Annotated in this window: 51 protein-coding genes, 1 pseudogene and 1 riboswitch (1 of these 53 cut by a window edge); of the genes and pseudogenes, 22 read left to right on the top strand and 30 right to left on the bottom strand. The window is 72.4% G+C overall.

The genetic code is table 11. The features are described from left to right. Positions 1-24: 24 nt before the first annotated feature. From cobJ to cobM, 3 genes are read right to left on the bottom strand one after another with little or no spacing between them, the layout of a single operon-like run. Positions 25-1,716 carry a precorrin-3B C(17)-methyltransferase gene (cobJ, locus tag AQJ84_RS35500; RefSeq protein ID WP_030040052.1) on the bottom strand — a complete coding sequence of 564 codons (1,692 nt, stop codon included), beginning with the start codon at positions 1,714-1,716 and terminating at the stop codon, positions 25-27. Next, positions 1,713-2,957, bottom strand: a complete 1,245-nt coding sequence (locus tag AQJ84_RS35505; protein ID WP_030040053.1) for a bifunctional cobalt-precorrin-7 (C(5))-methyltransferase/cobalt-precorrin-6B (C(15))-methyltransferase — start codon at positions 2,955-2,957, stop codon at positions 1,713-1,715. Before AQJ84_RS35505 ends, cobJ begins: the two co-directional genes overlap by 4 nt. Next, positions 2,954-3,772: a precorrin-4 C(11)-methyltransferase gene (gene cobM, locus AQJ84_RS35510; protein WP_030040054.1), complete on the bottom strand. Its 819-nt coding sequence runs from the start codon at positions 3,770-3,772 to the stop codon at positions 2,954-2,956. The genes AQJ84_RS35505 and cobM overlap by 4 nt, the downstream gene beginning before the upstream one ends. 139 nt (positions 3,773-3,911) lie before the next feature. On the opposite strand from cobM, the gene AQJ84_RS35515 reads away from it, so the two are divergent. Further along, complete coding sequence (locus AQJ84_RS35515) at positions 3,912-4,640, top strand: ZIP family metal transporter (RefSeq protein WP_030040055.1); 729 nt, start codon at positions 3,912-3,914, stop codon at positions 4,638-4,640. A 17-nt stretch (positions 4,641-4,657) separates the two neighbouring features. On the opposite strand, the gene cobI is transcribed toward AQJ84_RS35515, so the two are convergent. From cobI to AQJ84_RS44515, 10 genes and pseudogenes are all read right to left on the bottom strand, one after another. Then, entirely contained in the window at positions 4,658-5,407 is a 750-nt protein-coding gene (cobI, locus tag AQJ84_RS35520) for a precorrin-2 C(20)-methyltransferase (RefSeq protein ID WP_030040056.1), read from the bottom strand. Then, positions 5,404-6,843: a cobyrinate a,c-diamide synthase gene (locus tag AQJ84_RS35525; RefSeq protein ID WP_030040057.1), complete on the bottom strand. Its 1,440-nt coding sequence runs from the start codon at positions 6,841-6,843 to the stop codon at positions 5,404-5,406. The genes cobI and AQJ84_RS35525 overlap by 4 nt, the downstream gene beginning before the upstream one ends. After that, on the bottom strand, positions 6,840-7,439 hold the full coding sequence (cobO, locus tag AQJ84_RS35530) for a cob(I)yrinic acid a,c-diamide adenosyltransferase (RefSeq protein WP_030040058.1): 600 nt from the start codon (positions 7,437-7,439) through the stop codon (positions 6,840-6,842). The genes AQJ84_RS35525 and cobO overlap by 4 nt, the downstream gene beginning before the upstream one ends. Next, positions 7,439-9,451 carry a putative cobaltochelatase gene (locus AQJ84_RS35535; protein ID WP_053191891.1) on the bottom strand — a complete coding sequence of 671 codons (2,013 nt, stop codon included), beginning with the start codon at positions 9,449-9,451 and terminating at the stop codon, positions 7,439-7,441. Before AQJ84_RS35535 ends, cobO begins: the two co-directional genes overlap by 1 nt. Beyond that, positions 9,448-13,104, bottom strand: a complete 3,657-nt coding sequence (gene cobN / locus AQJ84_RS35540) for a cobaltochelatase subunit CobN (RefSeq protein ID WP_030040059.1) — start codon at positions 13,102-13,104, stop codon at positions 9,448-9,450. The genes AQJ84_RS35535 and cobN overlap by 4 nt, the downstream gene beginning before the upstream one ends. Further along, complete coding sequence (locus tag AQJ84_RS35545; protein ID WP_053191893.1) at positions 13,101-14,612, bottom strand: cobyric acid synthase; 1,512 nt, start codon at positions 14,610-14,612, stop codon at positions 13,101-13,103. Before AQJ84_RS35545 ends, cobN begins: the two co-directional genes overlap by 4 nt. Continuing rightward, on the bottom strand, positions 14,609-15,550 hold the full coding sequence (locus AQJ84_RS35550) for a cobalamin biosynthesis protein (RefSeq protein ID WP_053191895.1): 942 nt from the start codon (positions 15,548-15,550) through the stop codon (positions 14,609-14,611). Before AQJ84_RS35550 ends, AQJ84_RS35545 begins: the two co-directional genes overlap by 4 nt. 101 nt (positions 15,551-15,651) lie before the next feature. Beyond that, a riboswitch (cobalamin riboswitch) is annotated at positions 15,652-15,791 on the bottom strand. Between the two features lie 229 nt (positions 15,792-16,020). After that, complete coding sequence (locus tag AQJ84_RS35555; RefSeq protein ID WP_030040062.1) at positions 16,021-16,242, bottom strand: hypothetical protein; 222 nt, start codon at positions 16,240-16,242, stop codon at positions 16,021-16,023. Between the two features lie 43 nt (positions 16,243-16,285). Then, positions 16,286-17,527, bottom strand: coding sequence for an inorganic phosphate transporter (locus tag AQJ84_RS35560; RefSeq protein ID WP_030040063.1), 1,242 nt, complete (start codon positions 17,525-17,527; stop codon positions 16,286-16,288). A 153-nt stretch (positions 17,528-17,680) separates the two neighbouring features. Beyond that, a pseudogene (locus AQJ84_RS44515) lies at positions 17,681-17,794 on the bottom strand (hydrolase); the annotation flags it as partial. 126 nt (positions 17,795-17,920) lie between these two features. Between AQJ84_RS44515 and AQJ84_RS35565 the strand changes: the two are divergent. The 3 genes from AQJ84_RS35565 (at position 17,921) to AQJ84_RS35575 (ending at position 21,666) form a co-directional block, all read left to right on the top strand. After that, positions 17,921-18,652 carry a class II aldolase/adducin family protein gene (locus AQJ84_RS35565; protein WP_030040064.1) on the top strand — a complete coding sequence of 244 codons (732 nt, stop codon included), beginning with the start codon at positions 17,921-17,923 and terminating at the stop codon, positions 18,650-18,652. Positions 18,653-18,795: 143 nt separating this feature from the next. Beyond that, the gene (locus AQJ84_RS35570) at positions 18,796-19,926 is read left to right on the top strand and encodes an alpha/beta hydrolase (RefSeq protein ID WP_053191897.1); all 1,131 of its coding nucleotides are present in this window, start codon (positions 18,796-18,798) and stop codon (positions 19,924-19,926) included. A gap of 327 nt (positions 19,927-20,253) precedes the next feature. After that, positions 20,254-21,666 (top strand): hypothetical protein, encoded by a 1,413-nt coding sequence (locus AQJ84_RS35575; protein WP_198536333.1) that lies wholly within the window; start codon positions 20,254-20,256, stop codon positions 21,664-21,666. Between the two features lie 17 nt (positions 21,667-21,683). On the opposite strand, the gene AQJ84_RS35580 is transcribed toward AQJ84_RS35575, so the two are convergent. Next, complete coding sequence (locus tag AQJ84_RS35580) at positions 21,684-22,097, bottom strand: VOC family protein (RefSeq protein ID WP_030040068.1); 414 nt, start codon at positions 22,095-22,097, stop codon at positions 21,684-21,686. 251 nt (positions 22,098-22,348) lie between these two features. Here AQJ84_RS35580 and AQJ84_RS35585 point away from each other — a divergent pair, with 251 nt between their 5' ends. From AQJ84_RS35585 to AQJ84_RS35595, 3 genes are all read left to right on the top strand, one after another. After that, entirely contained in the window at positions 22,349-23,947 is a 1,599-nt protein-coding gene (locus tag AQJ84_RS35585; RefSeq protein WP_030040069.1) for an ABC-F family ATP-binding cassette domain-containing protein, read from the top strand. A 362-nt stretch (positions 23,948-24,309) separates the two neighbouring features. Further along, positions 24,310-24,531 (top strand): helix-turn-helix domain-containing protein, encoded by a 222-nt coding sequence (locus AQJ84_RS35590; RefSeq protein WP_004002281.1) that lies wholly within the window; start codon positions 24,310-24,312, stop codon positions 24,529-24,531. 121 nt (positions 24,532-24,652) lie between these two features. Next, a complete protein-coding gene (locus AQJ84_RS35595; RefSeq protein WP_030040070.1) occupies positions 24,653-25,456 on the top strand; it encodes an enoyl-CoA hydratase/isomerase family protein in 804 nt (267 codons plus the stop codon). Between the two features lie 16 nt (positions 25,457-25,472). On the opposite strand, the gene AQJ84_RS35600 is transcribed toward AQJ84_RS35595, so the two are convergent. Next, entirely contained in the window at positions 25,473-26,225 is a 753-nt protein-coding gene (locus AQJ84_RS35600; protein ID WP_053191900.1) for a hypothetical protein, read from the bottom strand. Between the two features lie 87 nt (positions 26,226-26,312). Between AQJ84_RS35600 and AQJ84_RS35605 the strand changes: the two genes are divergently transcribed. The 5 genes from AQJ84_RS35605 to amaP are packed head-to-tail and all read left to right on the top strand — an operon-like array spanning position 26,313 to position 28,611. Then, entirely contained in the window at positions 26,313-26,765 is a 453-nt protein-coding gene (locus AQJ84_RS35605) for an Asp23/Gls24 family envelope stress response protein (RefSeq protein ID WP_030040072.1), read from the top strand. A gap of 34 nt (positions 26,766-26,799) precedes the next feature. Then, the gene (locus AQJ84_RS35610) at positions 26,800-26,985 is read left to right on the top strand and encodes a hypothetical protein (RefSeq protein WP_030040073.1); all 186 of its coding nucleotides are present in this window, start codon (positions 26,800-26,802) and stop codon (positions 26,983-26,985) included. Beyond that, positions 26,982-27,365: an Asp23/Gls24 family envelope stress response protein gene (locus AQJ84_RS35615; RefSeq protein WP_030040074.1), complete on the top strand. Its 384-nt coding sequence runs from the start codon at positions 26,982-26,984 to the stop codon at positions 27,363-27,365. The genes AQJ84_RS35610 and AQJ84_RS35615 overlap by 4 nt, the downstream gene beginning before the upstream one ends. After that, the gene (locus AQJ84_RS35620) at positions 27,362-28,027 is read left to right on the top strand and encodes a DUF6286 domain-containing protein (RefSeq protein ID WP_030040075.1); all 666 of its coding nucleotides are present in this window, start codon (positions 27,362-27,364) and stop codon (positions 28,025-28,027) included. The genes AQJ84_RS35615 and AQJ84_RS35620 overlap by 4 nt, the downstream gene beginning before the upstream one ends. 5 nt (positions 28,028-28,032) lie before the next feature. After that, entirely contained in the window at positions 28,033-28,611 is a 579-nt protein-coding gene (gene amaP / locus AQJ84_RS35625) for an alkaline shock response membrane anchor protein AmaP (RefSeq protein ID WP_030040076.1), read from the top strand. 71 nt (positions 28,612-28,682) lie between these two features. On the opposite strand, the gene AQJ84_RS35630 is transcribed toward amaP, so the two are convergent. From AQJ84_RS35630 to AQJ84_RS35650, 5 genes are all read right to left on the bottom strand, one after another. After that, the gene (locus tag AQJ84_RS35630) at positions 28,683-29,438 is read right to left on the bottom strand and encodes an SDR family oxidoreductase (protein WP_030040077.1); all 756 of its coding nucleotides are present in this window, start codon (positions 29,436-29,438) and stop codon (positions 28,683-28,685) included. A gap of 5 nt (positions 29,439-29,443) precedes the next feature. Next, positions 29,444-31,228: a glycoside hydrolase family 15 protein gene (locus AQJ84_RS35635; RefSeq protein ID WP_030040078.1), complete on the bottom strand. Its 1,785-nt coding sequence runs from the start codon at positions 31,226-31,228 to the stop codon at positions 29,444-29,446. A gap of 126 nt (positions 31,229-31,354) precedes the next feature. Beyond that, complete coding sequence (locus AQJ84_RS35640; protein WP_030040079.1) at positions 31,355-32,149, bottom strand: SURF1 family cytochrome oxidase biogenesis protein; 795 nt, start codon at positions 32,147-32,149, stop codon at positions 31,355-31,357. 71 nt (positions 32,150-32,220) lie between these two features. Further along, positions 32,221-32,454, bottom strand: a complete 234-nt coding sequence (locus tag AQJ84_RS35645) for a hypothetical protein (RefSeq protein ID WP_030040080.1) — start codon at positions 32,452-32,454, stop codon at positions 32,221-32,223. A 124-nt stretch (positions 32,455-32,578) separates the two neighbouring features. Then, positions 32,579-33,562, bottom strand: coding sequence for a DEDDh family exonuclease (locus AQJ84_RS35650; protein WP_053191902.1), 984 nt, complete (start codon positions 33,560-33,562; stop codon positions 32,579-32,581). 241 nt (positions 33,563-33,803) lie between these two features. Between AQJ84_RS35650 and AQJ84_RS35655 the strand changes: the two genes are divergently transcribed. After that, entirely contained in the window at positions 33,804-34,514 is a 711-nt protein-coding gene (locus tag AQJ84_RS35655; protein WP_030040083.1) for a VIT1/CCC1 transporter family protein, read from the top strand. 1 nt (position 34,515) lies between these two features. Here the strand turns inward: AQJ84_RS35655 and AQJ84_RS35660 are convergent, their stop codons facing one another. Then, positions 34,516-37,632, bottom strand: a complete 3,117-nt coding sequence (locus AQJ84_RS35660) for an NACHT domain-containing protein (RefSeq protein ID WP_107082879.1) — start codon at positions 37,630-37,632, stop codon at positions 34,516-34,518. Between the two features lie 149 nt (positions 37,633-37,781). On the opposite strand from AQJ84_RS35660, the gene AQJ84_RS35665 reads away from it, so the two are divergent. Then, positions 37,782-38,654: a sterol desaturase family protein gene (locus AQJ84_RS35665; RefSeq protein ID WP_030040084.1), complete on the top strand. Its 873-nt coding sequence runs from the start codon at positions 37,782-37,784 to the stop codon at positions 38,652-38,654. Beyond that, a complete protein-coding gene (locus tag AQJ84_RS35670; RefSeq protein ID WP_030040085.1) occupies positions 38,651-39,370 on the top strand; it encodes a lysoplasmalogenase in 720 nt (239 codons plus the stop codon). Before AQJ84_RS35665 ends, AQJ84_RS35670 begins: the two co-directional genes overlap by 4 nt. A gap of 77 nt (positions 39,371-39,447) precedes the next feature. Here the strand turns inward: AQJ84_RS35670 and AQJ84_RS35675 are convergent, their stop codons facing one another. From AQJ84_RS35675 to AQJ84_RS35690, 4 genes are all read right to left on the bottom strand, one after another. Further along, positions 39,448-40,455, bottom strand: coding sequence for a CopD family protein (locus AQJ84_RS35675; protein WP_030040086.1), 1,008 nt, complete (start codon positions 40,453-40,455; stop codon positions 39,448-39,450). A gap of 100 nt (positions 40,456-40,555) precedes the next feature. Then, positions 40,556-41,941, bottom strand: coding sequence for a CoA transferase (locus tag AQJ84_RS35680; protein ID WP_030040087.1), 1,386 nt, complete (start codon positions 41,939-41,941; stop codon positions 40,556-40,558). A 42-nt stretch (positions 41,942-41,983) separates the two neighbouring features. Beyond that, positions 41,984-43,552: a S8 family peptidase gene (locus tag AQJ84_RS35685; RefSeq protein WP_030040088.1), complete on the bottom strand. Its 1,569-nt coding sequence runs from the start codon at positions 43,550-43,552 to the stop codon at positions 41,984-41,986. An 82-nt stretch (positions 43,553-43,634) separates the two neighbouring features. Then, on the bottom strand, positions 43,635-45,167 hold the full coding sequence (locus tag AQJ84_RS35690; protein WP_030040089.1) for a S8 family serine peptidase: 1,533 nt from the start codon (positions 45,165-45,167) through the stop codon (positions 43,635-43,637). Positions 45,168-45,422: 255 nt separating this feature from the next. On the opposite strand from AQJ84_RS35690, the gene AQJ84_RS35695 reads away from it, so the two are divergent. The 3 genes from AQJ84_RS35695 to moaA all read left to right on the top strand — a co-directional run bounded on the left by AQJ84_RS35695 (position 45,423) and on the right by moaA (position 48,542). Continuing rightward, a complete protein-coding gene (locus AQJ84_RS35695) occupies positions 45,423-45,779 on the top strand; it encodes a DUF485 domain-containing protein (RefSeq protein ID WP_030040090.1) in 357 nt (118 codons plus the stop codon). Further along, positions 45,776-47,395, top strand: a complete 1,620-nt coding sequence (locus tag AQJ84_RS35700) for a solute symporter family protein (RefSeq protein WP_030040091.1) — start codon at positions 45,776-45,778, stop codon at positions 47,393-47,395. Before AQJ84_RS35695 ends, AQJ84_RS35700 begins: the two co-directional genes overlap by 4 nt. Positions 47,396-47,552: 157 nt before the next feature. Next, positions 47,553-48,542 (top strand): GTP 3',8-cyclase MoaA, encoded by a 990-nt coding sequence (gene moaA, locus AQJ84_RS35705; protein ID WP_030040092.1) that lies wholly within the window; start codon positions 47,553-47,555, stop codon positions 48,540-48,542. A gap of 40 nt (positions 48,543-48,582) precedes the next feature. Here the strand turns inward: moaA and AQJ84_RS35710 are convergent, their stop codons facing one another. Continuing rightward, positions 48,583-48,810 (bottom strand): hypothetical protein, encoded by a 228-nt coding sequence (locus AQJ84_RS35710; RefSeq protein WP_030040093.1) that lies wholly within the window; start codon positions 48,808-48,810, stop codon positions 48,583-48,585. A 223-nt stretch (positions 48,811-49,033) separates the two neighbouring features. Further along, the gene (locus AQJ84_RS35715) at positions 49,034-49,432 is read right to left on the bottom strand and encodes a DUF3099 domain-containing protein (protein WP_030040094.1); all 399 of its coding nucleotides are present in this window, start codon (positions 49,430-49,432) and stop codon (positions 49,034-49,036) included. A gap of 244 nt (positions 49,433-49,676) precedes the next feature. On the opposite strand from AQJ84_RS35715, the gene AQJ84_RS35720 reads away from it, so the two are divergent. Next, complete coding sequence (locus tag AQJ84_RS35720) at positions 49,677-49,955, top strand: GlsB/YeaQ/YmgE family stress response membrane protein (protein WP_030040095.1); 279 nt, start codon at positions 49,677-49,679, stop codon at positions 49,953-49,955. Positions 49,956-50,024: 69 nt separating this feature from the next. Here the strand turns inward: AQJ84_RS35720 and tyrS are convergent, their stop codons facing one another. The 3 genes from tyrS to AQJ84_RS35735 are packed head-to-tail and all read right to left on the bottom strand — an operon-like array spanning position 50,025 to position 54,265. Further along, a complete protein-coding gene (gene tyrS, locus AQJ84_RS35725; RefSeq protein ID WP_053193620.1) occupies positions 50,025-51,293 on the bottom strand; it encodes a tyrosine--tRNA ligase in 1,269 nt (422 codons plus the stop codon). A gap of 57 nt (positions 51,294-51,350) precedes the next feature. Next, complete coding sequence (locus tag AQJ84_RS35730) at positions 51,351-52,745, bottom strand: metallopeptidase TldD-related protein (RefSeq protein WP_053193617.1); 1,395 nt, start codon at positions 52,743-52,745, stop codon at positions 51,351-51,353. After that, positions 52,742-54,265 (bottom strand): TldD/PmbA family protein, encoded by a 1,524-nt coding sequence (locus AQJ84_RS35735; protein ID WP_030040098.1) that lies wholly within the window; start codon positions 54,263-54,265, stop codon positions 52,742-52,744. Before AQJ84_RS35735 ends, AQJ84_RS35730 begins: the two co-directional genes overlap by 4 nt. A gap of 239 nt (positions 54,266-54,504) precedes the next feature. On the opposite strand from AQJ84_RS35735, the gene fabG reads away from it, so the two are divergent. The 3 genes from fabG to AQJ84_RS35750 all read left to right on the top strand — a co-directional run. Further along, a complete protein-coding gene (fabG, locus tag AQJ84_RS35740) occupies positions 54,505-55,224 on the top strand; it encodes a 3-oxoacyl-[acyl-carrier-protein] reductase (RefSeq protein WP_030040099.1) in 720 nt (239 codons plus the stop codon). A gap of 5 nt (positions 55,225-55,229) precedes the next feature. After that, positions 55,230-55,997, top strand: a complete 768-nt coding sequence (fabI, locus tag AQJ84_RS35745) for an enoyl-ACP reductase FabI (protein WP_030040100.1) — start codon at positions 55,230-55,232, stop codon at positions 55,995-55,997. Positions 55,998-56,166: 169 nt separating this feature from the next. Further along, positions 56,167-56,353: the 5' portion of a hypothetical protein gene (locus AQJ84_RS35750; RefSeq protein WP_053193614.1), read on the top strand. Its footprint extends 164 nt past the window's final position; the window shows 187 of its 351 coding nt (coding positions 1-187); the start codon lies at positions 56,167-56,169; the stop codon falls past the right edge of the window.

Genomic DNA, 56,353 nt, shown 5'->3' on the forward strand with positions numbered 1-56,353 from the left:
GGTGGTACGGGCGGGCGTCGCGGTTCACCGGGGTTCCTCCTGCCAGCGGTAGCCGCGCGGCGTCACCATGCGGCCCGCGATGTCCCGGGTCGCCGTGTTGCCCACGGTCACGACGGTCATCATGTCGACGGTCGCCGGGTCCAGGGCGGCCAGCGTGGTCAGCCGCCCGGACTCGTCCGGCCGCGACGCGTTGCGTACGACACCGACCGGCGTGGCCGGTGTCCGGTGCTCGGCGAGGATGGCGAGGGCCTTGGGGAGCTGCCAGTCGCGGCCCCGGCTGCGCGGGTTGTAGAACGTCACGACGATGTCCGCCTCGGCGGCCGCCCGCACCCGCCGCTCGATGACCTCCCACGGCGTGTGCAGGTCGGAGAGGCTGATCGACACGTGGTCGTGGCCGAGCGGGGCACCGAGGATCGCGGCGGCGGCGAGGGCGGCGGTGACGCCGGGCACCCCGATCACGTCGATGTCGTCGGACGCCTCGGCGAGCGCGGGGGAGGCCATGGCGTACACGCCGGCGTCGCCGCTGCCGATCAGCGCGACGGCCTGTCCCTTCCGCGCCTCGGCCACGGCCGTGCGCGCCCGCTCCTCCTCGGCCCCGAGCCCCGACTCCAGGATCCGGGTGCCGGGCCGCAGCAGATCACGGATCTGGTCGACGTACTGGTCGAGCCCGACGAGCACGGAGGCCCGCCGGAGTTCCGCCTTCGCACGCGGCGTGAGCAGGTCCCGGGCGCCGGGCCCGAGCCCGACGACCGCGAGCCGGCCGCGCGCGGGCCGCCGTACGACGGCACAGGTCGCCATCGCGGGCAGCCCGTCGGCGCGCTGCGACTTCCGCTTGGGCACGAGGAGTTCACCGCCACCCACCAGGGCGGCGGCCTCGGCGACGGAGGGCGTTCCCACGGCGGCCAACGGCGCGCCGGAGGGGTTGGGCACCTCGACCGCGGCCAACTCCTCGGCGGAGTGGGTGACCACGGGCACGCCCAGCCGCTCGGCCGCCTCGACGATGCCCGGCTCCGAGGCCTTGGCGTCGACGGTGGCGAGCTCGGCGATGCTGCGCGCGGACAGCCCGGCGTCCCGCACCGCTGCCTCCACCAGCCCCAGCACCTCGTCCACGGGCGCGCCCTTGGAGGCACCGACGCCCACGACGAGGGACGGGGGCCGCAGGACGACCTCGCGCTCGGCCGGTTCCACGAGGCGATCCGTGAGGCGGATCGAGTACGCCCCCTCGGCGGTGACCCGAAGCCCGGGCAGCGGCCAGGGCGACTCCGCCCGAAGCGCCACCGGTTCGTCGTCGAGCAGGGCCCGCGAGACCGCCGCCACGTCCCCCTCCACCGGGAACCCGAGGGTGTCGAGCCCCGGCAGTCCCACGGCGTCCGTCGCGGTGGTCACCACCGGCAGGGCGTCCAGCAACCCGCCCACCTCGCGGGCGAGTTCGTTGGCCCCGCCGCCGTGGCCGCCCACCAGCGACACGGCGAACCGGCCGCCCTCGTCGACGCACACCACACCCGGGTCGCTCGCCTTGTCGCCCAGCAGCGGCGCGACCAGCCGTACCACCGCCCCGGTGGCCAGGAAGCACACGAGCTGCTCGCACTCCGCGAAGGCGGCCCGCACGGCGTCTGCGACGGGCCCCTCGTACACACGCGTACGGTCCGGCCACGCCGTGGCCAGCCGGTCCCGCGCAACCGCCCCCGCCGCGGTGGCGGAAATCAGGCCGATCACTGAGCAACTCCTTCTTCGGCGGCTGCCGGGGGCCGGACGCCCCACAGCAGGAAAACTGGATTGGTCGCCGCGAGCCGGGTCACGTCACCCGGCAGCGGCGCGAGCCGGGACGACTGCAGCAGCACCCCGTCGCAGTCCAGGCCGGCACCGGTGAGCGCCGCCCGCACGGCCGGCACCCGGTCGAGCGCGGCCAGGGCGACGACGACGGTCCGCCGGGCCCGCCGAGCGCACGCCGTGACGACGGCGGGCAGTTCGTGGCCCCCACCGCCGACGAACACGGCGTCGGGATCGTCGAGGTCGGACAGCACGGTCGGCGCCGCCCCGTGCACCACCCGCACGTCGACCCCGTGCGCGGCGGCGTTCGCACGGATCCGCCCGACCCCGTCGAGGGTCTTCTCGACGGCCGTGACGGCGGCGCCGAACCGCGCGCACTCCACGGCCACCGACCCGGAGCCCGCGCCGACGTCCCACACCAGGTCGCCCAGCCGCGGCCCGAGCCGGGCCAGCGCCAGGGCACGCACCTCGAACTTGGTGATCATCGAGTCCCGGTGCGTGAACTCGTCCTCCTCCAGGGCCCATCGGGTGGGCCCGGCGGGCGGCCCGGCGACCGTGCGCACGGCACCGAGCGCCCGCGACTCGTCCAGGCACAGCACCACGCTGACCGCCGTACCCCAGTCACGGGCGGCGGCCTCGGCCGGTGTCACCCGTTCCAGGCGCTCGCCGACGGAGCCCAGCGCGGAGGCGACGACCAGGGTCCGCGCCTCGGCTCTGAGCGCCGCCCCGAGCTCGGCCGGCCCGGCCCCCGGGCCGGTCAGCACCGCCACCTTGGGCCGCGCCCGGCACGCGTTGACCGCCGTCCGCAGATCACGCCCGTGCGCGCTGACGACCACCGCGTCCTCCCACGGCAGCCCCGCCCGCGCGAAGGCCGCGGCGACGGAGGAGACCCCCGGCCGGACGTCGAGCCGCCCGGACCCGAACCGCTCGGCCAGCACCCGCACGATCCCGAAGAACCCGGGATCCCCGGAGGCCAGCACGACCACCGGGTCCCCCTTGTCCAGATGCCGTTCGACGACGTCCAGCGCGGGCGCCAGGGCGCCGAGAACCACCGTCTCGGCGCCGGCCGGGACCGGCGCGGCGGCCAGATGCCGGCGGCCGCCCACGACCAGCCGGGCCCCGGCCACGGCGGCCGTGGCGTCGGCGGGAAGCGGCGCCCCCGTTCCCGTGCCGACGACCGTGATCACGTGCTCGCACCCCGGGTGCGCAGGGCCCTGCGGGCCTCCGGGTCGGCCTTGCGGTAACCGTGGAAGTGACCGGGGTGGTAGAGGTGCGAGCGGGTGCCCTCGGCGCCGAGCGCCGGGCCGACCAGGAAGAGCGTGTGCTTCCAGAGCTTGTGCTCCTTGACCGTCTCCTCCAGCGTCTCGATCGTGCACCGCACGATCAGCTCCTCCGGCCAGGTCGCCTGGTACGCCACCACGACCGGCGTGCCGGTCGGGTAGCCGCCCTCCAGCAGCTCCCGCACGAGCTGCCCGCTGCGGGCGGCCGACAGGAAGATCGCCATGGTCGTGCCGTGCTTGGCGAACTCCCGCACCTCCTCGCCGGGCGGCATCGGTGTCTTCCCGCCGCCGAGCCGGGTCAGCACCACGGACTGCGCGACCTCCGGGATGGTCAGCTCGCGCCCGGCCAGCGCGGCGACGGCGGAGAACGCGGACACGCCCGGGACCACCTCGGTCTCGATGCCGATCCGGGCACACCGGTCGAGCTGCTCCTGCGTACCGCCCCACAGGGCCGGGTCGCCGGAGTGGATACGGGCCACGCGCAGCCCCTCCGTCAGGGCCCGCTCGTACACGGCCACGACGTCCTCCAGGGACATCGTCGCCGAGTCGAGGATCTCCGCGCCCTCGCGCGCGTGCTGGAGGACCTCCGCCTGGACCAGGCTGGCCGCCCAGATCACGACGTCGGCCTCGGCGATGGCGCGCGCGGCACGGAACGTCAGCAGATCGGCGGCGCCGGGGCCGGCACCGACGAAGGTCACCTTGCCGGTGGGGGCTTCGGCCATGGGAAACGGTCCTCTCTTCAAGGGCTTACCTGTACCGCGGCTCACGTGGTCCGCGGCTTACGTGTATTGCGGCTTACGTGTACGGCGGACGCGGACGTCGGAGGTGCGTGACGGGCGCTTGATCGGATACCAAGAGCACATGGCGGTGATCGTCGCGCTCGGCGCGTTCCTGATGACGCTGGCCGGCGGCTGGACGGCACTGCGGGTGACCGACCGCCGCCACCTCGTGCTGGGCCTGGCCGGCGGCCTGATGCTGGGCGTGGTCGGCCTGGACCTGCTGCCGGAGGCACTGGACGCGGCCGGCACCGAGGTGTTCGGCGTACCGGCCGCGCTCCTGCTCTTCGTGGCCGGGTTCCTGATGGCCCATCTGGTGGAACGTCTGCTGGCCGTACGCCAGGCCGCGCACGGCGCCGAGGAACACGACGGCCGTGCCCCGGAGGTGGGTCTCACGGCGGCGTCCGCGATGGTCGGGCACAGCGCGATGGACGGGGTCGCCATCGGCGCGGCCTTCCAGGTGGGCGGCGGCATGGGCGCGGCGGTCGCGCTGGCCGTCGTCGCCCACGACTTCGCGGACGGCTTCAACACGTACACGATCACGAGCCTGTACGGGAACGCCCGCCGCAGGGCACTGGCCATGCTGTTCGCGGACGCGGTCGCCCCCGTCGTGGGCGCGGCCTCGACGCTCCTGTTCACCATTCCGGAGCCCCTGCTCGGCGCCTACCTCGGCCTCTTCGGCGGTGCGCTGCTCTATCTCGCGGCGGCCGAGATCCTGCCCGAGGCCCACCACGAACACTCCGCGCGCTCGACCGTGCTGTGCACGATCGCGGGCGCGGCGTTCATCTGGCTGGTGGTGGGCGTCGCGGAGTGAACGCCCGGGCCCGGGGTTCACAGTTTGCCGCCGCGCCCGCCCTCGCGACGCGCGGGCGCGATGAGCGTCGAGAGGTACGGCAGGGGAGCGCCGTCGAGGTCGCCGGCCGGCCGGATGGACTCCTCCGGCAGACCGAGCGCCGACCCCCACACCGCGTCGTCGATCCGTCCGGTCTCGCGCAGCGCCTCGGCCACCTCACGGGCCTGCCGCCCGAACTTGTAGGCGACGACGGTCCCGGGCCCGTTCAGCGCCTCCTTGAGCACGGCGGACCCGGCGGTGACCGGTACCAGCGTCAGTGGCTCGGTCCCCTCCGTCAGCACCGCCCCCGAACGCGCCGCGAGGTCCTGCATCGCGGTGATCCCGGGCACGGTCTCGACGACGACACCCGGCACCGAGTCGCCGACGGTCTGCGCGAGATAGGTGAAGGTGGAGTAGACGTTCGGGTCGCCGATGGTCGCGAAGGCGACGGAGCCGTGGGCCTTGAGCAACCGCGCGACCTGCTCTCCGGCCGCGTCCCAGGCGGCCTCGCGGCGCGCCCGGTCACTGCGCTCGTTGAGCGCGAACACGACCCGGACGACCTTCTCCTGCGGCACGTAGTGCAGCACGGTGGCCTCGGCCCGCCCCGGCTCACCCACATCGGTTCCATCGGCCGCGGCCATCACCGGTACGACGACGACCTCGGCGGCGCGCAGAGCGTTGACGCCCTTGACGGTCACCAGCTCGGGGTCGCCGGGCCCGACCCCGACTCCGATCAGTCTGCTGCTCATGTCGTCCGGCACCTCTCCACGAACCTACGGGCGACACCGGGCTGGGCCGCCCAGTGCGTGTGCAGATAGCTCGCGTGCACACCTCGCTGTACAAAACCCTCGACCCGCCGCTGTCCGGTCCGGATCCCCCAGGCGGGGTCGGCCCCCGCCCCGGGCTCCACGACCGTCCGGTGGAACTCGTGGCCCCGCATCCGGGTCCCGGCCGCGGCCAGCACACTGTCACTCACGGCCACCGCGTCCCGGTACCCGAGCGTCAGCCGCTCGCCCATCCGCGCGGAGGCGTCCAGCACCCCGCACATGGGCTGCCCGTCGAGCTCCCGGCACAGATACAGCAGCCCGGCACACTCGGCGGCGACGGGAGCACCACTCTCGGCCAGGGCCGCGACGGACTTCCGCAGCAGTTCGTTGCCGGACAGCTCGGACGCGTACACCTCGGGAAACCCGCCTCCGATGACCAACCCGGCGGTTCCCTCGGGCAGTTGCTCGTCCCGCAGGGGGTCGAACACCACGACCTCGGCACCGGCGGCGGTGAGCAGTTCGGCGTGCTCGGCGTAGGAGAACGTGAAGGCCGCTCCTCCGGCGACCGCGACTCTCAGCCCGTCCGGTGCTTGAGGGCGAGGCCTTTCGGGCCGAAGCGGGGGACCGGGGGCGGCAGCCCCCGGGGACGGGACGGGAAGGGGCGGCGGGGGCGAAGAAGCCAGAGCCTCACCCGCGTCCCACCCCGCACAGGACAACGCGCCCGCACTCCGCGCCAGCGCGGTCAACGCCTCCAGATCACACCCGGCGGCTACCTGCGCGGCCATCGCCGCGACGGCCTCCACCGCCTCGGCCCGCCGCTCGGCGACCGGCACCAGCCCCAGATGCCGGGACGGCGTGTCCACCCGCGCCACCCGCCGCAGTACCCCCAGCACGGGCACTCCCGCCGAGTCCAGCGCCTCCCGCAGCAACTCCTCGTGCCGGTCCGACCCGACCTTGTTCAGGATCACGCCCCCGACCCGCACCTCCGGGTCCCAGGAAGCGAACCCGTGCACCAGCGCCGCCACCGACCGGGACTGCGACGACGCGTCCACCACCAGCACCACCGGCGCCCGCAGCAGCTTCGCCACCTGGGCCGTCGACGCCAGTTCGCCCTCCCCGGCGGCCCCGTCGTACAGCCCCATCACGCCCTCGACCACGGCGATGTCACAGCCCCGCGCGCCGTGCGCGAACAACGGCCCGACCAGTTCCGCCCCGCACAGGTACGCGTCGAGGTTCCGCCCCGCCCGCCCGGTGGCGAGCGCGTGATACCCGGGGTCGATGTAGTCCGGTCCGACCTTGTGCGGGGACACGGCGAGCCCCCGCGCGGCGAACGCGGCCATCAGCCCCGTGGCGACGGTGGTCTTGCCGTTGCCGGAGGCCGGCGCGGCGATGACCAGCCGAGGGACGGAAGCGGTCACCACTCGATGCCCCTCTGCCCCTTCTGGCCGGCGTCCATCGGATGCTTGACCTTGGACATGTCGGTGACGAGGTCCGCGAAGTCCACCAGTTGCCGGGGCGCGTTCCGCCCCGTGATCACGACATGCTGGGTCCCGGGCCGGTCCCGCAGCACGGAGACGACCTCGTCGGTGTCGATCCACCCCCAGTGCATCGGGTACGCGAACTCGTCGAGCACGTACAGCCTGTACGTCTCGGCCGCCAGGTCACGCTTGACCTGCGCCCAGCCCTCCCGGGCCTTCTCCTCGTTGTCCAGCTGATCGTCGCGCTGGACCCAGGACCAGCCCTCGCCCATCTTGTGCCAGTCGACGGACCCGCCCTCGCCGCTGGCGCCCAGCACCCGCAGCGCGTTCTCCTCGCCGACCTTCCACTTGGCCGACTTGACGAACTGGAACACCCCGATCGGCCATCCCTGGTTCCAGGCCCGCAGCGCGAGCCCGAAGGCGGCGGTGGACTTGCCCTTCCCGACCCCGGTGTGCACGACCACCAGCGGCCGGTTACGACGCTGACGGGTCGTCAGGCCGTCCTCCGGCACGACACTCGGCTGCCCCTGCGGCATTACGCGGCCCTCCTCGAGTTCCCCTGAACTTCCCTGACCAGCCCGGCGATCGAGTCCGCCCGCAACTCGTCCAACGTCACCGCGGTGCCGTCCAGCTCATCCGCGAGCCGGCCGGCGAGCCCCAGCCGCACGGGCCCCGACTCGCAGTCGACGACCACCGAGGCGACCGAGCCGGCCGCGAACAGCCGGGCCGCCCGCCCGGCGAGCGCCACCGGCTCCGGCCCGCCCGTGGCCCGCCCGTCGGTCACGACCACGACCAGGGCCCGCCGCGCGGGGTCCCGCAGCCGCTCCACCCGCAGCACCTCGTGCGCCTTGAGCAGCCCCGCCGCGAGCGGCGTGCGCCCACCCGTCGGCAACGACTCCAGCCGGGCCGCCGCGGCGTCCACGGAGGAGGTCGGCGGCAACGCCACCTCGGCGGCTGACCCCCGGAACGTCAGCAGCCCCACCTTGTCCCGCCGCTGGTAGGCGTCGAGCAGCAGCGACAGCACCGCGCCCTTCACCGCGCCCATCCGCTGCCGGGCCGCCATGGACCCGGAGGCGTCGACGACGAACAGCACCAGGTTTCCCTCGCGCCCCTCCCGCGTCGCCTGCCGCAGATCGTCACGGCGTACGACCAGACCGCGCCCCGAGCGCCCCCGCGCCCGCTGATGCGGCGCCGCGGCCTGCACGGTCGCCGCCAGGTGCAGTTTGGTCAGCGCACCCCGGGGCCGTCGTGCCCCGGTCGTCCGCCCGTGCTCGGTCCGCGCCCGTGAACGCCGCCCCGCGGCGCCCTCACCGAGCCCGGGCACGCTCAGCACCTTGGTGCGGAAGGGCTCGGCGGCCGGCGCCGGCCGCTGTTCACCCGGACCGCTCCCGGCCGGCTGCTCACCGCTCTCGCCGCCCTCTTCGCCCGCCTCGGGCCGCGCGCCCGTGTCGTCCCCCTCGGGCCCGTCAGCGGGCGGCTGCCCGCCGCCTGAGCCGTCGGGACCGTCGGGACCGGGATCAGGGTCCTCGTCCTCGGACCCGCCGAACTCCTCGAGGGTGTCGTCGAGCTTGTCCTCGTCGAGTCCCGGCGCGTCGAAGGGGTTACGGCGCCGCCGGTGCGGCAGCGCGAGCAGCGCGGCCTGCCGGACGTCCTCCGCGAGCACCTCGGTCCGCCCGGCCCACGCCGCCAGCGCGGTCGCCGTCCGCGCCATCACGATGTCGGCCCGCATGCCGTCCACCTCGAAGGCGGCACAGGTCGCCGCGATCTGCCGGAGCGCCCCGTCGCCCAGCCGCACCGACGGCAGCAACTCCCGTGCCGCGACGACGCGTCGACGCACCGCGGCTTCCTCGTCCGCCCAACGGGCCGTGAACCGGGCCGGGTCGTCGTCGTACGCGAGCCGCCGCCGGACCACCTCCACCCGCTGGTCGGGCTCCCGCGAGGCCGCGACCTCGACGGTCAGCCCGAACCGGTCCAGCAACTGCGGCCGCAGTTCGCCCTCTTCGGGGTTCATGGTCCCCACGAGCAGGAACTTCGAGGCGTGCCGTACGGAGACCCCCTCGCGTTCGACGTACGAAGCGCCCATCGCGGCCGCGTCCAGCAGCAGGTCGACGAGGTGGTCGTGCAGGAGGTTGACCTCGTCGACGTAGAGGATCCCGCGGTGGGCGTCGGCGAGCAGACCGGGCTCGAAGGCCTTCACGCCCTCCGACAGGGCCCGCTCGATGTCGAGGGCGCCGACCAGCCGGTCCTCGGAGGCGCCGACCGGGAGCTCGACCATCCGCGCCGGCCGTTCGACCCCGTCGCCCGGCTCGTGCGGTCCGTCCGGGCACTGCGCGTCCGGCTTGGCGGGGTCGCAGGAGAACCGGCAGCCGGCCACCACGGGGACCGGCGGCAACAGCGCCGAAAGGGCCCGTACCGCCGTCGACTTGGCGGTGCCCTTCTCGCCGCGCACCAGCACCCCGCCGACCGCCGGGGACACGGCGTTCAGCAGCAGCGCGAGACGCAGGTCGTCCTGGCCGACCACGGCCGTGAACGGGAACGGGGTACTCACTTGTCGTCGCCCTCCAAGTCGCCTTCCAGCTCCAGGTAGGTGGCCCGCAGCCGCTCGATCGTGTCGGCGTCCGGCTCGGCCCACAGCCCGCGGTCCGCGGCCTCCAGCAGCCGTTCCGTGATGCCGCGCAGCGCCCAGGGGTTGGACTTCTTCATGAAGTCCCGGTTCTCCTGGTCGAAGACGTACTCCGCGCTGAGCTTCTCGTACATCCAGTCGTCCACGACCCCGGCCGTGGCGTCGTAACCGAAGAGGTAGTCGACGGTCGCCGCCATCTCGAAGGCGCCCTTGTAGCCGTGCCGCCGCATCGCCGCCATCCAGCGCGGGTTGACCACCCGGGCACGGAACACGCGGTGCGTCTCCTCGCCGAGCGTGCGGGTCTTCACCTGGTCGGGGACGGCGGAGTCACCGACGTACGCCTCGGGGGAGGCCCCGGTGAGGTGGCGCACCATGGCGACCATGCCGCCGTGGTACTGGAAGTAGTCGTCGGCGTCGACGAGGTCGTGCTCGCGGGTGTCGACGTTCTTGGCGGCCACGGCGATCCGCTTGAACGCGGTCTCCATGTCCCCGCGCGCGCCCCGCCCGTCGAGCCCGCGCCCGTAGGCGTAGCCGCCCCAGACCGCGTACACCTCGGCGAGGTCGGCGTCCGACCGCCAGTTGCGCGCGTCGATCAGCGGCAGCAGCCCGGCACCGTACGCGCCCGGCTTGGAGCCGAAGATACGGGCCGTCGCACGCCGCCGGTCGCCGTGCTCGGCGGTGTCCTCGTCGGCGTGCGCCTTCACGAAGTTCTGCTCGGCCGGCTCCTCCAGCTCGGCCACCGCGCGCACGGCGTCGTCGATCAGGCCGACGACGTGCGGGAACGCGTCCCGGAAGAACCCGGAGATACGGACCGTGACGTCGATGCGGGGGCGTCCGAGTTCGGCGAGCGGCACGACCTCGAAGCCGGTCACCCGGCGTGAGGCGTCGTCCCACACCGGACGGCAGCCCAGCAGGGCCAGGATCTCGGCGATGTCGTCACCCTGGGTACGCATCGCGGACGTGCCCCACACCGTGAGGCCGACGGACTTCGGGTACGCGCCGGTGTCGTCCAGGTACCGCTGCACGAGCGAGTCGGCCAGCGACTGCCCGACCTCCCAGCTCAGCCTGGACGGAATGGCCTTGGGGTCGACGGAGTAGAAGTTGCGGCCGGTCGGGAGCACGTTGACCAGGCCGCGGGTCGGCGAACCCGACGGGCCCGCCGGGACGTAACCGCCGTCGAGGGCCTTGAGGATGTGGCCGATCTCGTCGGTGGTCCGCGCCAGCCGGGGCACGACCTCGTCGCAGGCGAACTCCAACACGGCCACGGCCTCGGGGAGTTCGGTGCCCAGGACGTCCCTGACGAGCGCACGGCTCTCGGCGGTCGCCCAGCCCCGCTCCTCCATGCCCTCGGCGATCCGCCGGCACAGCTGTTCGAGGAGGTCGACGGCGTCGGCCGCGCTGCGCGCCGGCCCGTCCACCAGGTCCGTCAGCTCAGCCGGCACCTTCAGCGGCGCGCCGGGCTCGGCCAGCAGCTCCTTCTCGACGAGTCCGAAATGGGCGGCCAGACAGGCCCGCAGTCCGGGCAGCGCGTTCGCCTGCCCGCCCCACACCTGCGAGGCCCGCAGCACGGCGAGCACGAGGTTCACCCGGGGCTCACCGACCGGACCGCCGCCGAGGATGTGCAGCCCGTCGCGGATCTGCACGTCCTTGATCTCGCACAGATAGCCGTCGATGTGCATGACGAACTCGTCGAAGGCGTCGTCGTCCGGCTGGTCGTCCACGTGCAGGTCGTGGTGCAGTTCGGCCGCCTTCACCAGCGTCCAGATCTGCGCGCGCACGGCCGGCGCCTTCGTCGGGTCCAGGTCGGAGACGAGCGCGTACTCGTCGAGCAGCTGCTCCAGCTTCGCCAGGTCGCCGTAGGTGTCGGCCCGCGCCATCGGCGGCACCAGATGGTCGACGACGGTGGCGTGCCCGCGCCGCTTGGCCTGGGTGCCCTCGCCGGGGTCGTTGACGATGAAGGGGTAGATCAGGGGCAGTTCACCGAGGACGGCGTCGGGGGCGCAGCCCCCGCTGAGCCCCAGTCCCTTGCCCGGCAGCCACTCCATCGTGCCGTGCTTGCCCATGTGGACGATCGCGTCGGCGCCGAAACTGTTCTCGAGCCATCGGTAGGCCGCCATGTAGTGGTGCGAGGGCGGCATGTCCGGGTCGTGGTAGATCGCGATCGGGTTCTCGCCGAAGCCGCGCGGCGGCTGGATCATCACGACGACGTTCCCGAACTGCAGCGAGGCGAGCACGATCTCGTCCCCGTCGACGTAGAGGGAGCCCGGCGGCTCGCCCCACGCCTCCAGCATGCCCTCCCGCAGATCCGGGTCGAGCTTGTCGAACCAGGCCCGGTAGTCGGCCAGCGGTACGCGCGCGGGCGCGGCGGCGAGCTGTTCCTCGGTGAGCCATTCGACGTCGTGGCCACCGGCGTTGATGAGCCGGTGGATCAACTCGTCGCCCTCGTCGGGGTGCCCCTCGACGACGTACCCGGCGTCCCGGAGCGCGTCCAGCACCCGGACGGCAGAAGCGGGCGTGTCCAGCCCTACCGCGTTGCCGACCCGGGAGTGCTTGGTCGGGTACGCGGTGAAGACCAGCGCGAGTTTCTTGTCCTGGTTCGGCTTGTGCCTCAGCCGGGCGTGCCGTACGGCGATCCCCGCGACCCGCGCGGCCCGCTCGGGGTCGGCGACGTACACGGGGACGTCGTCCGGGCCCTGCTCCTTGAAGGAGAAGGGCACCGTGATCAGTCGCCCGTCGAACTCCGGGATGGCGACCTGCATCGCCGCGTCCATGGGGGACAGGGCGGCGTCGGACTCGTCCCAGGCGGCGCGCGAGGAGGTGAGGCACAGCCCCTGCAGCACCGGCACGTCGAGGTCGGCGAGCGCCCCGATGTCCCAGGCCTCCTCGTCACCGCCGGCCGACGCCTGCGAGGCGTGGGCGCCGCCGGCGGCGAGGACGGTGGCGACCAGGGTGTCGGCCTTCCCGAGGATCTCGTACAGTCCGGCGTCGGCGCCGCGCAGGGAACCGCAGTACACCGGCAGGGCGTTGGCGCCCCTCGCCTCGATCGCGTCGCACAGCGTGTCCACGAAGGCGGTGTTGCCGCTCAGCTGATGGGCCCGGTAGAAGAGCACGCCGACGGTGGGACGGCCGTCCTGGAGCACCCGCTGCCCGTGCACGCCGTACTCGGGCATCTTCCGCGGCTCGACGAACCCCTCGCCCGTCAGCAGCACGGTGTCGGACAGGAACCGTGCCAGCTCGGTGAGGTTGGCGGGCCCGCCCTCGACGAGGTATCGCAGCGCCTCGGCCACCACGCCGGCGGGCACGGACGACTCGGCCATCAACTCCGCGTCGGGCACCGACTCCCCGCCGAGCAGCACCGTGGGGATGCCCGAGGCCTTCAGCGCGGCGAGCCCGTCCTCCCAGGCGCGCTTGCCGCCGAGCAGCCGTACGACGGCGATGTCCGAGCCGTCGAGGAGCCCCGGCAGCTCCTCGGCGACGTCGACCCGGGTCGGATTGCCGATCCGGTACGAGACGTCGGAAGCGGCCCGGGCCGCCAGCAGATCCGTGTCGGCGGTCGACAACAACAACACTGTGCTCATGCGGGCGCTCCCGGTGGAATGAAAGGCAGTCCTTGTGGCGCGCCGGACTCGATGAGCCGCCACAGCGCGTCCGTGTCCGCGTGCTGTTCGATCAGGTCGCCGAGCCGGTCGAGCTGCTCCTCGCGCAGCCCGGCGAACGACGTGTCGGGTGCCGGCACGAAGCGGCGGCCCGCGGCGGCCGCCACCTCGCGCAGAAAGGCCCGCCGGAAACCGTCCGACTCCAGGGAGCCGTGCCAGTGGGTGCCCCAGGTCTGCCCGACCCGGCACCCGTCCAGGAAGGGCTCTCCGCCGACGACTTCGGCGACCCCGTGATGGATCTCGTACCCCTCGACGGGTTCGCCGAGGGCCTCGCCGACGGGCCGGGTGAGGGTCTTCTCCCTGGCGAACCGCACCCGCACGGGCAGGAGACCGAGCCCGTCCACGTGCCCGCGACGGCTCTCGACCTCGTCCTCGATGTGCTCGCCGAGGACCTGGAAGCCACCGCAGATGCCGAGTACCGGCCGCTGTTCGGCGACCCGCCGGACGACGGCCTCGGCCAGCCCCCGCTCGCGCAGCCACTCCAGGGCGCGCACCGTCCCCCGTGTCCCCGGGATGACGACGAGGTCGGCGTCCGCGAGCTCCTCCGGCCGGTCCACGAACCGCACGACCACACCCGGCTCGGCGGCCAGCGCGTCCACGTCGGTGAAGTTGGACATCAGCGGGACGGCGCAGACGGCGATCCGCAGGACGTCCGCGCCGACGGGCGGCGCCACGTTCGACTCCCGGACGGTCCCCCGCAGGGAGACCCGCAGCCCGTCCTCCTCGTCGATGCCGAGCCCGTGCCGGAAGGGCAGCACACCGTACGTGTGCCGTCCGGTGAGCCCGTGCAGCATGTCGAGCCCGGGCTCCAGAAGGCTGACGTCCCCGCGGAACTTGTTGACGAGGAACCCGGCGACGAGCGCCTGGTCCTCGGGCGACAGCAGCGCCACCGTCCCGAAGAAGGATGCGAAGACACCCCCGCGGTCGATGTCCCCGACCACGAGCACGGGCAGCCCGGCGTTGCGGGCTATCCCCATGTTGACGATGTCGGTCCGCCGAAGGTTGATCTCGGCCGGGCTGCCGGCCCCCTCACAGATCACCGCGTCATACGTGCCCCGCAACTCGGCGAGGCAGTCGAGTACGGTCCCCAGCAGCTGCTGCTGCCGCCCTCCGTGATACCCCCGCGCACTCATCTCCCCGACCGGCTTGCCGAGCAGCACGACCTGACTGCTGCGCTCACCGCCCGGCTTCAGCAGCACCGGGTTCATCGCCGCGGTCGGCTCGACCCGGCAGGCCTGGGCCTGCATGGCCTGAGCCCGCCCGATCTCGGCCCCCTCCCTCGTCACGAACGAGTTGAGGGACATGTTCTGCGCCTTGAACGGCGCCACCCTGACGCCCTGTCGCACCAGCCACCGGCAGATCCCGGCGGTCACCACGCTCTTGCCGGCGTCGGAGGTGGTACCGGCGACCAGAAGCCCACCACCGGTCATGACGAACGCCCCCTCACCACGAGTCGCGCGGCGACACCGACGCCGAGCGTGAGCCAGCCGACGCGCCGCGAAAGCCGTACGGCGCGTTCGATGTCGGACGTGGCGACGGCGCGCCCCCGCCCGTTGAGCACGGGCCGGCGCTCGACGCGCCCCCCGTACGACAACGTCCCCCCGAGCCGCACGCCCAGCGCCCCCGCGAACGAGGCCTCCACGGGCCCGGCGTTGGGACTGGGATGCTTCGCCGCGTCGGCCCGCCAGGCCCGCAGGGCCCCCCGCGGGTCCGGACCGGCCAACGCGGCCAGTACGGCGGTGAGTCGCGCCCCCGGCCACCCGGCGAGGTCGTCGAGGCGAGCGGAGGCCCAGCCGTACCGGCGGTAGCGGGGCGACTTGTGGCCGACCATGGCGTCGAGGGTGTTCACGGCCCGGAAGCCGAGCAGCCCGGGCACCCCGCCCAAGGCCCCCCACACCAGCGCCCCCACCACCGCGTCGGAGGTGTTCTCGGCGACGGACTCGACCACCGCCCGGGCGATCCCGTCGGCGTCGAGAGCCTGCGGGTCGCGCCCGCACAGATGCGGCAGCCGGGCCCGAGCGGCGTCGACGTCCCCCGCCTGAAGCGCCCGGCCCACGGTTCGGGCCTCCCGGGCGAGTGAAGTCCCGCCGACCACGGCCCAGGTGGCGGCGCCGGTCAGCGCGAGGGAAGCGGCAGCGGACGGACGGACGGCACGGGCGGCCACGGCGCCGAGCGCCACGGCGCCACCGGCGCACACCACGGCGTGCAGCGTGCCCCACCCCCGGTGGTCCCGCCACAGCACCCGTTCCACGGCACCCGCGGCCCGTCCGAACGCGGCGACCGGATGCCCACGGCGCGGATCGCCGAGCAGCAGGTCGCCGAGAAGGCCGGCGGCGGTGCCGTACGCGAAGACGCGATCGGCACGCATGGAGTCAGCCGACCGCTGTCACAGACAGGGCGCTGGTGATGAACCTCGAACGGCAGCCGCGCATGGCGATATGTCCTCACTCAGGGTGTCCACGCCCTGGTTCGACGAGATCGGCGGTGAGAGTTCCTGGCTCCCGAGGCTTACTACCCCGGTGACAGTGGCGGGACCGCGCCGGATTCACACCGGCTTCCTCTCCTGCCGCCGTACATGGCTCGGGCAGTCCACCACGGGGTTGGAAGGGCCGTCAACTTGCTGTTGACCTGCGGCGGGGGAGTGTGCTGAGGCCCACACCGCCGACCCGGCGGGCGGCTCGTCGGGGGTGCCGCGCGGGCAGTTCGCGGGCGCGGGGGAGCTTTCCGGGGGCGTGCCGAAGCCCCTGTGCGCCGCGGTGACCAGGAGAGCCCTCCGCGGAAACGGCGACCGGGCGGGGCGGGACACGAGGTCCCGCACCCGCCCGGTCTGCGTGACCGTCAGGCCACGATCAGATAGATCCCGTACGCCACCGCGGCCGCGCACGCCGCGAAGCACGCGTACGCGCCGGTGACCGCCAGCCCCGCCGAGCCTCCCTGCGCCGTCGCCCGCTCCTGGCGGGAGAGGCCGACGATGCCGAGGGTGAAGAGGGCCACGAGGGCCACGGTGATGATGAGGCTGACGCCGAAGACGGATCCGAGGGCCGCCCAGTCGATCTTCATGCCGGTTCTTCCTTCAGGGGAGATGGTGCCTGGGGGGCGGGGATCAGACGGTGGTCGTGGCCGTCGAGGCCGCGGGGTCCGCGGCGGCCGGGGCCGGGATCGTGGCCGTGAGGTCCTCGGTCACCGGGCCCACGGGCGGCGGTGTCACGGCGGCGATCGCCGTGGTGACCACGCCGGCCGGCTCGTCGCTGTCGTTGACGTTGGTGTGGTCGACGACCTCGCGGCGGGAGATCTTCCAGATCGCGGCGCTGGAGCCGACCAGGAAGACCGCGACGAGGCCGGTGCCCCAGGCGCCGAAGCCGGTCACGTACTCCGCGAGCGCGCCGACCAGGGCGGCCGCCGGAAGCGTCAGGCCCCACGCCACGAACATGCGCGTCGCCGTGGACCAGCGGACCACGCCGCCCTTGCGGCCGAGGCCGGCGCCCATCACCGAGCCGGAGACGGAGTGCGTGGTGGAGAGGGAGAAGCCGAGGTGCGAGGAGGCCAGGATGACCGTGGCCGCGCTGGTCTGGGCGGCGAAGCCCTGCTGCGGCTGGAGGTCGGTCAGGCCCTTGCCCATGGTGCGGATGATGCGCCAGCCGCCGAGGTAGGTGCCGAGCGCGATCGCGATACCCGCGGAGAGGATGACCCACATGGGCGGGTCGGAGTCGGGGGCGACGGCGCCGCCGGCGACCAGGGCGAGGGTGATGATGCCCATCGTCTTCTGGGCGTCGTTGGTGCCGTGCGCGAGGGAGACCAGGCCGGCCGAGGCGATCTGGCCGGTGCGGTAGCCCTTGGCCGCGGCCTTGCCGTCGGCCTTCTTGCCCAGGGAGTAGGACAGGCGGGTGGCGAGCATCGCCGCCAGACCCGCGACCAGGGGGGCCGCGATCGCCGGGATGAGGACCTTGGTGACCAGGACGTCACCGTGCACCGCGCCGACGCCGGCCGAGGCGATGGTGGCGCCGATCAGGCCGCCCATCAGGGCGTGCGAGGAACTGGAGGGCAGACCCACCAGCCAGGTCAGGAGGTTCCAGAGGATCGCGCCGACCAAGGCGGCGAAGATGACCTCAGGACGGATGCCGGTCTCGTCGACGAGACCCTTGGAGATCGTGTTGGCGACCTCCACGGAGAGGAAAGCGCCCACAAGGTTCAGCACGGCGGACATGGCCACCGCGACCTTGGGCTTGAGTGCACCGGTCGAGATGGTGGTGGCCATCGCGTTGGCGGTGTCGTGGAAACCGTTCGTGAAATCGAACGCGAGTGCGGTTACCACCACAATCGCGAGGATCAGCGAGAAGTTTTCCATTTACCCAGGCAATCGTTCGAGGTCATTGGCCATATGAACGTAGGTAATCTGGGTGAACGGAAGATGAACTGAGCAGGGCCGCACGGTGTCCGGTGTCGATGGTTCTCGCACCGCCGCACCCCGTCCGCTCCGCGCGGCCCGGACGCCGCACGGCTACCCGCTTCCGGCGAACTTCCTCAGCTGCTCGAGGGACCCGTTGAAGAGATCCTGGTCACCCTGCAGGCTGCCGCCGTTGTCGTACTGCCAGATCGTCCGGAACGACCAGCCATCCCCGGCCAAACGAGACCGAAGAGGCCCGCGTATGCCCGTATGTGCCCTTTCGGGAGAGACGGTTCCGGCCTGAAGTGCCCCTGCCCGGAGGCAGTTCGGCGCCGCCCCTGACAGGATCGCGGCATGGCTGAGGAGCAGCGGGACGACAGGGGCGTGCGGGATGGCGGGGAGGGCGCACGGCAGGTGCGGGAGCCGCGGGGGAGGCGAGTGCGCCCCGAGGAGGCGCACGCGTGGGAGGCGCTCGTCGCGACCGCCCGCCGCACGGTTGCCGACGGACTGGTCGTCGGCACCTCAGGCAACGTCTCCGTACGCGTCGAGGACACCGTCCTGGTCACACCGTCGGGCGTCCCCTACGACCGGCTCGCGCCGGACGACGTCACCGGCGTCGACCTCGACGGCCGGCAGGTGCTCGGCACCCTCGTGCCCACCAGCGAACTGCCGATGCACCTGGCCGTCTACCGCGCGACCGACGCCGGCGCCGTCGTCCACACCCACGCCGTGCACGCCACGGCCGTCTCCACGCTCGTCCCCGAACTCCCGGCGATCCACTACGTGACCGGCACGCTCGGCGGACCGGTCCGGGTCGCCCCGTATGCCACGTACGGCACCGACGAGTTGGCCGAGAACATGCTCCGCGCCCTCGCCGGCCGCTCCGCCTGCCTCCTCCAGAACCACGGCACCCTCACCTACGGCGGCACCCTCGACCAGGCCTACGACCGCACGGCACAGCTGGAGTGGATGTGCCGCCTGTGGCTGACGGCCTCCTCGGTGCCGGGGCTGTCCCCGACGCTGCTGTCCCAGGCGCAGCTGGCGGAGGCGGAGGAGCGGCTGCGGGGGTACGGGCAGCGGGGCTGAGGCGGTGGCCGAGACGGAGCGCCGCGGCGAAGAGGCTGTCTGAGCCCTGGGTATCGGGGCAGTCGAGGTCCATGTCTCGCCCGAGGTCACCCCGAACCGCCCTCCCGCTGGCCGTCGGCGGGGTCCGCCAGGACACTGGTCGGGTGCGCACTGTCACCGCGACGGCCGCCGCCGTCACCGCAGCCCTGGCCGCCTCGGCCGCCGGGATCGCCGCAGGCCGGCTCGCCAGCGACGCCGCGCTCAAGGCGCCCGCGGGCCGCCCGCTGCCCACCGAACCCCGGCTCACCGTGCACGCGACGGCGGCCGGCCAGGTCGCGCTCACCCGCCATCTGGCCGCCCTGCGCCCCGGCACCTACGGCCTCGGCGGCGACGACTCGCACGCGGTCGTCGGCCCCGTCCTGGGCGCCGAGCCCCACTCCGCCGACACCGTCGTACGCCGCCTGGAGCGCGTCACACGCGGCAGCCTGAAGACCGGCGACAAGGTCTGGCTCATGCCGAACCTGCACGTCGGCGACCCGGCCACCGCCCTCGGCCTGGAGCACGCCGACGTCGACGTCCCGGGTGAACTCGGCGCCCTGCCCGCCTGGTTCGTGCCCGGCGTACGCGGCACCTGGGTGATCGCGGTGCACGGCCTCGGCGCCACCCGCGAACACCCCATGAACGTCATGGAGTTCCTGTCCCGGCACCGTTTCCCGGTGCTCGCCCTCGCCTACCGCGGCGACCGCGGCGCCCCCCGTCCGCCGGACGGCCTGAACCATCTCGGCGAGACCGAGTGGCGCGACCTGGACGCGGCGATCCGCTACGCCGTCGACCACGGCGCCCGGCAGATCGTCCTGCACGGCTGGTCCACCGGCGCCACGATGGCGCTGCGCGCCGCCACCAACTCCGGGCTGCGCGAACGGATCGCGGGCCTCGTGCTGGACTCCCCGGTGCTCAGCTGGCAGGCGACTCTTCGCGCCCTCGCGGCCGCCCGCCGCACCCCCGGCCCGCTCCTGCCGCTCGCGGTCCGCGCCGCGCAGGGCCGCGCCGGCCTGCACGGCGACCGCCTCGACGCCGCCGCGGCGCCCGAGAGCCTCGACCTGCCGCCGACCCTGGTCTTCCACGGCCCGGACGACACCGTGGCCCCTTGGAGCCACTCCCGCCGTCTCGCCGCCGCCCGCCCCGACCGCGTCGCCCTCCACACGGTCCGCCACGCGCCGCACGCGGCCATGTGGAACGCCGACCCGGAGGCCTACGAAGAGGTCCTGCGCCGCTTCCTGACCCCGCTGATGTGAACTCCCTCCCTGGGCGCCCCCTGCGCGCCCCCAGCGCACCTCCCGCCGCCGGACCCTGACGGTGCGCCGACCGCGACGCGGGCGCACACCCCACAGCCCCGCGCGCCGAACCCGCCCGCGCCGGCCGTTCGACCCGCCGCGCCACACCGCGCCCGCACACCCCCGCGCACCCTCGTCCGCTCCCGGTCCCACTGCTTCCGTTTAACGCCGTACCACTGGCCTGATCCATGCCTCGGGCCGCTCGCGAGGGCCCGGCGTCGGGCTGCTCGGTCGCCCGCCGGGGCATTCCGTTTGGGTTTTCGGACCGTCAACCGGAAGACTGCACCCGTGACGTCCCGTATCCCGCGCGACTCCAGGCTTCGACTCGTCCGCCCGCGACCCCTGGCCGCCGCCCCCAGAGCTGTGAACCAGCGGCGCCCGCGCCGCGCCGCACCCCGTCCCCCGGAGGGCACACCGGCCCGCGCGGAGCTGGCCAGAATGGCGCGCTCGGGCCTTGCGCCCGCGGCCCGCGTCGCCCACTGGGCCGACGCCGCGCTGCGCCCCGGCCGGGACGGCGCCGGCCCCGACGGCAAGGGCACCCTCTCGGACGAGACCGCCGAACGGGCCGCCGCCGACCTGGGCCTGACCGCGGCTCAGGTGCGCGCCGACTGGGACACCGCCCGTCTCGCCGGCCTCATCGAGGTGCACGGCGACAGCGCCCGCTCCGGCTGGCGGCTGCGCGCCTGGGACCGCGACGACAGCGCTGTGCTGCGTGGCTGGGTGGCCCTCTTCGACGCCTGGTCGCTCGCCTGCCCGGAACCCGCCGGCCACGAGGCCGCCGCGGTCGCCGAGGTCGTCTCCGCGATGCCCCAGGTGCTCTCCTTCCTCCACCTCTCCGCCGGCCCGGTACCCGTGGAGCAGCTCCTCGATCTCCTTCAGCAGCGGGTCATCGAGCTGCGCACCGAGCGCTGCGAGATCCCCTACGGCCCACAGCCGGAACCGGTGCCCGCGCAGCCGGCCCAGCCGGAGCCCGCCGACGCCCCGCTCTCCCCCCTCCTCGACTGGGCCCTGCGCGCCCTCGCCTCCGTCGGCGCCCTCACCAACGGCGAAGGCCACGCCACGCTCACCCCGCTCGGCAACTGGGCGGTCTGGGTCAAGCTGGAGCAGATCTGCGTCGCCGCGCAGAGTCCCGCAGGGAACATCGAGCAGGCCGCCGAGGACATGCTGCGCGGCTGCGCCCAACTGCGCCCGAACGCGGCCCGCGCCGAGTACCGGGCCTGGCTCGCCGCCCGCCCCGTCGGCAGCGCCGTCACCGAACTGCTCGGCGCCGCCCGGGGTGAGGACGCCCTGCTGCGCGGCCTCGCCTTCGAGGCGCTGCGCGTGGTCGGTGCCCCCGCCGAGCCGGACGTCCGTTCCGTGGCCGAGGAGCCGGCCCTGCGGCCGTACGCCCTGCTGTGGCTGGCCGAGCACGACGGCATCGACCCGGAGGACGCCCACGAGGTCCTCACCCGGCAGGAGGCGACCTGGCTGTGGGTCGACACCGCCGCCGCGGTCGCCGACCACGGCGAGGCCCCGATGCTCGTACGCCACCTGGAGTCCGCGGTGCAGCCGACCGTGCCCATGCTCCTGGACGAGGTGCGGGCCGTCGGTCACCCGCGCACCGTGCAGGTCCTGGTGGCGCTCGCCGCCGCCCACCCCGACCCGGCGCTGGCCAAGGCCGTGCGCCGTGCCGCCTTCCAGGTGCACACCGGGGGAAGCTGACCGGCCGGACGGTTCTCCTAGGCCTGGATCTCGGGGGTGTAGGTGCCGAAGCTCCAGATGTTGCCCTCGGCGTCCCGGGCCATGTAGTCCCGTGAGCCGTAGTCCTGGTCCGTCGGGGGCATCAGGATCTCGGCGCCGTGCTCCACGGCGCGCTGGTGGTGTGCGTCGACGTCGTCCACCACGATGTACACCCCGCTCGCGCCCGCGTCCTTCATCGCCTTGTCGAAGACGCTGCCGGTGCCCTTGGAGCCCAGCATCACCGCGCCGTTGCCCTGCACCAGCTCGGCGTGCACCACCGAGCCGTCCTCGCCCTCGTACACCGACAGCTCGGTGAACCCGAAGGCCTCCGTGAGCTGCTTGATCGCCGCCTTCGCGTCCGCGTAGACCAGCGTCGGGAAGATGCTCGGGCGCCCGTCGGCCGTACCTGCCATGCCGATCACTCCCTTGTGAATGGCTGCCGGAAATCCAGTGATTTCCACCTGTTGCTCAGTCTCGCACCCGCCACTGACAACGCCCGCCGACCGCGGGTCCGGAGCCCTCGCCGCAACCGAACACCTGAACGCAGAAAAAGTGGTTGCACGGTCCCGTTAGACTGGCCTCATGGCCATTCTCCTCGCGCATTAGACGGCGGGAACGTCATCAGCCGCCCACCCGCCACCCCAATCCGCCCTGGAGTCTGTCCGTGATCTCCGCCTCCGGTATCGAGCTGCGCGCCGGTGCACGCGTCCTCATCGAGTCCGCCACCTTCCGTGTCGCCAAGGGCGACCGCATCGGCCTGGTCGGCCGCAACGGCGCCGGCAAGACCACTCTCACCAAGTGCCTGGCCGGCGAGGGCATCCCCGCCGCCGGCACCATCACCCGCTCAGGCGAGGTCGGCTACCTCCCGCAGGACCCCCGCACCGGCGACCTGGACGTGCTGGCCCGCGACCGCATCCTCTCCGCCCGCGGCCTCGACGTACTGATCCGCAAGATGCGGGACAACGAACAGCGCATCGCCAACGGCCAGGGTTCCACCCGTGAGAAGGCGCTGAGGCAGTACGAGCGCCAGGAGACGGAGTTCCTCACCAAGGGCGGGTACGCCGCCGAGGCCGAGGCCGCCACCATCGCCGCCGCGCTCAACCTGCCCGACCGGGTGCTCGGCCAGCCCCTGCACACGCTCTCCGGCGGTCAGCGCCGCCGTATCGAGCTGGCCCGCATCCTGTTCTCCGACGCGGACACGCTGCTCCTCGACGAGCCGACGAACCACCTTGACGCCGACTCGATCATCTGGCTGCGCGACTACCTCAAGACCTACCGCGGCGGCTTCATCGTGATCTCCCACGACGTCGACCTGGTCGAGACGGTCGTGAACAAGGTCTTCTATCTGGACGCCAACCGCTCCCAGATCGACGTCTACAACATGGGCTGGAAGCTCTACCAGCAGCAGCGCGAGGCCGACGAGAAGCGCCGCAAGCGCGAGCGGCAGAACGCCGAGAAGAAGGCCGCCGCGCTGCACTCGCAGGCGGACAAGATGCGGGCCAAGGCCACCAAGACCGTCGCCGCGCAGAACATGGCGAAGCGGGCCGACCGGCTGCTGGCAGGCCTGGAAGCGGTCCGGGCCTCCGACAAGGTCGCCAAGCTCCGCTTCCCGGACCCGGCGCCCTGCGGCAAGACCCCGCTCACCGCCGAGGGCCTGTCGAAGTCGTACGGCTCGCTGGAGATCTTCACCGACGTCGACCTGGCCATCGACAAGGGCTCCAGGGTCGTCATCCTCGGCCTCAACGGCGCCGGCAAGACCACCCTGCTGCGTCTGCTGGCGGGCGCCGAGCAGCCCGACACCGGGGCGGTCGTCCCCGGCCACGGCCTCAAGGTCGGCTACTACGCCCAGGAGCACGAGACCCTGGACGCCGACCGCAGCGTCCTGGAGAACATGCGCTCCGCCGCCCCCGACATGGACCTCGTCGAGGTCCGCAAGGTGCTGGGCTCCTTCCTGTTCTCCGGCGACGACGTCGACAAGCCCGCCCGTGTCCTGTCCGGCGGCGAGAAGACCCGCCTGGCGCTCGCGACCCTGGTGGTCTCGTCGGCGAACGTGCTGCTCCTGGACGAGCCGACCAACAACCTCGACCCGGCCAGCCGCGAGGAGATCCTCGGCGCACTGCGCACCTACAAGGGCGCGGTCGTCCTCGTCACCCACGACGAGGGCGCCGTCGAGGCGCTCCAGCCGGAGCGGATCATCCTGCTGCCCGACGGCGTCGAGGACCTCTGGGGCTCCGACTACGCGGACCTCGTCGCCCTCGCCTGAGCACCGGCAAAGGCCGGGAACGCTTGATCGAAGGCGTGATCCACTGCGTCTGGATCATTCGGCCCATCGGTGATCCATCATCTGTGTGAGATCTCCTCGTACCGAGGTGTGTCCTACATCGATTTCACGGCCGAGCCCTTTATCGACAAGGGCTCGGCCGTCGTACGTCTCTGACCTGGAACTTCACGGAAGAACCCGTTCGGCGGTACGAACAGGTCTGGGTGGAATCACAGATTCCGCTTGTGGGGACGTGCTCCTGTCGTCAAAACCGTCTCTCACGGACCTTGCCGAATGGGTGGCCAGGACGGCCCGGAGGGGTGATCATGAGAAGACCAGAGCGCACTTCCCATGAGGAGGCACGGGTGGCCGAGACTCTGAAGAAGGGCAGCCGGGTAACCGGCGCCGCGCGCGACAAGCTCGCGGCAGACCTGAAGAAGAAGTACGACTCCGGTGCGAGCATTCGAGCGCTGGCCGAGGAAACCGGCCGTTCGTATGGCTTCGTACACCGGATGCTCAGCGAGTCGGGTGTCACGCTCCGTGGGCGTGGCGGCGCGACGCGGGGCAAGAAGGCCGCCTCGTCCTGACCCGGGCGGGCCATCGGCTTCGACGGTGGCCACCCGGTCGGTCGACTGATCGACCGGGTGGTTACTGTGCAGTCACTTAGCATCGTTTCGCTCTGCTGACCGCACTCATCGGAGGCGCCCCATGGCTTCGCCCGACCAGGAACTCGCTCCCCTGCTCGACAAGGACGGAGTACGGCTCACCGTCGACAACGCGCTCGCCGCGGTGACGCTGACCAACCCGGCCAAGCGCAACGCCCAGAGCCCCGCTCTGTGGCGGGCGTTGGGCGAGGCCGGAAGGCTGCTGCCGGGCTCCGTCCGAGTGGTCGTGCTGCGCGGTGAGGGCAAGTCCTTCTCCGCCGGGCTCGACCGGCAGATGTTCACCCCCGAGGGGATCGAGGGCGAGCCGTCCTTCATCGATCTCGCACGCAGTGGCGACGCCGAACTCGACGCCGCCATCGCCGAGTTCCAGGAGGGCTTCACCTGGTGGCGGCGTAACGACATCGTGTCCATCGCCGCCGTCCAGGGCCACGCCATCGGCGCGGGCTTCCAGCTCGCGCTCGCCTGTGACCTGCGCGTCGTCGCCGACGACGTGCAGTTCGCCATGCGCGAGACCAGCCTCGGTCTGGTGCCGGACCTGACCGGTACCCATCCGCTGGTGGGGCTCGTCGGCTATGCCCGGGCGCTGGAGATCTGCGCCACCGGGCGGTTCGTGCACGCCGAGGAGGCCGTGAACACGGGCCTGGCGAACGTCGCGGTCCCGCTCGACCAGCTCGACAACGCCGTCCGGGACCTGGCGGGCGCCCTGCTCGCCGCGCCCCGGGACGCGGTCATCGAGACCAAGGCGCTGCTGCGCGGCGCCCAGGACCGGGACTACGAGGCTCAGCGCGCCGCCGAACGAGCCGCGCAGACGCGTCGGCTCCGGGATCTCGCCGGCGCCGGCGAATGAAGTCCCGCCCTGCCGTTCAGTCGACGGCGGTCACCAGCACCGCCACCGTCGGCTGATCCGGCAGGGCCCGCTCCACCTCGGCACGGACCTCCCGGGCCACGTCCAGCGCCCGCCGGTCCGTGCCCACCGCCAGCTCGATCCGCACATGGCGGCGCGGCAGCGTGCTCTCACCCTGCCGTTCCTCGATGTGCACCGGCAGGCCCAGCAGGCCCGTCAGCCGCGTCACGCCGGTGACGGCCAGCGCGGCGGCACCCGCACGCCCCTCGTCACCGCCGCCCGCCTCGGCCGAACGCGCCGCACCGGGCGCGGCGGAGGGCTCCGGCGGCCGTACGGGCGAAGCCTGCGGCGGTGCCTCCGGCGCAGGCTCCTCGGTGCCGTCCAGCAGGGCCGTCACCCGCAGATCCACCTCCGCCACCACCAGCCCGAGGCGTTCCGTCGCGATCGCCGTCAGCGCCGCACGCAGCCGGTCCGCGGTGGTCGGCAGCGGCTGCTCCGGGGTGGCCTCGAACTCCGCCGTCACCCGCAGCGGACCCGGCCACAGCGCGCTGGGCGGCGGCGGTACGGCGGGTTCCCGCGCGTTGGCCGGGTCGGCCGGCCCGATCCTGAGCGGGCCCAGCCGTACGCCGGGCAGTCCCTCCGTCGCGTGCCGCAGCACCGCCCGAGTCGCCTCCTCGGAGATCCACGCGCCGTCGCGCGGGCCGCCCAGGGCCAGAAGTCTGCCGAGCCCGAGCCGCTGCCGTACCGCCTGTGCCAACCGGTCCGCCGTCATTACCCCAGCCTGCCGCATCCCCGGCGCGCGATCGTGTAACCCGGCTTACCGTGGTCGAAGGAGGACGACCGGAAGGGACGTACGGCGATGAGCGACATGACGGAGCAGAACCGGCCGCCAAGCCCCGAGAACGTCAAGCGTGGCGGCGGTGACCCGGCCACCCGGGGGCGGACCACCATCGCCGACGGAGTCGTGGAGAAGATCGCCGGGATGGCCGCGCGCGACGTCGTCGGCGTGCACGCCATGGGCAGTGGTCTCAGCCGCACCTTCGGAGCCGTGCGGGACCGGGTCCCCGGCGGATCCAAGACCGTGACGCGGGGGGTCAAGGTCGAGGTCGGCGAGGTGCAGACCGCGCTCGACCTGGAGATCGTCGTCGAGTACGGCGTGGCGATCGCCGACGTGGCGCAGGCCGTGCGGGAGAACGTCATCGCGGCGGTGGAACGGATGACCGGACTCGAGGTCGTCGAGGTCAACATCGCCGTGAGCGACGTGAAGCTGCCCGACGAAGAGGACGAGGAGCCGGAGTCCCGGCTCCAGTGACGCTCCGACAGACCGACAACCGATCGGAGGCACCATGAGCAAGGCCGTGATCGGCATGATCGCCGGCATGGCGCTGGGCTTCGCCGGGTACTTCGGCGGGTTCGGTGCCTTCCTGCTGGTGGCGGCCCTGGGCGCCGTCGGTTGGGTCGTCGGCCGGTTCCTGGAGGGGGACTTGGAGCTCGGCGACTTCTTCCGCACGCGTGACGACCGGCGGCGGTGACGTACGTGAGCGGCGGGGGAGCCGAGCTTCGCAGTGCTCCGGCCGCCGTCCCGCCCGGTGAGCGCGGGGCGACCCGGATCGCCGACCGGGTCGTCGCGAAGATCGCCGGCCAGGCGGCGCGGGAGGCGCTGGGCGAACTGTCCGAGGACGCCTCACCCCCGTACGCCTCCGTGGTGGTCCGCCACACGGCCGCCCGGGTCCGGGTGCACCTGGAACTCGACTATCCCTGCGACATCGGCGCGCGTTGCGGCCGGGTGCGTCGTCATGTGGTCGAGCGGGTAGGCGCGTTGGTGGGCATGGAGGTGCCGGAGGTCGCCGTCCAGGTGGAACGGCTGCACTCGGAGACGGCACACGGCGCGCAGCAGGGGAGGACGCGATGAGCGAGCCCCAGGGCTCCGAGGGCACCACACAGCGACTGCCGGTCCTCGAGAAGGCGGCGGACACAGGCGGGGCGTACGAGGCTCCACCTGTCCCGGACGACGACGCGGGCCCGCCCGGGACAAGCGGCCGCTTCTGGTCGGCCCGCCGGGTACCCGCCGGCATCGTGGCGCTCGTCCTCCTCGTCGTCGCGGGTGCCTTCCTCTACGACGTCGCGGCCGTGCGGGCCGACCGGGACGCCCTGCCGTGGCGCAGGGACCTGGCCCGGCAACTCGCCGAACGGCCCCTGGACGACACCTGGGTGCTCGTCGGCGCGGGCGTCACCGCCGTCCTCGGTCTCTGGCTGATCGTGCTGGCGGCCACGCCCGGTCTGCGGGCGGTGCTGCCGATGCGCCGCCCCCACGCCGACGTACGCGCCGGACTGCACCGGGAGGCGGCCGCCCTGGTGCTGCGCGACCGGGCCATGGAGGTCCCCGGCGTGCAGTCGGTCCGGGTGCGGATGCGCCGGTCCGGCGCCGACGTCCGGGCGGTCTCCCACTTCCGCGAACCGGACGACGTACGCGCCGACCTGGACACCACCCTCGCCGAGGCGGTCAGGGGGCTGGGTCTGGCCCGGCCACCCGCGCTCTCGGTGCGTGTGGGCCGGCCCGGACGGAAGGGGTGAGGGCGATGCTCAGGACCGTCAACCGGGTTCTGCTCTGGGCCGTCGGCCTCGTCCTGTTCGTCGTCGGCGGCTCCGTGCTCGCCGTGGGCCTGGGCGCCCCGGCCCCTTCGTGGTGGATCCACGACAGCCGTCACGACGTGCTGCTGAGCGAGGCCGAGCGCACCCGGTGGCGCGCCGACGGCTGGTGGTGGCCGACCGTGCTCGCCGTGCTCGCCGTCCTGGTCCTGCTCGCCCTGTGGTGGCTGACCGCGGTCCTGCGCAGGCGCCGTCTCAACGAGGTGCTGGTCGACACCGGTGACGGTGAGGGCGCGCTGCTGCGGGGCCGGGCGCTGGAGGGCGTACTGGCGGGCCAGGCGGGCGAGCTGGACGGTGTGTCGCACGCCCAGGTGCTGCTGACGGGCCGTCCCTCGGCCCCGGAGACCCGCGTCCGCCTCCGACTCGAACCGCAGGTCGACCCCGCGACGGCCCTGAGCGACCTCACGGACGTGGCCCTGACGCGTGCCCGTGACTCGGCGGGCCTCGCCTCCTTCCCGGCCGAGGTCAGGCTGACCGCGGTCAAGCACAGCGCGGAACGGGTCAGTTGAGACGGGTCAGTTGAGACGCACCTGGAAGGGGTGCCCTCCAGGTGCGCCCTTCCAGGACGCCCCCGTCGACGTCAGAACCCGTGCCGCATCCCGCCGTCGACCGGCAGCATGATCCCCGTCAGATAGGAAGCGGCCGGCGACAGCAGGAACGCGGCCGCCCGCCCGAACTCCTCCGGCCTCCCGTACCGTCGCAACGGAATCCGCGACTCGTTCGCCGCCCGAGTGGCCTCGGGGTCCGCGGACATGCCGTCCAGCTCGCGCACACGGTCGGTGTCGATCCGGGCCGGCAGCACCCCCACGACCCGGATGCCGCGCGGCCCCAGCTCGTCGGCCAGCGACTTCGCGAACCCGGCGAGTCCGGGCCGCAGCCCGTTCGAGATCGTCAGCCCCGGGATCGGCTCGTGCACCGACCCCGACAGCACGAACCCGATGACACCCCCGGCCTCCAGCTCGTCCGCGGCCGCCCGCGCGAGCCGCACCGCGCCGAGGAACACCGATTCGAACGCCGACTGCCACTGCTCGTCGGTGTTGTCGGCGACGAACCCCGGCGCCGGCCCGCCGACACTGACGAGGATGCCGTCGAAGCCGCCGAAGTGCTCGCGCGCGGCGGCGATCAGCCGTGCGGACACCTCCGGATCGGCGTTGTCCGCGGCCACCCCGACCGCGTTCGGGCCCAGGGCGGACGCCGCGTCGGCGACGCTCTTCTCGTCCCTGCCCGTCACGACCACCTTCGCGCCGTCGGCGACCAGCTCGCGCGCGACGGCGTTGCCGAGGCCGCGGGTGGCCCCGGTGACGACGTATACCCGGTCCTTCAGTCCAAGATCCATGGCCCCTATCCTGCCCGCTCGTCCCCGAACAGGGCGAGCGCGGTGTTCACCAGGCCGATGTGACTGAACGCCTGCGGGAAGTTGCCGAGCTGGACACCGGCCACGGGGTCGTACTCCTCGGCCAGCAGCCCGACGTCGTTGGCCAGACCCACCAGCCGTTCGAACAGCTCCCGTGCCTCCTTCGCACGGCCCGTCATGTGCAGCGCGTCCGCGAGCCAGAAGGAGCACGCGAGGAAGACGCCCTCGCCGCCCGGCAGTCCGTCGACGGGTGACTCCTCGGCGCCGTAGCGGCGTACGAAGCCGTCATGGCCCAGTTCGTCGCGGACCGCGTCGATGGTGCCGATCACCCGCGGGTCGTCGGGGGGCAGGAAGCCGACGCGGGGGATGAGCAGCAGCGCGGCGTCGAGTTCCCGTGAGCCGTAGTACTGCGTGAAGGTGTTCCGTTCGGCGTCGAAGCCCTTCTCGCACACCTCGCGGTGCACCTCGTCGCGCAGGACGCGCCAGCCCTCCAGGTCGCCGCTCAGCTCCGGGAAGTGTTCCAGGGCGCGGACCGCGCGGTCCGCGGCCACCCACACCATCACCTTCGAGTGCACGAAGGGTCGGCGGCCGCCGCGCACCTCCCACAGCCCCTCGTCCGGCTCGCGCCACGTCGACGTGAGGAAGTCCAGCAGGGTGCTCTGCATCGACCACATGTGCGGCTTGGCGGGCAGCCCCGCGCGGCGGGCCAGCGCCAGCGAGTCCATGACCTCGCCGTACACGTCCAGCTGGAGCTGGTTCACGGCCCCGTTGCCGATCCGTACGGGCGCGGAGCCGCCGAAACCCGACAGCCACGGCAGTTCGAACTCGGGCAGTCGCCGCTCGCCGGCCAGGCCGTACATGATCTGCAGGTCGGCGGGGTCGCCGGCGACCGCGCGCACCAGCCAGTTCCGCCAGGCCTCGGCCTCCTCCAGGTAGCCGCACGACAGCAGGGCGCCCAGGGTGAGGGTGGAGTCGCGCAGCCAGCAGTATCGGTAGTCCCAGTTGCGCACGCCGCCGATCTCCTCGGGCAGCGAGGTCGTCGCGGCGGCCACGATGCCACCGGTCGGCGCGTACGTGAGGGCCTTCAGGGTGATCAGGGAACGGACCACGGCGTCCCGGTGCGGACCGTCGTAGCGGCAGCGGGACGCCCACGCCTGCCAGTCCGCGACGCTGGCCTCCAGCGCCTCGTACGGGTCCACCAGCGGTGGCCGCGGCTCGTGCGAGGGGTGCCAGGTCAGCACGAACGCCACCTTCTCGCCCGGCTCGACGGTGAACTCCGAGTGCGTGCCGAAGTCCTCACCCCAGGTGCGCACCGGCGGCTCGCTGCGCAGCCACGTCGAGTCGGGCCCCGCGACGGCGACCCGGTGACCGTCGGAGCGGCGCATCCACGGCACGACCGAGCCGTAGTCGAAGCGCAGTCTGAGCGTGCTGTGCACGGTGACCCGGCCGCTCAGCCCCTCCACGATGCGTACGAGGTCGGGGGCTCTGTCGCGCTGCGGCATCAGGTCGGTGACCCGGACGCTGCCGTCGTCGGTCTCCCACTCGGTGTCCAGGACCAGGGTGCCGGGGCGGTAGGCGCGCCTCTTGCACCGGTCCGCGCCCTGCGGAGCGATCCGCCAGTGGCCGTTGTCCTCGTTGCCCAGGAGTCTGGCGAAACAGGCCGCCGAGTCGAAGCGGGGCAGGCAGAGCCAGTCGACGGAGCCGTCCATGCCGATCAGCGCGGCGGTCTGTTCGTCGCCGATGAGGGCGTAGTCCTCGATACGGGGGTGCACGCAGTGCGGGTTCCCGGCGACCCGGTGTGGCAATCCGGGGCGGGGCCGGGTGGGTGACGCGAAGTGGAGTCGGGCGGTCGACAAGGGCGGGAAGGGGCGATTGGTGCGGGTGGGGACGGGCGGTGCCTAGACCGGCGCCGGTTCCGTCTCCTCCGACGCCTGCTCGTCCTCCTTCTCCCGCCGGTCGCGCAGCTCCCGGCGGACCAGGATCACCCAGCCGACCGGGACGCCGGCGGCGAACAGCCACCACTGGAACGCGTACGCGTAGTTCAGCGCCGCGTCCTCGTCGCCGGGCCGGCCCACCAGCTCCGGGGTGTCGCCCTTCGGCTCGGGCGCCGTCTGCGCGATGTAGCCGCCGAGCACCGGGACTCCGAGACGGCGTGCCTCCTGCTCGCTGTTGATCAGCATGACCTGGCGGTCCGGGAGCCCCTTGAGGTTCTTGATGCCGCTCGCCGCGGTCGTCTCGTCCGGCATCAACCGGCCCGTGACGGTGGTCTCGCCGGCGGCCGGCGCGGGGATCTTCGGGAACGCGGTCTGGCTCGGGCCGTCGGCGGGGATCCAGCCCCGGTTGACCAGCAGCACCTTGCCGTCGTCCAGCACGAACGGGGTCAGGACGTGGAAGCCGACCGTCTCGTCGGCGTTGACCCGGCGCCGGACCACGACCTCCTCGTCGGTGTCGAAGTGGCCCTTGGCCGTCACGCTGCGGTACCGCTCGTTCCTGGTGACGGTGTGCCCGGGGGAGGTCAGCCGCTCCACGGGCACCGGCTCGGCGGAGAGCGCGGTGGACACCAGCTGGTTGCGGGCGGTGCGCTCGTCGTAGCGGTGCATCTGCCAGATGCCCAGCCTGATCATCGTGGGGATGAGGAGGAAGGCGACCAGCGTGAGGATCACCCACTGCCGGGACAACAGGAAGCGGTACACCCCACGACCGTACAACCCGGTCGTGGGGCGCATGGAGGTGGGGGCCGCCCGGGAGGGCGGGGCGAACCGCTTCAGACCTTGTCGACGATGCCCGCCTTCCCCTCCGCCCGGGCGCAGTGGGCGCCGCAGAACCAGTGGCCCTCGACCTCCACGCCCTGGCCGATGATCTGCACCCGGCAGTGCTCGCAGATCGGGGCCATGCGGTGGATCGCGCAGGAGAAGCAGTCGAAGACGTGCACCGCGCCCTGGGCGTGCACCTCGAAGGTCATTCCGTAGTGATTGCCGCAAACTTCGCAAGTCGCCATGCGCCACAGGGTGGGCGCTCGGCGCGGCCCGGGCGAGCGGGCGCCGGGCGAGTCGCCCGGCAATCACCCGTCCGTACGGTCACCGGCCGGCAGAGGGCGGTCGCCGGCAGCGGGTCCCGTACGGTCACCCCTCCGACGCCGGTTCGACGTCCCCGAGCAGTTGCCCGAACGCCGCCTCGTCCACCACCGGCGTGCCGAACTGGCGGGCCTTGACCACCTTCGACGTTCCCGAGTCCGGGTCGTTGGTGACGAGCAGGCTGGTCAGCCGGGACAGGCTCGTGGCGACATGCAGCCCCGCCTCGGTCGCACGGTCCTCCAGCAGGTCGCGCTCGATGGAGGTGTCACCCGAGAAGGCCACCCGCATGCCCTGCCTGAGCCTCTTGCCCTCTTCGTACCGGCCCGGGTTGGGATAGGGGCATGCGGGCCTTTTGCGGGCGGGGCGCCAACTGGTCTGCCGATAACCGCCGTAGCCCGCGGGCTGCCGGGGCACGGACCGGTCCGTCCACTCGGTCAGCGGCCGGCACTCGTGCAGCGGCAGCCGCACCTCGCCCGCCGCCGCGGCCCTCAGGCTCGGCCGGAACGCCTCCGCGAGGACCCGCGCGTCGTCGAGGGCATGGTGCGCACGCTGCTGTACGACGCCGAAGTGCGCGGCCAGGGTCTCCAGCTTGTGGTTGGGCAGCGGCAGCCCCAGCTCCTTGGAGAGCGCGATGGTGCACAGCCGCTGCCGCACCGGCGCCTCGCGCCGCGCACGCGCGTACTCCCGCGCGATCATCTGCCAGTCGAAGACCGCGTTGTGCGCGACGAGCACCCGGCCGTCCAGGCGGGCCGAGAACTCCTCGGCGATCTCCGGGAAGAGGGGCGCGCCCTCCAGCACGTCGCTCGTCAGACCGTGGATCCACACCGGGCCCGGGTCGCGCTGAGGGTTGACCAGTGTGTACCAGTGGTCCTCGACCTCACCGCGGGCGTCCACCCGGTAGACGGCCGCCGAGATGATCCGGTCCTCGCGAGCCAGGCCGGTGGTCTCCACGTCAACGACCGCGTATCCCTTCGGATACGCGGCCGGCCACGCGGTGGGGGAGGACGCTGCCCTCATACGGTCTTCGAGCATGGTCCCTGAGGATACGGGCCACGACTGACAGCCCCGTCCCGTACCCGTCCGTCAGCCGCCCTGCGGGGTGCGCCTGTTCGAGCACCGGTGGGTGTGTGCGGGCGCCGCCGCCCGTCCGCGTGCACCGAAGTTGCGGCCCGCTCAGGACGGTTCGGACCCGGACGCGGCCCCGCCTGCCGGGGCGCGTTCCGCGCGGAGCGTCGTGCGGAGCCCGTGACACCCGGGGTGCCATCCTCCGACTGTGACCCAACCCACGCATGACGAGGCCCACGGCGCGACGCTCGGATCGCGCCTCAACTGGCTGCGAGCGGCCGTCCTGGGTGCGAACGACGGCATCGTCTCCACCGCGGGTCTCGTCGTCGGCGTGGCCGGCGCCACGGACGACCGCTCGGCCCTGCTGACCGCCGGGCTGGCCGGGCTGCTCGCCGGGTCCATGTCCATGGCGGCGGGGGAGTACGTGTCCGTGTCGACGCAGCGGGACTCCGAGAAGGCGGCCCTCGCCGTGGAGAAACGGGAGTTGCGCGAGCAGCCGGAGGCCGAACTGGAGGAGCTGACCGAGCTGCTGGAGGGGCGGGGCCTGAGCCGCGAGGTGGCCCGGGAGGCAGCGGTCCAGCTGACGGAACGCGACGCGTTGAGGGCGCACGCGCGCGTGGAGCTCGGTATCGACCCCGACGACCTGACGAATCCCTGGCACGCGGCCGGGGCGAGCTTCCTCGCCTTCACGGCGGGGGCGCTGCTGCCGCTGCTGGCGATGGTGCTGCCGACGGCGCAGTGGCGGCTCGGGGTGACGGTGGGGTCGGTGCTGGTCGCGTTGGCCGTCACGGGGTGGAGCAGCGCGCGGCTGGGGGCCGCCGAGCCGGTGCGGGCCGTGCTGCGGAACGTGGGTGGCGGGGCGCTGGCCATGGGGGTCACGTACGCGGTGGGGGCGGTGCTGGGGGCGGCGGGGGTCTGAGTCAGGAGGGGAGGAGCTTGAGCCGCTCCGGGGGCAGGAGGTCGGCTCCGCGCAGGTCGGTGCCGGGGCTGATGTGGATCGTGAGGTGCTCCTGGCCGGCGAGGGGGGTGAGGTCGATCGTCCCGGAGCAGCGGCTCAGGGAGAGTCTGCGGAGTTCCGGCAGGTCCTTCAGCGCGTCGAGCTGAGCGGTGAGTTCGCATGCGTACAGGGAGAGTTCGGCCAGCTGCCGGTGGCGGGCCAGGGTGCGCGGGTCCAGCCGGTCGTCGTTCAGGATCTGCAGCATGCCGATGTCCGGAACCTCCTCCAGTCGGGCCAGCTGCTCGGACTGCGCTGCTCCGGAGACGGTCAGCCAGTCGAGCCGGGGCCACCGGCCGAGCCCGTCCAGCCGGATGTGCGCGGCCCTCGGCGACAGGCCCAGACCGGTGAGCGCGCGGTCCGTCGGGATGTCGGCCACGGACCGGATTCCCCGCGGCCCGTAGTCCAGGGAGAGCATCCTGAGGTTCGTGAGCCGGCCGATCGGGGCCAGCGACAGCCCGGACGAGAGGTGGTGGAGGTGGAGCCGCTCGATGGGCAGGCCCGCCAGCGACGACAGATCACGCACCCGGGGACAGCCGTCGAGGCCGAGCAGTTCGAGGCGGGCCATCCGGGACAGGGGTGACAGGTCCTCCAGGGCGTCGTCGTCGTTGAAGAACAGCCGCCTCACCCGATCGCTCCGGACGATGGCTTCGGGGACGCCGAGGTTCCCCTTGAGATGGAACCTCTCGATGTGCGGGAGCCGGTCCAGAGCCCGCACCTGAGCGGGTGAGACGACGTGCAGGAAGGACTCGGCGAGCGACGCCCCGGCCAGCACCGCGTCCGCGTACTCCTGCGCGTCGAAGAACCGCCAGCCGAAGGAGAGCTGGTAGGTCACCCGGAACCTGGTGTCCTCCCGGAACCGCGCGATGACCGCGAGGGCGGCCGGTCCGCCCACCAGCGCCGCGGTCCGCACCACCGCCCCCGCGGTCTCCGCGTCCAATCCCTCCGGCCCCGGCAGCAGCTCCAGCACCAGCTCGCCCACCTTCGCGAGCTCCGCCGCCTCCTCCGGTGTGCGCGGCGGCATCAACTCCGCCGCGCGCGCCTCCACTTCCCGCCGCACCACGGGGTCCAGCTCGGGCGCGTGCTCCAGGCTCGCCGCCGCGAGCAGCACCAGCCGGTGCCGGTGGCGCCGCACCTTGTCCGCCCGCCGCAGCAACTGCCGCAGCAGGCGCCCCCGCTCGTCCACGCGTGCGTGCCCCACCGCCATGCGGACCACGTCGTCCCACTGGTCGTCGTGCGCGTTGCGGACCAGCACGCCGAAATCGCGCGCCTCGACGGCGGCCTTCGCGCCGAGGTGGTCCTGGAAGGTGCGGTGGACGAAGTCCACGTAACCGGGCACCGGTTCGCGGAGCAGTCCGCTGCGGATCAGCAGGTGGGCGAAGACCTGCTCGGCGTCGCCCTGCCGACGCACCTGCGGCATCACGGTCAGCCACTCGTCCAGCATCGCGGCGACCTCGTCCCGGGCGGCCTCCACCTGGCCGTTGCGGATCATCCAGTACGCCAGTCGCTGGAGCAGGGCCGTCTGCTCCTCGCGGGAGAGGACGGCGCCCTCGACCGAGGAGATCTCCCGCTCGGTGTCCCGCCGGACCAGCAGCATGTCCAGCGCCGCGTCGTACAACTCCTTGCGGGCGCGCGGCAGATGCATGTGCCGGTCGCGGTGCAGGGCGCACAGCAGCGCGCACATCAGCGGGTTGGTGGCGAGCCGGCCCAGGTCGCGGCGGGTGGTCACGGCCTGGCTGAGGCTCGCCTCGTAGCGGTCGAGCAGCTCCCGTTCGCCGTCCGGGGCGCACTCCTGGCGGGCCGCGTCGTGCCAGTGCCGGACGAACGCGCGGATGTCCTCGCGTTCCATCGGCAGCAGGGTGTGCGCGGTGAAGCCCTGGGATGCCAGCCAGTCCTCCGGGACCGCGGACGGGCGGGTCGTGACCACGTACCTGGCCTGCGGGAACGCGGTGAGGAGCGACCTCAGCCACTGCTCCGTACGGGCGCGCAGCCGCGGTGGTACCTCGTCGACCCCGTCCACCAGGACCAAGGCCCGGCCCGCGGCGAGGAGTTCCTCGGCCCAGCCCTGCGGCGCGCGCAGCGGTACGCCCGAGGCGGACAGGAAGTCCTCCGGCAGGGGGAGACCGTCCGGCGTGTTGAAGGACCGCAGTCGCAGCACGAACGGCACGCAGGTGTTCCAGTGCGCGAGCTCGGGGCCGAAGGTCTGCCGGGCCGCGTTCAGGGCCAGCCACTGCATCAGCGTCGACTTGCCCGATCCCGCCGGCCCGCGCAGCAGCAGCCTCCGGCGGTCCGACAACGCCTGCTCCACCTTCACCGGCGTCGGCGACCCGTCCGGCACCCCGGGCCCCTCACCGTGTGGTGTGAACCGGGTCTCCCCGCTCACCGCCAGGCTCAGGTACGCCGTGTCGAGCGGCCACTCTGCCCGGCGCCGGCCGCCGAGCGTGACGCCGAACAGCTCCAGCCGGGAGTGTGTCCGGGCCACGAAGCCGGCGTACCGCTGCTCGAAGGCGAGCCCCTCCGGGGACCGGGCGGGCCCCGGGACCCCCGAGGACAGCGCGGCCTCCCGCTCCCGCAGCAGCGCCCCGGTCCGCCGTGTCTGCTCCACCGCCGCCCGGGCCGCGAAGGCCGGGTGTGCGGTGAGCTGCTCGACCGCGTGCGCACAGCACAGCCGCAGCAGCTCCTCGTACAGGCTCTGGGAGCGGTCGGCCAGGTCGTGAACCGGGCGCCGCAGCGCGTCCGCCAGCCGTCCGGGGTCCAGGTCCGCCGCGAACAGCCGGTCCGGGGTCAGTTCACCCGCCGCCGCGAACGTGTCCTGGACCGCCGTCACCGCCGCCAGCCGCTCGTGCTCCGGAAGCGACGCGTAGCCGGCGGCGAGCCGCCCGCCCAGCACCCGCGCCAGCTTCTGCGGATCCGCCGGCTTCGGCAGCGGCCGTACCGGATCCGCCACCAGGCCCGCCCCCGGACTCGGCCTGAGCATCGACTTCGCGACCGCCGACACCACCGTCGACGCCAGTCGCACCACCACGACCTCGAGCCCCTGCATCCCCGGCCTCCCCGTTCGCCGCCCACGGCATCGTAGGCGCGGCGGTCCGTCACTTGGCGGAGATCGCCAACAAGCAAGCGCGTACCGTCGGTAATACTTGTGGGTAACAACGTCTAGCCGCAGCCGACCAGCGGTTCTACGGTGCCCACATGCCGAACCTGCCCGATGTCGTGCTGTGGTCCATACCCGCATTCGTGCTGCTCACCGTGGTCGAGATGATCAGCGTCCGCCTCCATCCCGACGAGGACGCGGCCGGTTACGAGGCCAAGGACGCGGCCACGAGCGTCGGGATGGGGCTCGGGAGCCTGGCCTTCGACTTCCTCTGGAAGATCCCGATCGTCGCCCTGTACACGGCCCTGTACGAACTGACCCCGCTACGGGTGCCGGTGCTGTGGTGGACCGTCCCGCTGATGCTGCTCGGGCAGGACTTCTTCTACTACTGGTCCCACCGCGGCCACCACGTCATCCGCATCCTGTGGGCCTGCCACGTCGTCCACCACTCCAGCCGGAAGTTCAACCTCACCACCGCGCTGCGCCAGCCCTGGACCTCGCTGACCGTCTGGCCGTTCTACGTCCCGCTCGTGGCCGCCGGCGTGCACCCGGCCGCCCTCGCGTTCTGCTCCTCCGCGAACCTCGTCTACCAGTTCTGGATCCACACCGAGCGCATCGACAGGATGCCGCGCTGGTTCGAGTACGTCTTCAACACGCCGTCACACCACCGCGTCCACCATGCCTCTCAGGGCGGTTATCTGGACCGCAACTTCGGCGGCATCCTGATCGTCTGGGACCGGCTCTTCGGATCATTCGTCGCCGAGACCGTGCGGCCCGTCTACGGGTTGACCAAGAACATCAACACGTTCAACCCGATCAAGGTGGCCACTCATGAGTACGTCGCGATCGTCAAGGACGTGAAGGCGGCGGCCGGTTGGCGCGAGCGCATGGGGCGCGTGTTCCGGGGGCCGGGCTGGTCCCCGGCACCCGCCCCCGCGCCGGAGGCGGCCGAGGAGACCGTGGTCGCGTGATCGCCCGCCGTGTGGTCCTGGGCGCCTTCGGCCTGGCCGTCCTCCTCGACCTCGTCTCCCTCGCGGCCGGCCACGACGCCGGCCACACCGTCGCCAAGCCCCTGCTGATGCCGCTGCTGGCCGCGTGGGCGGCCCTGTCCGGCGCACCCCGGCTCCTCCTCGCCGCCCTGCTGTGCGGCTGGGGCGGCGACATCCTGCTGCTGTCCGACGCCGAGCCGGCCTTCCTCGCCGGCATGGCCTCCTTCGCGGCCGGCCACATCTGCTATCTCGTCCTGTTCACGAGGTACGGCTCCAAGGGGTACGGCTCCAAGCGGTACGGCTCCAGGACGTACGGCGGGGCACGCGCGCGTGGCCGCCTTCTCGTCCCCCTCTACGCCACCGCCCTCGTCGCCACCGTCCTCCTGCTCTGGCCCGATCTGCCCGCCGACCTGCGCGTCCCCGTGGCCGGCTACAGCCTCCTGCTCACGGCCATGGCGTACACGGCGGCCGCCCGGCTCGGACTTCTCGCCGGCCTCGGCGGCGCGCTCTTCCTGCTCTCCGACACCCTGATCGCGACCGGCGTCGCCGACTGGCCCCAGCCGCCGCGGCCCGATCTGTGGATCATGCTCACCTACATCGCCGCGCAGTTCCTGCTGGCCAAGGGCGCACTCGGCGCCCTGAGAACGCGCCCGGCCCCGGCCGCGTCGCACGCTGAAGTGCCCTCGACCATCCCCTGAGCGCACCCACGGCGCCGCGCGAGACGCATCACCGCCCGGCGGCCCCGCACACCGACGACGGGGCCCGCCAGGGCCCGTCACCAGCGGATCGGCACCGGCACCGCCGTCAACAGCCCCGACACCGCGACCACCACGCCCAGCGCGACCACCTCGGCGCGCGCGGGCGAGCAGGCGGTCAGCGGGTCGGCGGCCCGGCCGAGCCGGACCCGCGCCCACAGGGCGAGCGAGGCGACGGCGGCCACCAGGAGCACCTTGGCCAGCAGCACGCGCCCGTACGCCGTGGTCGTCAGCTGCTCCAGGAGCGTGTCCGACGGCATCCGGCGCAGCGAACTCCACACCCCGGTCGCCGTGATGGCCGCGAGCAAGGCCGCGGCCACGCGCGCGTAGAGCCCGAGCAGCGCCGCGCCCGCCGCCGAGGGACCCCAACGCCGCAGCGTCCGCAGGGCGTACAGCAGGCCCCCCGTCCACAGTGCCGCGCACGTCAGATGCACCAGCGTCAGCCCGGAACCCACCAGCGGGCTCTGCTCGGTCGGCGGATGCGCGCGCAGGGCCTCCGCCACGACCACCGAGGCCAGCGGCCACACCTGCGTCGCCGGCCGCGCCGACAGGGCGCACAGCCCCGCCGCGAGGAAGGCGTTGACCTCCACCAGCGCGAGCCTTCCGTCCCGGGACTCGTAGAGGCCGCCGACATCGATCTCGGCCAGACTCCCCGGCACCAGGTTCCCGGTCGCCACGATCGACGCGAGCCCCAGCGCGGCGACGAAACCCGCCGCGGCCGCGCTCGGCGCCCAGCTGCGAGGCAGCACCTGGGGGGCGCCGGGCACGGAGCGTCTCAGCCGGCGCACGAACAGCTCGCCCACCGGCACGCACAGCGCCGCGAAGAGCACGGCACGCAGCAGCGCGACACCGCCGACGCCGGGCGCGGCGGCCTCCCCGGTGCCGTGCAGCGCGGCGGAGGGTCCGAGCAGCGGTATCAGCGCGGCCAACGTCACCAGGACCAGGACCGTGACGGCCCGACCGACCCCGGGACGCCGTGCGCGCCCGCTCGCGTCGGACACCCCTGGGGTGGGTCGTATCAAGGTCACCTCGAGATCTTCACCAGCTGTCACAGAACCGGGCAAGTCCAGGTAAACAACTGGGGGCACGGCATTCCGCCCATCGGTACGTCCGTGGCCCGACCGTGACTCAGCCCCAGCGCGCCGCGTCCGCTCCCCAGGGCCCCGGCGACCGCGCCCAGTCCGCCGGGCCGCCCTCGAAGGAGACGGGCGAGCGGGCGTACCGCAGCCGGCCGAGCCCGCTGTCCGTCTCCGCCAGCCAGGAGCCGGGCCCGCCGTACGAGGCCCCCTCGACCTCATGCGGCGCGGGACCGGCGCCGCTCACACCGTCCCCGCCCGTCAGCCACCGAGCCGTCCGCGCCAGCGCCAGCCGCACCACCCGGGCGCCGCCCTCGTACGACTGCTCGGTCAGCGCCCGCAGCACGGCGGCCGCCAGCAGGTATCCCGTCCCGTGGTCCAGGGCCTGCGCCGGCAGCGCCCCAGGCTCCCGCACCGACCCCTCGGTCGTGGCGACGCCCGTGGCGACCTGGACCAGGCTGTCGAAGCCCCGCCGCCCGCTCCACGGCCCGTACGCGCCCCACGCGGACAACTGCGCCACGACCACCCCGGGCCGCCGCTCGGCCAGTGCCCGCGGGGACAGCCCGAACCGGTCCAGCGCGCCCGGCCGGTACCCCGTGACGACGACGTCCGCGGCCGCGAGCAGTTCCTCGAAGGTGCCCCGGTCGGCCGCGAGGTCGAGGGTCGTCGACCGTTTCCCGAAGCCCGTGTCGGCGTGCGCGTCGGCGGGCTCGGGCAAGTGCGGTGCGTCCACACGCAGCACGTCCGCGCCCAGCAGGGCGAGCGTGCGGGTGGCGACCGGGCCGGCGATGACCCGGGTGAGGTCCAGAACACGCAGTCCGGCGGCGGGCAGGGCGGGAGTGCCGTCGATCGGGGCGAGGATACGAGCGGGTGCCGAGTCCAGCCGTTCGCGTTCGACCAGCGGCCGTGCGGCCACCGCCGCGCCCTGCTCGTGCGATGTCCACTCCTCGGGTGTGCGCAGCGCCACGGCGAGGCCTCCGGCCGCGTACACGGCCTCCTCGACCTCGAGGGCGCGCCGCCCGGCGAGCGCCGCCTCGACGGCCGCGACGTCCTCGGGCACCTCCAGCGCGCTCAGCAGCCGGGCCCGGTGGTGCGGGTAGTTCGCGTGCGTGCGCACCCATCCGTCCGCCGTCCGCCAGAACCGGGACAGCGGCGCGAAGGTGACCGGTGCCCGCCCGTCGACGAGCAGATGGCGTTCACTGACGAACGCCGTCGCCACGGCCCCGTCGTCCACGCGGACCGCGGGCACGTCCGCGCGCCCGGTCCGGCGTGCCCCCAGCTCGGCGGCGGCCAGCGCGCACGATCCGACACAGGCCCGCGCCAACTCCCGTACGGGAAGGCGCCCCTGAAGAGCGCCCTCCCGCACCACGGTCGACACGCGCGGGAGAAGGGCCGGATCGCCGCCCAGCGCGGACCACGCGTACGCGATGTCAGTCATGACCGCACTATGCAGTATTGACTGAATCAATATGCGTGGTGGTTACCTGGTGACCGCGTCCAGCGCGTCCACCAGGCCCCAGCCGTAGAAACCGTTGCGGTTCTTCGGCCCCTCGCACACCGCGTCGACCTTGCCGTCGCCGTTGATGTCGTACGGGTCCGTGCACGGCACGGCGTCGGCCTCCGCGTACAGCAGCGCCTTCACCATGGCCGGCGAGGCGTAGGGGTGCGTCGACTTGATCAGGGCGGCGACGGCCGCGACATGCGGGCTCGCCATCGACGTACCGGCCATGTAGCCCCACTTGCCGCCGGGCATCGTGCCCAGGATCAGCCCGCTGGTCGCGGGCGGCGCCGGCGTCTGGTAGGCCGTCGAGTCGCCGCCGGGCGCGGCGATGTCGATGACACCGCGGCCGTAGTTGGAGAAGGACGACTTGAGACCCTTGGCGCCGGTCGACGCGACCGTCACGACACCCGGCAGCTGGGTCGGTATGTCGAGGCACTTCGACGGGTCGACCACCCGGTCCGAGGGGGTGCCGTCGTTCGGCGAGGACGGGTCGGTGAGCTCGTCGGCCGCCAGGTCGAAGTTCTCGTTGCCGGCCGCCGCGACGTTGACCGCGCCCTTCTTCTCCGCGTACCGCGAGGCCCGGCCGACGGCGTCGACGAGCGCCTTCTGGTCCGGGTCGTCGGTGCAGTTGAAGTACCACGGGTCGGTGTAATAGCTGTTGTTCGTGACGTCGACGCCGTGCGTGGCCGCCCACATGAAGCCGCACACCACGGCCTCGGTGTAGAAGTAGCCGGCCGTCGTCGACACCTTGATGCCCGCGACCTTCACGCCGGGCGCGACACCCGTCATGCCGACGCCGTTCTTCGCGGCGGCGATCTCACCGGCCACGTGCGTGCCGTGCGGGCTCTCCGACGCGCCGGGCCGCCACGCCCCGTCGGTGGTGTCCGGCTTGCCCGTCACGCAGTTGACGGACGCGGCACGGTCGAAGTTCGGCGCGATGTCGGGGTGCGTGTCGTCGACGCCGGTGTCGATCACGGCGACCGTCACCTTGCTGCTGCCGAGGGACTTCTCGTGCGCCTTGTCCGCCTTGATGGCGGGCAGGTCCCACTGCAGGTTCTCCAGCGGGTCCTGCCCGGCGGCGGCCTTGGCCTCGGCGGCGGCGACCTCGGTCGCGGTGAGCGCCTTCGGCGTGCCCAGGTCGGTCGTCGACTGCGCGGGCAGCGGCGCGTTGCGCGTGTTGCCCGCCGACTCGACGCCCTTCACCTTGCGGATGGTCTTGGCGAAGTCGGCGTTCGACGAGTGGACGACGACCACGCCGATCTGGTCGTACGACGTCACGATCGTGCCGCCGGCCTCGGCGATGGCCTTCTTCACCTTCGGTGAAGGACCGTGCCCGGGGCGGACGTTCACGACGTAGCTGAGCGCGGTGCCGTCCGCGGCCAGCGTCGACGCGAGGACGTCGTTCACGGTGCCGGTGACGCCGGCCACGGTGCCCGGCACGTCGGCGGCGGACGCCGTCGCGCCCGGCAGGAACGCGAAAGCCGTGGTCAGGGCCATACCGAAGGGGATGGCGACCGCACGGCGGTAGCGCGGGTGAGGCGCTGTCATGGTGTCAGTGTCTCCAGTTCGTTCGTGGTACGAAACGGACCGAACGGGCGGTCCGCAGGGGTGAAGCAGCGGGGAGTACGGGTCACTTCACCGCGCGCAGCGCGTTGACAATGCCGTGCCCGTAGAACCCGTTGTTGTACTTGCCGCCCTTGCACACCGCGTCCTGAGTGCCGTTGCCGTCCTGGTCGTAGGACTCCGGGCAGGCGGTGGCGGTCGCCTGCGCCTTGAGCAGGGCCTGGAGCTGGGCAGGCGAGGCCTTCGGATGTGTCGACTTCAGCAGTGCGGCGACGCCCGCGGCGTGCGGCGACGCCATCGACGTGCCCTGCAGGAAGCCGTACTCGCCGTTCGGCATGGTGGACAGGATGCGGCCGTTCTTCGACGGCGTGTCCGGGATCTGGTAGAGCCGGTCGCCGCCCGGCGCGGCGACGTCGACGACGCCCTTGCCGTACGTCGAGAAGTACGACTTGAGGTTCTGCACACCCGTCGAGCTGACCGTGACCACACCCGGCAGCTGCGTCGGCACGTCGAAGCACTCGTGCGGGTCGATGGTCCGCTCGACCGGCGTGGTGTCGTTGGGGCTGGTGGCGTCGGCGATCGCGTCGGAGTCCAGGTCGTGGTTGGAGTTGCCCGCCGCCGCCACGTTGAGCGTGCCCTTCTTCTGGGCGTACAGCTGGGCCCTGTTGACGGCGTCGACGATGGCACGCTGGTCCGGGTCGTCCATGCAGTTGTACAGCCACGGGTCGACGTAGTAGCTGTTGTTCGTGATCTCGACGCCGTGGTCGGCGGCGAACACGAAGGCGCACACGACGCTCTCCGGGTAGAAGAGGCCGCTGCTCGGGTCGGTCACGTTGATGCTCGAGACCTTCACACCGGGCGCGACACCGGCCACACCGACCCCGTTACGGGCCGCGGCGATCTCACCGGCCACATGCGTGCCGTGGTAGTCGTCCGCGGTGTACGGCCGCCAGGCGCCCTCGCTGGTGTCCGGGACACCGCCGTCGCAGTTGGCCGACTGGGACGCGGAGAAGTTCGGTGCGATGTCCGGGTGGGTGTCGTCGACGCCGGTGTCGATCACGGCGACGGTCACCTTGCGGCTGCCCGGGTTGATCTTCGCGGCCTTGTCGGCACCGATCGCGCGCAGGTCCCACTGGTCGGCCTCGAGGGGCTCGCTGTCGGGTGTCGACGCGGACGCGCGCGCCACCTTCGCGGCCTGCTCCTTCGACAGGACCTGCGCGGCCCCCTCGTCGGTCGTGCCCGCGGGGGTCAGCGGAGCGGTGCGGGTGGCACCGGCCGACTGCACCCCGCGCACCTCGCGTATCTGCCGGGCGAAGTCCGGGTTCGACGAGTGGACGACGATGACGCCGATCTTCTCGTACGTGATGACGACGGTGCCGCCGGCGGCGGGTACCGCCTTCTTCACCGCCTGGATCGTGCGCCGGTCCAACTTGGTGTTGACGACGTACGAAAGAGCGGACGCGTCCGCCGCCTGCGCGGAGGTCTCCGCCCGCGGCGCGGCCGACGCGGCCGCGGCGGGCAGGAAGCCGAGCGAGGCCGTCAGCGACAGCGCGACCGGTACGGCGAGGGCGAGACGGCGTCTGGAACGCAGATGAGCCATGGGATCTCCACATCATCCGGAAACGAAACCGGCCCGAGGCACAGGTGGTGCTCGGGCAGGTACATGACGGTTGGTGCAGGCCCGAAGCTATCCCCCGCAGTCGCTGGCCAGCAATGACTTACCCGAGGTGAGTTCGGAAAGAAGCCCGCTGTGTTGAACCGGTCCTTGCGCGCCGCCGTGACCTTGGGCAAGGAGCGCGAGGACACTCGCCCCCCGGTCCCCGTCCCAACCGCATCCGCAACACGAGGAGAGTCCGTGTCCACCGACGCACCGCCACCCTCGAAAGTGCAACACAAACTCCCCAGCCCAGAGGAGTACACCGAGGTGCAGGAGAGCGCGGAGTTCGGTGAACTGCGCCGCTCCTACCGCTCCTTCGCCTTCCCGCTGACGCTCGCGTTCATCGCCTGGTACCTGCTGTACGTCCTGCTGTCCAACTACGCGGGCGACTTCATGGGCACCAAGGTCTTCGGCAACATCAACATCGCCTTCGTCTTCGGCATCGCCCAGTTCGTCACCACGTTCCTCATCGCCTGGTGGTACTCGCGGCACGCCGCCGCGAAGCTCGACCCCAAGGCCGAGGCCATCAAGTCCCGGATGGAGGGCGGCGCATGAGCCCCGCGATCACTCTGGCAGCCGGCGAGGCCAGCGAGCACCGCACGCTGATCATCTCGCTGTTCGCGGTGTTCGTCGTCGCGACCCTCGGCATCACCGTCTGGGCGGGCCGCCAGACCAAGGACGCCGCCGACTTCTACGCCGGCGGGCGGCAGTTCAGCGCCTTCCAGAACGGACTCGCGGTCTCCGGCGACTACATGTCGGCCGCGTCGTTCCTCGGCATCGCCGGCGCCATCGCCCTCTTCGGCTACGACGGCTTCCTCTACTCCATCGGGTTCCTGGTCGCCTGGCTGGTCGCCCTGCTCCTGGTGGCCGAGCCGCTGCGCAACTCCGGCCGCTACACCATGGGTGACGTGCTGGCGTACCGCATGCGCCAGCGCCCGGTCCGTACGGCGGCGGGCACCTCCACCATCGTCGTCTCGATCTTCTACCTGCTGGCCCAGATGGCGGGCGCGGGCGTCCTCGTCTCGCTGCTGCTCGGCATCACCTCCGACGCGGGCAAGATCCTCATCGTCGCCCTCGTCGGTGTCCTGATGATCGTCTACGTCTCCATCGGCGGCATGAAGGGCACCACCTGGGTCCAGATGGTGAAGGCCGTGCTGCTCATCGGCGGCACCATCCTGATCACGTTCCTGGTGCTGCTGAAGTTCAACTTCAACATCTCGGACCTGCTGGGCACGGCCGCCGAGAACAGCGGCAAGGGAGCGGCCTTCCTGGAGCCCGGCCTCCAGTACGGCGCGACCGGCACCTCCAAGCTGGACTTCATGTCCCTCGGCATCGCCCTGGTGCTCGGCACCGCGGGTCTGCCGCACATCCTGATCCGCTTCTACACGGTGCCCAACGCCAAGGCCGCCCGGAAGTCCGTGAACTGGGCCATCGGCATCATCGGCGGCTTCTACCTGATGACCATCGCCCTCGGCTTCGGTGCCGCGGCGCTGATCTCGCAGGAAGAGATCATCGCGTCCAACCCGTCCGGCAACACGGCGGCGCCCCTGCTCGCCCTCCACCTCGGCGGCGTCGACTCCGCCTGGGGCGCGATCCTGCTCGCCACCATCTCGGCGGTGGCCTTCGCGACGATCCTCGCCGTGGTCGCGGGCCTCACCCTGGCCTCGTCCTCGTCGTTCGCCCACGACATCTACGCCAACGTCATCAAGAAGGGCAAGGCCACCGAGAAGCAGGAGATGAGGGCGGCTCGGCTGGCGACCATCGGCATCGGCGCCGCCTCCATCCTCCTGGGTGCCCTCGCCCGCGACCTGAACGTGGCCGGCCTGGTCGCGCTGGCCTTCGCGGTCGCGGCCTCCGCCAACCTCCCGACGATCCTCTACAGCCTGTTCTGGAAGCGCTTCACCACCCAGGGCGCCCTGTGGTCGATCTACGGCGGTCTGATCGTCGCCGTCGGCCTGGTGCTGTTCTCGCCCGTGGTCTCCGGCGACCCCAAGGCGATGTTCCCCGACGTCGACTTCGCCTGGTTCCCGCTGAAGAACCCCGGCATCATCTCGATCCCGTTCGGCTTCCTGATGGGCTGGCTCGGCACCGTCCTGTCCAAGGAGGAGCCGGACGCCGCCAAGTACGCGGAGCTGGAGGTCCGCTCCCTGACCGGCACCGGCGCCCACTGACCGCAGCCCCGATCCGCCCCCTGAGCGGCCGCGTCGTAGATCCCTACGACGCGGCCGCGTCCTGTCTGGTGGGAAAGGGCACTGTCGATGTCGGTCCTGTCACGTAGGCTCGCAGGTGTTGGAGAACAGTTGATCCGCGACGAGGGAGGGGGCCCACGTGCTCATCGACACCTACGGCCGGGTAGCCACCGACCTGCGAGTCTCGCTGACCGACCGGTGCAACCTGCGCTGCACCTACTGCATGCCCGAAGAAGGCCTGCAATGGCTCGCCAAGCCCGACCTGCTCACGGACGACGAGATCGTGCGGCTCATCGACATCGCCGTCACGTCCCTCGGTATAGAGGAAGTCCGCTTCACCGGCGGTGAGCCCCTGCTGCGCCCCGGACTCGTCGGCATCGTCGAGCGCGTCGCCGCTCTGGAACCGCGCCCCCAGATGTCCCTCACCACCAACGGCATCGGTCTCCAGCGCACCGCGGCGGCCCTCAAGGCGGCCGGCCTGGACCGGGTCAACGTCTCGCTGGACACCCTGCGCCCCGACGTGTTCAAGACCCTCACCCGCCGCAACCGGCACCATGACGTCATCGCCGGCCTGGAGGCCGCCCGGGACGTGGGCCTGACCCCCGTCAAGGTCAACTCGGTGCTGATGCCGGGGCTGAACGAGGACGAGGCCCCGGACCTGCTGGCCTGGGCGGTGGAGCACGACTACGAACTGCGGTTCATCGAGCAGATGCCCCTCGACGCCCAGCACGGCTGGAAGCGCGACGGCATGATCACCGCGGGAGACATCCTGGCTTCCCTGCGCACCCGCTTCGACCTCACCGAAGAGGGTGCGGGCGAGCGCGGCTCGGCCCCGGCCGAACGCTGGATCGTCGACGGCGGCCCGCACCGCGTCGGCGTGATCGCCTCCGTCACCCGCCCGTTCTGCGCGGCCTGCGACCGCACCCGCCTCACGGCGGACGGCCAGGTGCGCACCTGTCTGTTCGCCACGGAGGAGACCGACCTGCGCGCCGCGCTGCGCTCCGACGCCCCGGACGAGGAGATCGCCCGCATCTGGCGGCTGGCCATGTGGGGCAAGAAGGCGGGTTCGGGCCTGGACGACCCGACGTTCCTGCAGCCGGACCGGCCGATGTCGGCCATCGGGGGCTAGCGGGACGAGGGCGCGAGGGCGGCGAAGAGGACGGGAGGGACTACGAGGACCGGGAGGTCTCGGGGGACTCCCACTCCGCCAGGAGGACCACGTCCTTCAAAAACCCCCGGACCCCGAGGAACTGCGAGAGGTGCTCCCGGTGTTCCTCACACGCGAGCCATGTCTTGCGCCGCTCAGGCGTGTGGATCTTCGGGTTGTTCCACGCCAGCACCCACACGGCGTCGACACGGCAGCCCTTGGCGGAACAGATCGGGGTCTCGTCACTCACTGGTTCGTCTCACAGATGCGGCACAAAAGGCGACGCCGAGCAGCCACGGGGGGAGCTGCCCGGCGTCGGTCCGTCGCTCCGACGGGGGATGCGGAGCGCCTACGAAGTATGTCACGGGTAACCCGTCGCCCGGCACCGGAACAACATGATTGATCTGAGCTTTTCTTGAGCTTGGCGGGGTGCTGACTTCCGGTTGCGGGGCACCCGCCCGGGGCCCCCGGGATCATGCCCGGCCCCGCGGCTCGTGCCGTGCGCCCGGCGTGGGGTCGGCCGCGACGTCTTCCGGGACGGATTCCGTGCCGGACTCCGGCGCGTGCGGCGGAGTGATCATCGGCCGCGTCGGCGCGGCCACGAACGTCGACGGCAGCGAGGGCGCGTTCTCCCGGCCGGCGTTGGCGACGACCACGGCGATGTAGGGCAGTACGGCCCCGAGGACCAGGGCCACGATCGCGACGTGCCGCTCGACGTTCCAGAGCGTCGCCGCGAGGATCACCGAGATGGTTCGGACCGTCATCGAGATGACGTACCGGCGCTGCCGTCCACGCACATCGTCCTGGAGGCTCGACCTGGCTCCGGTGATCCGGAACACCTGGGCGTTGCCGCCGCCATGCTGCTTCCGCATCACATTCCACCATCCGCCCGCATCGGACTCTTCCCGCCCCTGCCCGGTCGTCCCCGGTCGGGGAGACGGGGCCCGGTCGCCCTCCACGTTACGCCGCGGCTGCGCCGCCTACGAGACCGGGTCACCGCCAACCAGGACGAACGCCGTCGGCCGCAGCGCGTACGGCGGTACCCGACATGCGCCGTAGGGCGAACGGGCCGAAACTGAGCGTAATGCTCACGTAGAGCCGTACGAGGAGGCAGCCATGGGCTGGGTGTGGGCCATCATCGTGGGATTCGTGCTGGGTCTGATCGCGAAGGCGATCATCCCCGGCAAGCAGCACAGCCCTCTCTGGCTGACGACCATCTTCGGCATCCTGGGCGCGATCGTGGGCAACGCGATCGCCCGCGCGGCCGGGGTGGAGTCCACCGACGGCATCGACTGGATGCGGCACCTGTTCCAGCTGGTGGCCGCGGTCGTCATCGTCTTCCTCGGCGACATGCTGTACATGGCGACGCTCGGCCGGAACAAGCGGAGAACCTGAGGGCGGGCACGGCGAAGGGGGCGGCATCCCCTGTCGGGAAGCCGCCCCCTTCGGCGCGCGCAGGGCCGGTCAGGAGGTCGTGACCTCGACCGCCGCCAGGTTCTTCTTGCCCCGGCGCAGCACCAGCCAGCGCCCGTGCAGCAGGTCCTCCCGGGCGGGGACGGCGTCCTCGGCGGTCACCTTCGCGTTGTTCACGTAGGCGCCGCCCTCCTTGACCGTGCGGCGCGCGGCCGACTTGCTGGCCACCAGGCCGACCTCGGCGAACAGGTCGACCACCGGGCCGAGCTCGGCGACCCGGACGTGCGGCACCTCGGACAGCGCCGCCTCCAGCGTCCTCGCGTCGAGCTCCGCCAGCTCACCCTGGCCGAAGAGGGCCTTGGACGCGGCGATCACGGCGGCCGTCTGGTCGGCGCCGTGCACCAGCGTCGTCAGCTCCTCCGCCAGCGCGCGCTGCGCGGCCCGGGCCTGCGGACGCTCCTCGGTCTGCCTCTCCAGCTCCTCCAGCTCCGTGCGGGACCTGAAGGACAGGATGCGCATGTACGTCGAGACGTCCCGGTCGTCCACGTTCAGCCAGAACTGGTAGAACGCGTACGGCGTCGTCATCTCCGGGTCGAGCCAGACGGCGCCGCCCTCGGTCTTGCCGAACTTGGTGCCGTCCGCCTTGACCATCAGCGGCGTGGCCAGGCAGTGCGCCTCGGCCTCGGGCTCCAGCCGGTGGATCAGGTCCAGACCGGCTGTGAGGTTGCCCCACTGGTCGCTGCCGCCCTGCTGGAGCGTGCAGCCGTACCTCCGGTACAGCTCCAGGAAGTCCATGCCCTGGAGCAGCTGGTAGCTGAACTCCGTGTAGCTGATGCCCTCCTGGGACTCCAGGCGCCGGGCGACGGAGTCCTTGGTCAGCATCTTGTTGACGCGGAAGTGCTTGCCGATGTCGCGGAGGAACTCGATGGCCGACAGCCCGGCCGTCCAGTCCAGGTTGTTCACCATCACCGCGGCGTTCTCGCCCTCGAAGGACAGGAACGGTTCGATCTGCGAGCGCAGCCGGGCCACCCAGTTCGCGACCGTCTCCGGGTCGTTCAGCGTGCGCTCCGCCGTGGGGCGCGGGTCGCCGATCTGACCGGTCGCCCCGCCCACCAGGGCCAGCGGGCGCAGGCCCGCCTGCTGGAGCCGGCGCATGGTGAGGACCTGCACCAGGTGGCCGACGTGCAGGCTGGCCGCGGTCGGGTCGAAACCGCAATAGAACGTGACGGGACCGTCCGCGAGCGCCTTGCGCAAAGCGTCCTCGTCAGTGGACAGGGCCCACAGCCCACGCCACTTCAGCTCGTCGACGATGTCCGTCACGGTTCTCGTATCTCCTTGGATGATCCTCGGGCAGTCGAGTGACTGCCGGCTACGAGGTTATACGCCCTGGCTGACAGAGCTCATATTGAAATCGGGGATCCGCAGGGCCGGCATCGCCGCCCTGGTGAACCAGTCGCTCCACTCCCTGGGCAGGGTCTTCTCGGTGCGCCCGGCCTCGGTGGCCCGGCCCAGCAGGCCCACCGGCGACTCGTTGAACCGGAAGTTGTTGACCTCGCCGCTCACCTCGCCGTTCTCGACGAGATAGACGCCGTCCCGGGTCAGGCCGGTGAGCAGCAGCGTCGCCGGGTCGACCTCGCGGATGTACCAGAGGCAGGTCAGCAGCAGCCCGCGCTCGGTGTTCGCGACCATCTCCTCCAGCGACCGGTCCTCGCCGCCGTCCAGGATCAGGTTGTCGATGCCCGGCGCCACCGGCAGCCCGGTCAGGTCCGCGCTGTGCCGGCTGGTCAGCAGGTTGCTCAGCACGCCCTCGCGCACCCAGTCGGTGGCCGTCAGCGGCAGCCCGTTGTCGAACACCGACTGGTCGCCCCCGGAGGAGTGCGCGAGCACGAACGGCGCGGACTCCAGGCCCGGCGCGTTCGGGTCGCTGCGCAGGCTCAGCGGCAGGTCGGTGAGCCTGTCGCCCAGGCGGGTGCCGCCGCCCGGCTTGGAGAAGACGGTGCGGCCCTCGGCCGCGTCCCGGCCCGACGCCGACCAGATCTGGTAGATCAGCAGGTCCGCGACGGCGGTCGGCGGCAGCAGCGTCTCGTACCGTCCGGCGGGCAGGGCGATCCGCCGCTCGGCCCATCCCAGCCGTACGGCCAGCTCGGCGTCCAGCGCCGCCGGGTCGACGTCCTTGAAGTCCCGCGTCGAACGGCCGGCCCAGGCCGAGCGCGTACGGTCGGGCGACTTGGCGTTCAGCTCCAGCGTCCCGTTGGGCTGGTCGTGCCGCAGCCGCAGCCCGGTGGACGTACCGAGGTAGCTGGAGACCAGCTCGTGGTTGGCGAAGCCGTACAGCTCGCGGCCGCCCGCACGCGCGCGTGCGAACGCCTCGCCGAGCGCCGGCGCGAAGTCGGCGAACACGGCGGAGGAGGTCTCTGCGGGCGCGTCCTGGAAGTCGGGCGACCCGGGCACGCCGGTGACCAGCGGCCGGGCGTCCTCGGCGGGCTGGGCGCCGCGCGCGGCGGCCTCGGCGGCCCGCACCAGGGGCTCCAGCTCGTCCGCCGTCACCGCCGACCGTGACACGACACCGGAGGCCGTGCCCTCCTTGCCGTCGACGGTGGCGACGACGGTGAGCGTACGACCACGGGTGACACCGTTCGTGGTGAGCGCGTTGCCCGCCCAGCGCAGGTTGGCGGTCGACTGCTCGTCCGCGATGACCACACAGCCGTCGGCCCGGGACAGGTCGAGGGCGCGCTCGACGATCTCGTGCGGCTTGTTGGTACGAGGACTCATCGACCGGCCTCCTGCGTGGTGTTCAGAATGTTGACGCCCTTGAAGAGGGCCGACGGGCAGCCGTGGGACACGGCCGCGACCTGACCCGGCTGGGCCTTGCCGCAGTTGAAGGCGCCGCCCAGGACGTAGGTCTGCGGGCCGCCGACGGCCGCCATGGACCCCCAGAAGTCGGTGGTCGTCGCCTGGTAGGCGACGTCCCTGAGCTGCCCGGTGATCCGCCCGTTCTCGATCTTGAAGAACCGCTGTCCGGTGAACTGGAAGTTGTAGCGCTGCATGTCGATGGACCAGGACCGGTCGCCGACCACGTAGATGCCGCGGTCCACGCTGCCGATGAGGTCCTCGGTCGACATCCCGGCCGGGTCCGGCTGCAGGGACACGTTGGCCATGCGCTGCACCGGCACGCGCCCGGGGGAGTCGGCGAACGCGCACCCGTTGGACCGCTCGAACCCGGTCAGCCTCGCGATCCGCCGGTCCAGCTGGTAGCCGACCAGCGTGCCGCTGCGCACCAGGTCCCAGGACTGCCCCTCGACGCCCTCGTCGTCGTAGCCGACGGTCGCCAGGCCGTGCTCGGCGGTGCGGTCACCGGTGACGTTCATCAGCTCGGAGCCGTAGCGCAGCTTGCCCAGCTGGTCGAACGTGGCGAAGGAGGTGCCGGCGTAGGCGGCCTCGTAGCCGAGGGCGCGGTCCAGCTCGGTGGCGTGCCCGATGGACTCGTGGATGGTCAGCCACAGGTTGGAGGGGTCGACGACCAGGTCGTACACCCCCGCCTCTACGCTCGGCGCCCGCATCTTCTCGGCGAGCAGCTCCGGGATCCGCGCCAGTTCCGCGTCCCAGTCCCAGCCGGTGCCGGTGAGGTACTCCCAGCCGCGCCCGACGGGCGGCGCGATGGTCCGCATCGAGTCGAACTCGCCGCTCGACTCGTCGACGGAGACGGCCGTCAGCTGGGGGTGCAGCCGGACCCGCTGCTGGGTGGTCACCGTGCCCGCGGTGTCGGCGTAGAACTTGTTCTCGTGGACGGTGAGCAGCGAGGCGTCCACGTGGTTCACGCCGTCCGCCGCGAGCAGGCGCGCGCTCCACTGCGCGAGCAGCGCCGACTTCTCCTCGTCGGGCACGGTGAACGGGTCGATCTCGTAGGAGGAGATCCACGTCCTCTCCGCGTGCACGGGCTCGTCGGCCAGCTCCACCCTCTCGTCCGACCCGGCGGCCTTGATCACCTGGGCGGACAGCTTGGCCATCTGCACCGCCTGGGAGGCGACCTTGGCGGCGGCGTCCAGGGTCAGATCCACACCCGACGCGAAGCCCCACGTCCCACCGTGCACGACCCGCACCGCGTACCCGAGGTCGGTGGTGTCGGACGTCCCGGAGGGCTTGGCGTCCCTGAGCCGCCAGGACGCGCTGCGCACCCGCTCGAACCGGAAGTCGGCGTGCTCCGCGCCCAGCGCACGCGCGCGTGCCAGCGCGGCGTCGGCCAAGGCGCGTAGCGGAAGCGCCGTGAAGGCTTCGTCGATCGTATGAGGCACGGGGTCTCCCTGTGGTCGTGGCCTGTCGATCCGATCATGTCGCGCGGGCGAGGCCGCGGACCACACGTTTCCGACGGAACCCCGCATCTTTCTGTAGGGACCCGACAGGGAGTCCCGTAAGCCACTGTGGATGCCCGATTGTCCGCGTGCGGGCCGGGACCGATAGGTTTTCGAGGAAGCCGCCTGTCATCCCAGGTGTTCGGGCGGGTGTGTCAGACCGCTATCGAAAGGGTGATCCGTTGAGCCGCTCGGTTCTCGTCACCGGAGGCAACCGGGGCATCGGCCTCGCCATCGCCCGCGCGTTCGCCGACGCCGGCGACAAGGTCGCCATCACCTACCGCTCGGGCGAGCCGCCGGCCGCCCTGACGGAATTGGGCTGCCTGGCCGTCAAGTGCGACATCACCGACTCCGAGCAGGTGGAGCAGGCCTACAAGGAGATCGAGGCAGTGCACGGCCCGGTCGAGGTGCTGATCGCCAACGCCGGCATCACCAAGGACCAGCTCCTGATGCGGATGTCCGAGGAGGACTTCACCTCGGTCATCGACACCAACCTCACCGGCACCTTCCGGGTCGTCAAGCGCGCCAACCGCGGCATGCTGCGCGCCAAGAAGGGCCGCGTCGTGCTGATCTCGTCGGTCGTCGGCCTGTACGGCGGGCCGGGCCAGGCGAACTACGCCGCCTCCAAGGCCGCCCTGGTCGGCTTCGCCCGCTCGCTCGCGCGTGAGCTGGGCTCGCGCAACCTCACCTTCAACGTCGTGGCGCCCGGCTTCGTCGACACCGACATGACCAAGGTGCTCACCGACGAGCAGCGCGAGGGCATCGTGAAGCAGGTGCCGCTCGGCCGTTACGCGCAGCCCGAGGAGATCGCCGCGACGGTGCGGTTCCTCGCCTCGGACGACGCCTCGTACATCACTGGAGCCGTCATCCCCGTAGACGGCGGACTGGGAATGGGTCACTGAACACCATGAGCGGAATTCTCGAGGGCAAGCGCGTCCTGATCACCGGTGTGCTGATGGAGTCCTCCATCGCCTTCCACACCGCCAAACTGGCCCAGGAGCAGGGCGCGGAGATCATCCTGACCGCGTTCCCGCGGCCCACGCTGACCGAGCGCATCGCCAGGAAGCTGCCCAAGCCCACCAAGGTCATCGAGCTGGACGTCACCAACGACGAGCACCTCGGCCGCCTGGCCGACGTCGTCGGCGAGGAGCTCGGCGGTCTCGACGGTGTCGTGCACTCCATCGGCTTCGCGCCCCAGGACGCGCTCGGCGGCAACTTCCTCAACACGCCGTTCGAGTCGGTGGCCACGGCCATGCACGTCTCGGCGTACTCCCTGAAGTCGCTCACCATGGCCTGCCTGCCGCTGATGCAGAACGGCGGCTCCGTCGTCGGTCTCACCTTCGACGCCCAGTACGCCTGGCCGCAGTACGACTGGATGGGCCCGGCCAAGGCCGCCCTGGAGGCCACCAGCCGCTACATGGCCCGCGACCTGGGCAAGCAGAACATCCGCTGCAACCTGGTCTCCGCCGGCCCGATCGGCTCCATGGCCGCCAAGTCCATCCCGGGCTTCGCCGAGCTGGCCGCCGTGTGGGACGGCCGCGCCCCCCTGGAGTGGGACCTCAAGGACCCGGAGCCGGCCGGCAAGGGCGTCGTCGCCCTGCTGAGCGACTGGTTCCCGAAGACCACGGGCGAGATCGTCCACGTGGACGGCGGGCTGCACGCCGTCGGTGCGTGACACCGCATTCGTTCCCTACGGGTGAGGGCCCGCGTCCTTTCAGGGCGCGGGCCCTCACCCGTCACTCGTTCGGTCTACTCGGCCGGGCGGGAGGCGGCCACAACTGGGCACTCTGGATTACGCGTTCACCACACGCTCCTCTCCCCAGCACGGCCGAGGAGGTCCCCTTGTGCGCCTGTCCCGCAGCCTGGCCTCAGCGACCGCAGCCGTCTGTCTCGTCCTGTCCCTGTCCTACGAGGCGCTCCCGCACGCACGCGTGGAGGCGCGGCAGGCCGCCGAGCCGGAGCCGTTCGGGGCCGAGTGCCGCAGCAGCGTCGTCGGCTCCCAGGTGATCGCGTACTGCCACAACCCGTATC

The organism is Streptomyces resistomycificus, assembly GCF_001514265.1.
Lineage (GTDB): Bacteria > Actinomycetota > Actinomycetes > Streptomycetales > Streptomycetaceae > Streptomyces > Streptomyces resistomycificus.

What these genes read in the sequence shown, in the direction of transcription:
- AQJ84_RS35700 (WP_030040091.1), top strand. Translation starts at nt 45,776, where the DNA reads ATGAGCCCCGCGATCACTCTGGCAGCCGGCGAGGCCAGCGAGCACCGC.
- AQJ84_RS35620 (WP_030040075.1), top strand. Translation starts at nt 27,362, where the DNA reads ATGAGCGAGCCCCAGGGCTCCGAGGGCACCACACAGCGACTGCCGGTC.
- AQJ84_RS35560 (WP_030040063.1), bottom strand. Translation starts at nt 17,527, where the DNA reads ATGGAAAACTTCTCGCTGATCCTCGCGATTGTGGTGGTAACCGCACTC.
- AQJ84_RS35650 (WP_053191902.1), bottom strand. Translation starts at nt 33,562, where the DNA reads ATGCTCGAAGACCGTATGAGGGCAGCGTCCTCCCCCACCGCGTGGCCG.
- cobO (WP_030040058.1), bottom strand. Translation starts at nt 7,439, where the DNA reads ATGCCGCAGGGGCAGCCGAGTGTCGTGCCGGAGGACGGCCTGACGACC.
- AQJ84_RS35720 (WP_030040095.1), top strand. Translation starts at nt 49,677, where the DNA reads ATGGGCTGGGTGTGGGCCATCATCGTGGGATTCGTGCTGGGTCTGATC.
- AQJ84_RS35630 (WP_030040077.1), bottom strand. Translation starts at nt 29,438, where the DNA reads ATGGATCTTGGACTGAAGGACCGGGTATACGTCGTCACCGGGGCCACC.
- AQJ84_RS35600 (WP_053191900.1), bottom strand. Translation starts at nt 26,225, where the DNA reads ATGACGGCGGACCGGTTGGCACAGGCGGTACGGCAGCGGCTCGGGCTC.
- cobN (WP_030040059.1), bottom strand. Translation starts at nt 13,104, where the DNA reads ATGAGCACAGTGTTGTTGTTGTCGACCGCCGACACGGATCTGCTGGCG.
- AQJ84_RS35660 (WP_107082879.1), bottom strand. Translation starts at nt 37,632, where the DNA reads ATGCAGGGGCTCGAGGTCGTGGTGGTGCGACTGGCGTCGACGGTGGTG.
- AQJ84_RS35645 (WP_030040080.1), bottom strand. Translation starts at nt 32,454, where the DNA reads ATGGCGACTTGCGAAGTTTGCGGCAATCACTACGGAATGACCTTCGAG.
- AQJ84_RS35555 (WP_030040062.1), bottom strand. Translation starts at nt 16,242, where the DNA reads ATGAAGATCGACTGGGCGGCCCTCGGATCCGTCTTCGGCGTCAGCCTC.
- AQJ84_RS35690 (WP_030040089.1), bottom strand. Translation starts at nt 45,167, where the DNA reads ATGGCTCATCTGCGTTCCAGACGCCGTCTCGCCCTCGCCGTACCGGTC.
- cobI (WP_030040056.1), bottom strand. Translation starts at nt 5,407, where the DNA reads ATGAGCAGCAGACTGATCGGAGTCGGGGTCGGGCCCGGCGACCCCGAG.
- AQJ84_RS35610 (WP_030040073.1), top strand. Translation starts at nt 26,800, where the DNA reads ATGAGCAAGGCCGTGATCGGCATGATCGCCGGCATGGCGCTGGGCTTC.
- AQJ84_RS35665 (WP_030040084.1), top strand. Translation starts at nt 37,782, where the DNA reads ATGCCGAACCTGCCCGATGTCGTGCTGTGGTCCATACCCGCATTCGTG.
- fabI (WP_030040100.1), top strand. Translation starts at nt 55,230, where the DNA reads ATGAGCGGAATTCTCGAGGGCAAGCGCGTCCTGATCACCGGTGTGCTG.
- AQJ84_RS35595 (WP_030040070.1), top strand. Translation starts at nt 24,653, where the DNA reads ATGGCTTCGCCCGACCAGGAACTCGCTCCCCTGCTCGACAAGGACGGA.
- AQJ84_RS35550 (WP_053191895.1), bottom strand. Translation starts at nt 15,550, where the DNA reads ATGCGTGCCGATCGCGTCTTCGCGTACGGCACCGCCGCCGGCCTTCTC.
- cobM (WP_030040054.1), bottom strand. Translation starts at nt 3,772, where the DNA reads ATGGCCGAAGCCCCCACCGGCAAGGTGACCTTCGTCGGTGCCGGCCCC.
- AQJ84_RS35715 (WP_030040094.1), bottom strand. Translation starts at nt 49,432, where the DNA reads ATGCGGAAGCAGCATGGCGGCGGCAACGCCCAGGTGTTCCGGATCACC.
- AQJ84_RS35605 (WP_030040072.1), top strand. Translation starts at nt 26,313, where the DNA reads ATGAGCGACATGACGGAGCAGAACCGGCCGCCAAGCCCCGAGAACGTC.
- AQJ84_RS35730 (WP_053193617.1), bottom strand. Translation starts at nt 52,745, where the DNA reads ATGAGTCCTCGTACCAACAAGCCGCACGAGATCGTCGAGCGCGCCCTC.
- amaP (WP_030040076.1), top strand. Translation starts at nt 28,033, where the DNA reads ATGCTCAGGACCGTCAACCGGGTTCTGCTCTGGGCCGTCGGCCTCGTC.
- AQJ84_RS35685 (WP_030040088.1), bottom strand. Translation starts at nt 43,552, where the DNA reads ATGACAGCGCCTCACCCGCGCTACCGCCGTGCGGTCGCCATCCCCTTC.
- AQJ84_RS35565 (WP_030040064.1), top strand. Translation starts at nt 17,921, where the DNA reads ATGGCTGAGGAGCAGCGGGACGACAGGGGCGTGCGGGATGGCGGGGAG.
- AQJ84_RS35545 (WP_053191893.1), bottom strand. Translation starts at nt 14,612, where the DNA reads ATGACCGGTGGTGGGCTTCTGGTCGCCGGTACCACCTCCGACGCCGGC.
- AQJ84_RS35580 (WP_030040068.1), bottom strand. Translation starts at nt 22,097, where the DNA reads ATGGCAGGTACGGCCGACGGGCGCCCGAGCATCTTCCCGACGCTGGTC.
- AQJ84_RS35680 (WP_030040087.1), bottom strand. Translation starts at nt 41,941, where the DNA reads ATGACTGACATCGCGTACGCGTGGTCCGCGCTGGGCGGCGATCCGGCC.
- AQJ84_RS35515 (WP_030040055.1), top strand. Translation starts at nt 3,912, where the DNA reads ATGGCGGTGATCGTCGCGCTCGGCGCGTTCCTGATGACGCTGGCCGGC.